The organism is Methylobacterium sp. J-043, from assembly GCF_022829505.1.
GTDB lineage: Bacteria > Pseudomonadota > Alphaproteobacteria > Rhizobiales > Beijerinckiaceae > Methylobacterium > Methylobacterium extorquens_A.
The window spans coordinates 1-54,949 of the sequence record NZ_JAKSYB010000047.1; the positions used below are offsets into that span (position 1 = coordinate 1).

The window sequence follows — 54,949 nt, forward strand, 5'->3', positions numbered from 1 at the left end:
CACGAGCCGCCATAGCCCGGCCCGGCATGCAGGAACTTGCTACCGATGCGGTTGTCGAGGCCGATGCCGCGGGCGACCTCTTGCACGTTGGCGCCGACCTGCTCGCACAGATCCGCGATCTCGTTGATGAAGGTGATCTTCGTGGCCAGGAACGCGTTGGCGGCGTACTTCGTCAGCTCGGCCGTGCGCCGCCCGGTGAGCAGGATCGGCGCGGCGTTGAGGTAGAGCGGGCGGTAGACCTCCTGCATCACGGCGGCCACTCGGTTGTCCTCGGCGCCGATGACGATGCGGTCGGGCCGCTTGAAGTCGTCGATCGCCGCGCCCTCGCGCAGGAATTCGGGGTTGGAGGCGACGCCGACGTCGAGGTCGGGCCGGGCCTCGCGAATGATGCGCTCGACCTCGTCGCCGGTGCCGACGGGGACGGTCGATTTGGTGACGATCACGGTGTACCCGGTGAGCGCCTCGGCGATCTCGCGGGCCGCGGCGGTGACGTAGGAGAGGTCGGCAAAGCCGTCGCCGCGGCGGGACGGGGTGCCGACCGCGATGAACACGGCCTGGGCGCTCGCTACGGCGGGTCTGAGGTCGGTGGAGAAGGTGAGGCGTTTGGCGCGGACGTTCTCGGCGACGAGGGTGTCGAGGCCGGGCTCGTAGATCGGCATGCGGCCCTCGTTGAGGGCGGCGATCTTGCCGGGATCCTTGTCGATGCAGACGACTTCGTGGCCGAAATCGGCGAGGCAGGCGCCCGACACGAGGCCGACATAGCCCGAGCCAATCATCGCGATGCGCATCGGTGGTCCGTCTCCCTGAAGCGGCGGATCCTGATCCTCGAGAACCATCGAGGAGACCGCCCGTCACGAGGGTCGGCATATTTTCCGGTGCGGGCAATTCGCTCAGCGTGGCCGGCGTGGGCGCATCCGGGGAAGGTAAGAGCCCGAAAGGCTGTGATCCGTTTTCGGGAACAAGGGCGGAGCGATGCGCCATCCAGTGCCTCGTCCCCGCAGGCGCCGGCCCGCAAGGGCTCTATGGGTCCCCGTAATAGTCGAGATACCACCTCACGAAGGCGGGGATGCCGGTCTCTAGCGGCGTCTCGGGCAAGCGGCCGACGAGGTCGCGCAGCAAGTCGGGGCTCGCATGGGTGCGGATCACGTCGCCGGGCGGCAGCGGCTTCAGCACGCGCTCGGCTTTGCGCCCGAGGGCCGTCTCCAGGGCGCCGATCATGGCATCGAGCCGGACCGGACGGCCGCCGCCGATATTGACCAGACGATAGGGCGCGACCGTGCTTAGGGTGTCGGCGGCCGAGACCGGGCCACCTGCGGACGGCATCGGCGGCGGGCGCTCCGCCAGCGCGACGATCGCATCGATGAGATCGTCGATGAAGGTGAAATCGCGCTCCGCCGCCCCCTCGCCGAACACCTCGATCGGCGCGCCCGCCAGGATCTTCCGGGTGAACAGGAACAGGGCCATGTCCGGCCGCCCCCACGGTCCGTAGACCGTAAAGAAGCGGAACGCGGTCGTCGGCACACTGAACAGGTGGGCGTAGGAATGCGCCATCGCCTCGTTGGCAAGTTTCGAGGCGGCGTAAAGGGTGAGCGGCGAGACCGCACGGTCGGTCTCGCGGAACGGGACGCTCGCATTGCCGCCATAGGCCGAACTGGTCGAGGCGACGAGCAGGTGCTTGACGGGGTGTGCGCGCACCGCCTCCAACAGGTTGGCGAAGCCGACGAGGTTCGCCTCGACATAGGCGCCGGGGTCGATGAGGCTGTAGCGAACGCCCGCCTGCGCCGCGAGGTGGAAGACGAGGTCCGGCTTGACCCGCGCCACCACGTCGAGGAGCGCGCCGGGCGTCTCGAGCCGCGCCTCGACCGCCTCGAAGCCGGGATATCGGGCGAGATCCGCGTGCCGGGCTCGCTTCAGACCGACATCATAATAGGGCGAGAGGCCGTCGAACCCTGTCACGCCGAAGCCCGCCGCCAGCAGGCGGCGGGTCAGCGCGTGGCCGATGAAGCCGGCCGAGCCCGTGACGAGAGCATGCATGCGAGGCCCGGTGCGCCGTCTTCCAGAGGATCCGTGTCTTTCACTCAATGCCCGCTGCGCCGCCGTGCCAAGAGGAGACACGATCGGTGACGGGGATTTTCATGAGGCACTCCGAAGCGGGATAGCTTCCGCCCGTCCGCGTCGCAAGGAACGCGATGATCCGTCGTGCGGTGGGTCGCCGACGGGGTTGGGAACGTTGTGTCTCAACGTTGATTATCGTTTTCACAGGGTTTTTCAGGCAAGTGGCCGCCTGCCTTTCACCCGGTGAACAGGGTAACCCTGCTTCCAGCGCGCAGCTGTCGCGCCGGGTTAGGGGTTGTTTATCGGGGAATCAGGTATACTTACGCCAGACTATCAGCCGACCTTCGTCTTGCGCCCGCTCGCGACGTCGGTCCCGCACTCCGCCGGGACTGACCGTCGTCGTACGGATCGTGTGAGACGCGTGGGCCGGCCGAAACATCCGTCCAGGCCCAGGGCGCTGTGCCGCCCCTCGCTTGGGTCCAGCGAGTCCGAACACCGAGTGTCCGCACGATGAACCAGCTTTTCCGCCTGCCGCAAGTCGGTGAGGCCGATGCGATTGCCGAACCCTCCGCCGATCTTCGTGTCCCCTTCGCGCAATCCGGCACCTTCGTCTGCAAGTTCATCATCGGTGAGCCGAGTGACCAGGCCGTGTGCTGCGGGGCTCCGGTCGCCGATGGTAAGAGCTGGTGCGCCTATCACCGCCGCATCGTGTTCGAGCCGGCTCGCCCCGGCCGCGCTCGCTGAAGCGCGCCTCACGTCTTCAAGACCAAGGCTCCGCCTCGTCGAAGGGTGGGGCCGACCACCTTATTCCTCACCGAATTGGTCGAACGGAGATGGGTGGTTGATCACGAAGCCGGTCGGCACGCCCGGTCCGCGCCAGCGCATGACGAGGTGGCCGTCTCCCCGCATCCCGACGGTCCGGTAAGCCGGTCCGCCCTCCGGAGGCAGACCGAGATCGCGCGGTCTGCTCCCGGCGGCCCCGAAGCGGCGCTGTTCGTAATAGACATAGGCCGGGGCGTCGGGCGCGATGGACCCGTAAACCGGACTCGGGCGGCGTCCCGTGACCCTCGTCGTCCGCGGTGGCGGCATCATGCGGGCCACGATGCGCCTGCTCGGTGGACGCTCGGCTTTCCGCGACACCTCCACTCCTACCTGTCGTATCGGCCGGGCGCGGCTCGTGGCTGTCCGGATCCGTTCCCGCCGGATCTTGGCCGTGCGTCGCATTGGGCGCGCCTCGGGGCGGGCCGAGACCCTGGGCTCGTCGACTTTCGCAGGGGTCGCGGCCGGTTTCGCCGCGGCGTTCATCGCCGGCGTATCCACCTTGGCCGGTGGATCGGTCCATTGACCGGCAGGCTTGTCCTGGGCGCCCGCAGGGGATGCCGCCAGCATCGTGCCGAGCACGAGGAGAAGGGTCGGAAAGCGGATGCCGCGCGACATGGAGAATCCTCTCGGGGTCGGAGAAGGACAACGCCGGCCGTAGGCTTTCACGCCGGTTGCACAGGCACCCGCCGCGGAAGCGTTCGTAAGGATAGGGGCACCCCTGCGCCGCGTCCATAGATCCATGTATCAAACCGCGCAGGGCATTCGCTCTTTCGCCCCCCTGATCGTCGGCAAGCCGGTTTCTCCTCGCCGTCTCAACCTCTAATTCTTCCGCTCGATGCAGCCGGAGCGGTGATGGATCCGGTCTCACCTTCGAAGATCTCGGGAGTCGGCATGGCAGCGGATGGCACGGCGGCGCGGCGCCTCTGGATACGCGATCCCCTGGCGATCCTGGCGGAGGGAGCCGGCGGGGGCGTGGTCGTCGAGGGCAGCCGCATCGCCGAACGGGTTCCGGCCGGCGGGCAGCCCTCCGCGCCGGTGGACGAGACGTTCGAGGCCGGGCGGCATGTCGTCATCCCCGGGCTCGTCAACACGCATCATCACTTCTTCCAGACGCTGACACGCGCCCATCCGGCAGCGATCAACAAGCCGCTGTTTCCCTGGCTGCAGGCGCTCTACGGCATCTGGGGGCGGCTGACGCCGGAGGCCTTCCGGCTGGCGACGCGGCTCGCCTACACCGAGTTGCTGCTCTCCGGCTGCACCACGGCGGGCGACCATCACTACCTGTTCCCGCAAGGGCTGGAGAACGCCGTCGACATCCAGGTCGAGGAGGCGCGCCGCCTCGGCATCCGCGCCGTCGTCACCCGCGGCTCGATGAGCCTGTCGCAGGAAGAGGGCGGCCTTCCGCCCAAGGCGCTGGTGCAGGACGACGACACGATCCTCGCCGACAGCGAGCGGGTGCTGCGCCTGTTCCACGATCCCACGCCCGGTGCGATGGTGCGGATCGGGCTCGCCCCCTGCTCACCCTTTGCCGTCACCAAGCGGTTGATGCGCGAGAGCGCCGTGCTGGCCGAGCGCTACGATTGCCCGCTCCACACTCATCTCGGCGAGACTCGCGACGAGAACGCCTTTTGCCTGGAGGCGTTCGGGCAGCGCCCGGTGGACTATCTCGAAGAGGTCGGCTGGATGACCTCGCGGGCCTGGCTCGCTCACGGCATCCATTTCAACGACGACGAGGTGAGGCGCCTCGGCGCGGCTGGCGTCGGCGTGTGCCATTGCCCGACCTCGAACATGGTGCTGGCCTCGGGTCAGTGCCGGACCTGCGAGTTGGAGGCGGCGGGCTCGCCTGTCGGCCTCGGCGTCGACGGCTCGGCCTCCAACGACAGCTCGAACCTGATGGAGGGTGTGCGCCACGCCCTGATGATCAACCGCCTGACCTACGGCGCTGAGGCGGTGACCCATCTCGATGCCCTGCGCTGGGCGACAGAGGGCTCGGCCCGCTGCCTCGGGCGCGACGACATCGGCCGGATCGAGCCCGGCCACGAGGCGGATCTGGCCCTGTTCACCCTGGACGAACTGCGCTTCTCCGGCGCCCACGATCCGCTCGCGGCGCTCGTGCTGTGCGGCGCCCACCGGGCCGACCGGGTCCTGGTCGCGGGCGGATGGCGGGTGATAGACGGCCAGCCGCTCGGCCTCGAGACCGGACGCCTGCGCGAGGAACATTCGCGGCTCGCCCGGTCCCTGTTCGGCGACGATCAGCTTCCACGATAGGTCTGGTCGCGCCAAGGGCTGGCCACGAGGGGCACCACGTCGAGGAAAGCGGGCGTCGGCTGGGTGAGCCCGGCGTGGCAAAAATGCTCGCCGATGTCAGGGCGGAGTTCCCGCGTCGCGACCGGCTCCGATTCATTCCTGACGATCTCGACGGCTTCGGTCGTGACGCCCGCCGCCGGCCGGCGACCGTCAAGCACGACAGTCCGATCAAGCAGGCGCCGTTCGGCCTCATGCGTCCGGGTAGGGTGTTTCACCCACCGGCGAACTGCGGGCGCAGATCGGGGCGATGGTCGGCCGAAAGGGGTGATCGCGGCCACCCTGGTGATTCTCAACGGAATGCCGCTCGGGTAATCCCGTCAGCAACGCGCTCCGTGTCCGCCCACACATAACGGGAAAGGATCATGCCACATGCCAAGGGATCAGGCAGCCTTTCCATTTTTCGATTAAGTCACTGAAAAATATATATCATATTTTGCGTTGCGCTCTCGCTCGTTGGTCGGAGACTCCGCGGTGTTCTTCCGGTGCCCATATCGTGTGCGTGTTGTGGCTATTTGTCGGACACGGCTGCACAAATTCTGTGAGCATCCTGCTTCTGTCGTGCTTAACTCCCTGACCGAAACACCTCGTTCGGGAGACAACAAAATGTCCGTACGCATCTTCTCCGCCGCACTCATCGCGCTCGCTGTCTCGGCGGGTGGCGCCTTCGCTGGCGACCGGGGCCGGATGGCCGGGGCGCAGCAGCCGGAAACGACCGGCAGCGTGCCCCGCTCGGCTGAGGGGCTGAACCTGTTCGGCGTTCCGGATCGCGATCCCGGTTTGGTCGCGTCGCAGCGTCCGGCCCGCAGCACCTTCAACGCCAACACCGCCCGCGCGCGCCACTACGAGCGCTGAGCGCCTGTTACGCGGCGTTGCTTCGAGAGGCCCGTCCGCTCCTGGCCGAGCGGCCGGGCGCAAGCTCGGTCTCGAAGCCCGCTCGAGCCGTCGATCCCCCTGCACCTTCAGACTGCGAGAGACGTCGCGGCGGGCTTCAAGGACGCCGGTGCTGCGCCTCGATCGAGGGCCGTTGCGAGATAAGCCTGCTCCGCGCTCAGAGACGCGGCCCGCTTTCCGCCCGCCTAAGGATTATCAATCGTCCTTGGAATCCGGGCGCGGCAGCACCCGGTAGTGCCGCCCGGCATAAAGCAGGCTGGCGCCGCCGCCGGTCCCGGTGAGCGCTTCGACTGCGCAGATCAGCACGTCATGCGTGCCGACCTCGTGGCGATCGACGATCCGGCAATCGAAGGCGACGAGGGCATCCGGCAGCACCGGAGCCCCGGTTCGCAGCGTGCTCCAGACCGTCCCATCGAAGCGCGCGCCCTGGCGCACTCGGCCGGCGAAATCGGCGGCGAGGCTCTCGTGGGCTGCCGTGAGCGTGTTGATGCACAGCACGCCGTTGCGCCGGAAGGCGGGATAGGCGGACGAGCTGCGGTTGAGGCAGACCAGCAGCGTCGGCGGTCCGTCGCTGACGCTGCACACCGACGTCGCCGTGAGACCCATCCGGCCGCCGGGCCCGTCCGTGGTCACGAGATGCACCGCGCTCGCGATCTGAGCCATCACTTCGCGATAGGCCGAGGCAGACACGGCTTCGGGGTTGGATGAAGTCATGACGGTCGCCTCTCGGGGCCGGATGAGGTCCCGATCGTTGAGCAGGACGTCGCAAGGCTCGGTTGAACGCCCTTGAAACGATGACGCGGTGGGCGTTCCGGCCGCTCCGGTCAAGGGGAATAGCAGCTCTCTGATAGCCAGAAATGGTCGGCGCTGCCTGCATCCTGCGCGTTCAATGCCGAAGATGCGTGCGGGATGGAACCGGACCGGTGGTGCCCGCTACCTTGCGGACCGGGGCTCCGGTGGCCGATGAAGCCGGCACCCGCTCCGCCGGAGGCCGTCCGATCCCTGCCGAACCGCTCCGCCCCGCCCCGTCCCGCCAGCGCTCGCAGGGCGCGGTGGATCTGCGCGTCGCCCCTGCCGGAACGGCCGCGGACGCGCCGACGCGGATCGTCGATCTCGCCGAGAGCGGCCCCTTGCGCCTGCGCTGTCCCCGCCAGGGCGCCGAGCGGATGCTGGAGGGGGTGCTGGTCAACACCGGCGGCGGCGTTGCCTGCGGCGATGTGTTCGCGGTGTCGGTGACGGTCGAAGCGGGCGCGGCCTGCGTGCTGACGACGACCGCGGCGGAGAAGATCTACCGCTCGGACGGCCCCTGTGCCGAGATCGTCAACCGGGTCAGCGTCGGCGCCGGCGGACGGCTCGATTGGCTGCCGCAGGAGACGATCCTGTTCGACCGTGCCCGGCTGGTGCGCCGCTTCGAGGCGGATCTTGCCCCCGACGCGTCGCTGCTTGTCGCCGAGATCGCTGTGCTTGGCCGTGCCGCCCGTGGCGAGACCCTGGAAGAGGCCTTGTTCGAGGATTCCTGGCGCATCCGCCGCGACGGCCGCCTCGTCTACGCCGACAGCCTGCGCCTCGACGGAGCGGTCACCGCTCTCATGGGCCGTCGGGCGATCGGCGGCGGGGCCCGCGCACTGGCGACGATCCTCGACCTGTCGCCGTGTGCGGAGGGCCGGCTCGACGAGGCCCGCGCCCTCCTCGACGCCCTGCCGGCGCAGGTCGAGGCTGGGGCGAGCGCCTGGAACGGCCATCTCGCCGTGCGGATGCTGGCCCCCACCGTCGCACCCTTGCGCGACGGCGCCGCCCGCTTCCTCGCCGCGTGGCGCGGGCAGCCGATGCCGCGCGTGTGGCAGACGTAAGCAGCTTGACCTCGGGCCGAGCATGATCCTTGCTCGGCCCACCTTCAGGCCCGGCCGACTCTCAACCCAGGACGCACGCCTTGCTCCTCACGCCCCGCGAGAAAGACAAGCTCCTCGTCGCCATGGCCGCCCAGGTCGCCCGCAACCGGCTGGCGCGGGGGGTGAAACTCAACCATCCGGAGGCGATCGCCCTCATCACCGACTTCGTAGTGGAGGGTGCCCGCGACGGGCGCTCCGTCGCCGAACTGATGCAAGCCGGCGCCCGCGTCCTCGATGCCTCCCAGGTGATGGAGGGGGTGCCGGAGATGATCCACGACATCCAGGTCGAGGCGACCTTCCCCGACGGCACCAAGCTCGTCACCGTCCACCACCCGATCCGCGGCGCACCCTCGGCGGACGTGCCGGGCACGGTGACGACGCTTCCCGGCGAGATCGTCTTCAACGAAGGCGCGCCGCGCACGGTGATCGAGGTCGCCAATACCGGGGACCGCCCGATTCAGGTCGGTTCGCACTACCATTTCTTCGAGGCCAATCCCGGTCTCGTGTTCGACCGCGACAAGGCCCGCGGCCAGCGCCTCGACATCGCGCCGGGCACGGCGGTGCGCTTCGAGCCGGGCTCGACCCGCGAGGTGGCGCTGGTGCCTCTCTCGGGCGACCGGAAGGTCTACGGCTTCCGCGGCGACGTGATGGGGCCGCTGTGACCGGGCTCGATCCGACTTACCGGGAGGACGTGGCGCTCGTGTCCCGGGCAGCCGATTTCGCAGCCCGCCGGCACGCGGACCAGCAGAGGAAGGGCGCCGCCCGCGAGCCCTACGTCAACCATCTGGCGGAAGTCGCGTGCCTTCTCGCCGAGACGATGGGGGAACCCGATGCCGCCCTCGTGGCCGCCGGCTGGCTCCACGACACGCTCGAGGACACGCAGACCGACCGCGAGGAGTTGGAGCGGCTGTTCGGCCCGCGCGTGGCCGCCCTCGTCGCGGAGGTGACGGACGACAAGGCTCTCCCCAAAGCGGAGCGCAAGCGCCGACAGGTCGAGGGAGCGCCGCATAAGTCTGCGGGTGCCAAGGCGGTCAAGGTCGCCGACAAGACCAGCAATCTGCGCTCGCTGACGGCGAGCCCGCCGGAAGGCTGGGAGCGGCAGCGCATCGCCGACTACATCGCCTGGGCGGAAGAAGTCGTAGCGGGCTGCCGCGGCACCAACGCCGCCCTGGAAGATCGCTTCGACCGCGCCGTCGCCGAGGCGCGAGGGACTCTTTAGAAATGGCCGACACTCGCAAGCCCGCCGCCCTCCCCCGCGCGGCCTATGCCGCCATGTTCGGGCCGACCACAGGCGACCGTATTCGCTTGGCCGACACCAGCCTTGAGATCGAGGTCGAGCGCGATCTCACGACCTACGGCGAGGAGGTGAAGTTCGGCGGCGGCAAGGTGATCCGCGACGGGATGGGCCAGTCGCAGGCGACCAACGCCGAAGGCGCCGTCGATACCGTCATCACCAACGCGGTGGTGCTCGACCATTGGGGCATCGTGAAATGCGATGTCGGCATCGTCCGTGGTCGTATCTTCAAGCTCGGAAAGGCCGGCAACCCGGACGTTCAGGCGAATGTCGACATCGTCGTCGGCCCCGGCACCGAGGTGATCGCCGGCGAGGGCAAGATCCTCACGGCGGGCGGCTTCGACAGCCACATCCACTTCATCTGTCCGCAGCAGATCGAGGAGGCGCTCTGCTCCGGCGTCACGACGATGCTCGGCGGCGGCACGGGCCCCGCGCACGGCACCTTCGCCACCACCTGCACGCCCGGCCCCTGGCACATCGCCCGGATGATCGAGGCGGCGGATGCCTTCCCTATGAACCTCGCCTTCGCCGGCAAGGGCAACGCCTCCGTGCCGGGCGCGCTGGAGGAGATGATCCGGGCCGGCGCCTGCGCGATGAAGCTGCATGAGGATTGGGGCACGACGCCCGCCGCAATCGACAACTGCCTCTCGGTGGCCGACGCGTTCGACGTGCAGGTCATGATCCACACCGACACGCTCAACGAGTCGGGCTTCGTCGAGGACACGATCGCCGCCTTCAAGGGCCGCACCATCCACGCCTTCCACACCGAGGGCGCGGGCGGCGGCCACGCGCCGGACATCATGCGGGTGGCGGGCTTGGCGAATGTGCTCCCGTCGTCGACGAACCCGACGCGGCCCTTCACGAAGAACACCATCGACGAGCATCTCGACATGCTGATGGTGTGCCACCACCTCGACCCGTCGATTCCCGAAGACCTCGCCTTCGCCGAGAGCCGCATCCGCAAGGAGACCATCGCGGCGGAAGACATCCTGCACGATATCGGCGCGCTCTCGATGATGTCGTCCGACAGTCAGGCCATGGGCCGGGTCGGCGAGGTCGTGATCCGCACGTGGCAGACGGCGGACAAGATGAAGCGCCAGCGCGGCGCTCTGCCCGGAGATGCCTCGGGCAACGACAATTTGCGCGCCCGACGCTACGTGGCGAAATACACGATCAACCCGGCCATCGCGCATGGCGTGTCGCGGCACATCGGCTCGGTGGAGCCGGGCAAGCTCGCCGACCTCGTGCTGTGGACGCCCGCCTTCTTCGGCGTGAAGCCGGACCTCGTGCTTAAGGGCGGCATGATCGCCACCGCGCCGATGGGCGACCCCAACGCCTCGATCCCGACGCCGCAGCCGGTGCATTACCGCCCGATGTTCGGCGCCTACGGCCGCGCGCCTTTTGCCACCGCGCTGACCTTCGTCTCGCGGGCAGCGCTCGAGGACGGGGTGAAGGAGCGGCTGCGCGTTTCCAAGGAGCTGGTGGCGGTGGAGAACGTGCGCGGCGGGATCTCGAAGAAGAGCATGATCCTCAACGACGCGACCCCGACTATCGAGATCGACCCCGAGACCTACGACGTGCGCGCCGACGGTGAATTGCTGGTCTGCGAGCCGGCGGAGGTTCTGCCGATGGCGCAGCGCTACTTCCTGTTCTGAACCATGATCCGCGCCACCCGCGTCATCCGCCGCGACCGTCTCGGTTCCGGCGAGATCGTCGACCGCATCGTACTCGATTCGAACGACCGGCACCGCCGCCGCATGGCGATGCGGGGCGTCGGCGGCACCGCGTTCCTGCTCGACCTCGCCGAGGCCACCGTGCTCGATGACGGCGATGCCCTCGCGCTGGAGGATGGGCGGCTCGTCTGGGTCGAGGCAGCGCCCGAGGCGCTGCTGGAGATCCGCGCGCCCTCCCCGCACGCCCTCAAGCGGCTGATCTGGCATATCGGCAATCGGCACATCCCCGCCGAGATCGGCGAGGACGCGGTGTGGATCGGCCACGACCACGTGCTCGCCGAAATGGTGCGGGGTTTGGGCGGGAGCGCCGAGCCGGTGACGCGTCCGTTCCGGCCCGAGGGCGGCGCCTATGCCGGCGGGCATGGGCATGACCACGGGCACGGGCATTCGCACGGGCACCCGCACACCCATGATTGACGCCCTGCGGCTGATGGCGTGGCTCTCGCCGACCTATCCGGTCGGGGCCTTCGCCTATTCGCACGGGCTCGAATGGGCGGTGGAGTGTTGCGACGTGCGCGATGCCGCAACCCTCGCCGACTGGCTCGCCGACGTGCTGGAGCGGGGCGCGGGGCGCAACGACATGATCCTCTGCGCCGCTGCGCATCGCGCCACTGAGGCCGGGGACGAAGCGGGATTGGCCGAGATCAACGACCTCGCCCTCGCGCTCGCCCCCTCCCGCGAACTCCACTTGGAAACGAGCCAACAGGGGCGCAGCTTCCTGGATGCGACCCTGCGGGCCTGGCCCTGCCCCGCCCTCTCGACGGTCGCCGAACGGCTCGACGCCGAGGTTGCCTACCCCGTCGCCGTCGGCGCGGCGGCGGGCGCGCACGGCGTCGCGCGGGAGGCGACGGTGGCGGCCTACGGCCTCGCTTTCGTCCAGAACCTCGTCTCGGCGGCGCTGCGGGTGGCGCCCGTCGGCCAGAGCGCGGGCACGACGATTCTCGCCGCACTCACCCCCCGCATCGCCGGAATGGCCGCGTCGCTGCAGGGGGCCGGGCTCGACGCGCTCGGCAGCGCGACCCTGCGGCTCGATCTCGGTTCCTTCCGGCACGAGACGCAGTATTCCCGCATCTTCCGCTCCTGAGGATTTTTTGGAAGCCATGGCATCCGTGAACGGACCCCTGCGCGTCGGTATCGGCGGACCCGTCGGCTCCGGTAAGACCGCGCTGATGGAGCAGCTGTGCCGCCGCTTCCGCGACACCTACGAGATCTGCGCGATCACCAACGACATCTACACCAAGGAGGATGCGCGGATCCTCACGGTGGCCGGGGCGCTGCCCGAGGAGCGCATCCTCGGCGTCGAGACCGGGGGCTGCCCGCACACGGCGATCCGCGAGGATGCCTCGATCAACCTCGCGGCGGTGGCCGAGATGCGCCGCCGCTTCCCGAAGCTCGACCTCGTGCTGATCGAATCCGGCGGCGACAACCTCGCGGCGACCTTCTCGCCGGAACTGGCCGACCTCACCCTTTACGTCATCGACGTGGCGGGCGGCGAGAAGATCCCGCGCAAGGGCGGCCCCGGCATCACCCGCTCGGACTTGCTCATCGTCAACAAGACCGACCTCGCCCCGCTCGTCGGCGCCGACCTCTCGGTGATGGAGGCCGACACCCAGCGGATGCGCGGCGCGCGGCCCTACGTGTTCGCCTCCCTGCGCGACGGGCACGGGGCGGATACGGTGGCCCGCTTCATCGTAGAGGCCGGCGGGTTGGGGTGACGTCGGTTCGCGAGACCTGATCGGGTGAGTGCATCCCCTCTCCCCGCACGCGGGGAGAGGGGGACCCGGCTGCACCCGTTTACTTCACGACGCGGCCGAGCGGCGGAAGGCGTCGCGTTCTTCCAGCGCTTCGATCAGGTCGAGCACCCGCACGACCTGCCCCGACACGTTCCACCACGGCGGCAGGCGGCGCGCGGCCGGGACCGGATGGTGCGTTACGGCCTCTACGAGAAAGGCGGTCTCGGGCAGAGGCGGCGCCGGCAAGCCCCGTCGGCTGCCCGCGGGCAGGAGGGCGGCGGCCAGCAGCCCGGCCTTGCGCGCACCGGTGACGCGGGCGCGCTGGGTGACCGAATCGAGCCCGTTCGCCTCCACGGCGCGGCCGATCTCCGCGTAGATCAGGCCGGCGGCGCGGATCGCCGGGCGGCAGCTCAAGGGGAGCGCGGCGATGCCGGGCTCGGCGCGGGCGTAGAGTTCGTCGGCCGCGGCCAGCAGATCGGCCACCACCCGTTGCACGCCGGGGCCGAGCTGAGGCTTGGCGAGGAAGGCGTTCGCGTCGATACCCGCCGCGTCGAGCCATGAGCGCGGAAGGTAGAGGCGCCCGGCGCGGGCATCCTCGCCGACGTCGCGGGCGATGTTGGTGAATTGCATGGCCACGCCGAGATCGCAGGCGCGGGCGAGCGCCGGGCCGTCGCGCACGCCCATCACCAGCGTCATCATCGCCCCGACCGCGCCCGCGACCCGGGCGGCGTAGGCGGCCAGCTCCGACAGCGTGTCGTAGCGCCGGCCTTGCGTGTCCCAGGCCAATCCTTCGAGCAGCGCCCGCGGCAGCGCGTCCGGGATGGCGTGGCGGGCGAGCACATCGGCGAGCGCCCGGTCGGCCGGGTGGTTGTGGGGCCGGCCGGCGCAGGCCGCGGTCAGCCGCCGCTCCAGCCGGGCGAGGGCTGCGGCGCGGTTGCCGCCCGACTCGTCCACCGCGTCGTCGGAGAGGCGGCAGAAGGCGTAGAGGCCGTAGGCCGAGACCCGCACCGAGGGCGGCAACAGCAGCGAGGCCGCGAAGAAGCTCTTGGAGCCGGCGCGGATCGCGGCCCGGCAGGCGGAGAGGTCGGCCGCGCTGGCGGCGGAGGGATCAGGCACGAACACGGGCATCCGGCACCACGGAATCGAGAACACGGGCCGAGGACAGCACACCCGGCAGGCCGGCGCCGGGATGCGTCCCCGCGCCGACGAGGAAGAGGTTCGCCACGTCTTCCGAGCGGTTGTGCGGACGGAACCAAGCCGATTGCGTCAGCACCGGCTCCAGTCCGAACCCGGAGCCGCGGAAGCTCAGGAAGTCTTGGGAAAAGTCCTGCGGCGTCGTCACCCGCGAGGTGACGAGGGCGTCGGAGAGGCCCGGCAGCACCGAGCCTTCGAGGAAGCGCGCGATCCGCTGGCGGTAAGGCTCGGCAAGCTGCGCCCAGTCCTGGCCGCCGTCGAGGTTCGGCACCGGAGCCAGCACGTAGAACGCGTCGTGCCCCGGCGGGGCGAGCAGCGGGTCGGTCGCGGTCGGGCGGTGAAGGTAGAGGCTGAAATCCTCCGCCAAGTGCTTGGCGTCGAAGATGTCCTGCAGCAGGCCGCGATAGCGCGGGCCCATCAGGATCATGTGGTGATCGACCTCCGGGTATTTCTTCCGGGTGCCGAAGTACCAGACGAACAGCCCCATGGAGGACGAGGCACGCGACAGACGCCGCTTGCTCCAGCGCCGGGTCCGGCCGCCGAGCAGCGTGCCGTAGGTGAAGGCGGAATCGGCGTTCGAGACGACGATGTCGGCGGGGATGGTCTCGCCGCCCGCCATCACGACGCCGGTCGCCCGGGCGCCCTCGACGCGGATGCGCGCAACATCCTCGCCACAGCGAACGCTGCCGCCCTGCCCCCGGATCAGGCCGCAGAGCCCGTCCACCAGCCGCCCGGTGCCGCCCATGGCGAAGTGGACGCCCCATTGCCGCTCCAGATGGGCGATGAGGCAGTAGATCCCGCTGGCGCGAAACGGGTTGCCGCCGATGAGCAGGGGATGGAAGCTGAAGATGGTGCGCAGCCGCTCGTCGCGGATGAAGCGGGACACCACGTCGTAGACGCTGCGGTGACCCGAGAGGCGCAGGAGGTCCGGCGCGATCCGCAGCATCGAGCCGAGACTGCCGAACGGGACGTGGCCAAGTTCCTCGAAGCCCATCCGGCACACGGCCTCGCTATGGGCCATGAATCGCTCGTAGCCGGCCACGTCTTCGGCCGAGAAGCGGGCGACTTCGGCCCGCATCGCTGCGCGGTCACCGCTATAGGCGAAGCTCTGCCCGTCCTCGAAGCGGATGCGGTAGAAAGGCTGCATCGGCACGAGGGTCACGTCCTCGTGCATGTCCCGCCCGCACAGCCGCCACAGCTCCTCGAACAGGAACGGCGCAGTGACGATGGTCGGCCCTGCATCGAAGGTGAAGCCGTCCTGACGGTGGACGCGGGCGCGGCCGCCCGGTTGGTCGAGCCGCTCCAGAACGGTGACGCGATAGCCGCGGGCGCCGAGCCGAACCGCCGCCGCCAGCCCGCCGAAGCCGGCCCCGATCACGATCGCATGCGGCCGGGCATCGGGGCCGGACGCGACAATCGGTTTGTCGGCGAGTGTCAACATAGGTTGACACTATGGCTGGGATTTTCGTCAGCGCAAGAGGCGTCTCAGGCGACTGGGGCGCGAATGGCCTCCGCGTCCGCAAGAATGATCTCCGCCACCCGCTCTGGTGCCTCCTCGTGGGCAAGGTGGCCGAGCCCGCGCAACAGTTCGACGCGGGCGTTCCGCAGACGATCGCGCAATGCGAAGGAATCGTCCGGCTTGATCGCCTTGTCGTCCCCGCCGACGACCAGCAGCGTGCGGGTCTCAATCCGCGGCAGGTCGCGGGCGAGCGCCGGAAGATCCCAGTTCGCCATCATGCCGAGCGCACCCGAGACATGGCCGGGCCGGGTGAACAGCCGCCGGTAGAGGTCGAGCCCCTGCGGGTCGAGACGCGAGCCGGTGCCGTCGATCAGGCGGCGCACCGCCGCCCGGTCGGCGCTCCAGGCGAAGATTTTGGGGGTCACGGGGTTCAGGAACAGCATCCGGGCGATGCCGGGGAAGAGGAAGCTGGCGACGCCGGGAAACGGCGTCAGCGCACCGTTGAGTGCCACCAGCAGGTCGGGGGCGATGCGCCGGTCGAGGCACATCCGCGCGAGAATCGCCGCACCCGCCGAATGGCCGATGGCGAGACGTGGGGTCGAACCGAGAGCGGTGACGAGGTCTCCGACCGCCTCGGCCATGCCCGGCAGGGAGAGCCGGCGGGGGGGAAGCGGATCGGTGAAGCCGTGGCCCGGCAGATCGGGCGCCACGACGCGAAAGCCGCCCTGCGCCAGCAGCGGTGCCAGCCCGCGCCACGAATGGGTCGCGGCGCCGGTGCCGTGGAGGAGCAGCAGGCCGGGTGCGTCGGGATCGCCGAATTCCTGCACGTGCCAGCGCAGGCCCGCGGCCTCCACGAAGCGGCTCGCCGCCCGGTGCGGCCAATCGCGGCCGTCGCGCTCCCAATCCGGCCGGTCGTCGTTCAAGGGCAAGGGCAAAGCGGGCCTCAGGCTGTGGCGGCGCGCACCGCCGCGCTGACGCTGCCCGCATCGGCATGGGGCAGCGGACAGTAACGCCCCTGCGCCGCCTCGGCGAGGCCGCGTGCCCCGTCGGGCCGAGCGCCGGTGTCGATCACGAGGATGGGAAGCGCCTGCACCCGAAGCACGCGGGCGGCGGCCAAAGCCTCCTCGCCGGCCAGCGTCCGGCCGCCGAGGCCGGAGCGGGCGACGTTGGCGCGGCCGTCGGTGAGCAGGACGATGACCGGGCTGCCGCCCGCGCGTCGGATGCCGAGGGCCAGGGCGGCGGCGGTGTCGAGCCCGGCGGCGAGCGGCGTGCCGCCTCCGCCGGGCAGACCCGCGAGCACGCGCTTGGCCCTCACCAGGGAGCGCGTCGGCGGCAGCACGGTCTCGGCCCGCGCGCCGCGGAAGGCGACAAGGGCGATGCGGTCGCGCCGGACATAGGCCTCGGCGAGCAGGAGTTCGACGGCGCCCTTGGCCTCCGCCAGCCGTTCGAGCGCCGCCGAGCCGGAGGCATCGACGCAGAAGATCGTCGTCGTCTCGCTGCGCCGCTTCAGCCGGCGAATCCGGAAATCCTCCGGGGTGACGAGGACGCGGCGCGGATCGGACTCGCCCCGGCGCAGACGCTGCCACGGGGCGGCGGCGCGCAGGGTCGCGATCAGGTCGAGCCGCCCCCGGCGCGGATCACCGGGACGGCTTCCGACCGGGCGGCCCGTGAGCGGCGAGGCGGAGGCCGCCCCCATCCGTCCGGCTGCGCCCGTCCGCAGCGGCGGGCCGCCGGCAAGGAGCCGGGCGAGCAAGTCCTTCGGGAGGGCGGCGCGGACCGCGTCGAGCACCGTCTCGTCGGGTTCTCTTGGCGTTGCGTCCGCGCGCTCGGCCGCGTCCTCCGGCGTTCGGTCTGTGTCCTGCGGCGGCTCAGGCGGCGGTGGCTCCACCGCTTCTTGCTCGGCCGGCGGCGGCGCGGGCAGGCGCGTCGCCCGCGGCGCCAGGACGAGGCGGGCGGCCTCGATCAGGTCGGCCTCGTTCGGTTCGTCGCGGCCGGCCTTCCCGGCGATGATCCGGGCGATCCGCAGGGCGAGAAGCGGCGCCCGCAGCGAGGCGATGCCGAAGGCCTCCGCAATGGCGCAAAGGGTGGCCGTCGCGTCGGGTGCGGATTGGCTCGCTTCTGCGGCCGCTTCGCCAGCGGGATAGGCAGGGTCTACGCTCGCATCCCGCAGGCTCACACCGGTGAGGTCGATGCGGAGTGCCAGCCGGTCGGCGAGCGACTCCGCGACGGTCTCGTCCTCTTGGCCCTCATCGAGCAGCACGAGGCCGAACCGGGCCGGGAGCCGCGCGGCGAGGCCGTCGCGTTCCAGCGCCAGCGTGCCGGTGTCGAGGGCGCCCGCGAGCCGGGCGACGGTGCCGCGCTCGAGGCGTTCGGCCATCGGCACCACGACGACCCCGCCATCGGCCTCCGCCAGCAGGCCGCGCTGGATCACCGGGCGGCCGGCGCGCAGGGTGGCGGGCAGGTCGAGGCCGCCGATCAAACGGTCGTCGGCGATGCCCGGCGGCATCCGCCGCACCGGGCCCGTGAGCAGGGCGCGGAGACCATCGAGCCAGAGGTCGCGCACCGGACCCGCCCCGGCCCGAACCACGATCCCGCCGAGGCCGTGCGGGTCGGCGGCGAACAGGGCGGCGGCGCGTAGCGCATCGGTCCAGGCCCCGGCCGGATCGTCGGGTTCCGGGGCCGTCACGGCTAACGCTTGAACATCGGGTGCTCGACCCGGTCGCCGGCGCGGATGCCGAGCTTGGCGGCGGTGCCGGCGTTGAGTTCGAGCACCGCGAGAACCGGCTCGCCCGACGGGATCACCTTGGTCGAGAGCGGCTCGGTATCCGGGGCGATCCGGGCGATCGAGCCGTCGGAGCGGATGAACACCATGTCGAGCGAGAGGTAGGTGTTCTTCATCCACATCGTGGCCGGCGCCGGCCGCTCGAAATCGAACAGCATGCCGTGGTCGGCGGCCATGGAGCGGCGGTACATCAGCCCCTTGGCGCGCTGCGCATCGGTGCGCATCACCTCGACCTGGAAAGCGTGGCGCCCATTCTTGGCGACGATACCGAGCGGCTCGGTCGCGGCCTGCGCGGCGGGTGCCGCCTCTTGCGCGCGGAGCGGGAGCACCGGCAAAGCCGCCAGCGCGGCGAGGCAGGCGGCGAGGCGCAAAAGCTTTGACGCAGAGGGAAGCACGGGCACGCGGATCACCGTCAATGGGAAGCCGGAAGCGCCCCGTCGACGAGGCGGACTTCCGCCGCCATAGCACCCTTCGAGCCGTCGCCGTAGCGCACCATCACCTCCTCGCCGGGCTTCAACTCTGCGATACCGTAGCGGCGCAAGGTCTCCATGTGCACGAAGATGTCCGGCGTGTCGTCGCCGCGGCTGAGGAAGCCGAAGCCGCGCAGGCGGTTGAACCACTTCACCACCGCGCGTTCCAGGCCGCTCGTCGGTATGACGACTTCGTGGGTGCGTGCCATCGGCAGTTCGGAGGGGTGGAGCGCGGTCGATTGATCGAGCGAGAGCACCCGGAAGGCCTGCCAGCCGCGGGCGCGCTGCACCGCTTCGACCACGATCCGCGCGCCTTCGCTCGCGGCCTGGTGCCCGTCCCGGCGCAGGCAGGTGATGTGCAGCAGCACGTCCGCCGAGCCGTCATCCGGGACGATGAAGCCGAAGCCCTTCGAGACGTCGAACCACTTGATGCGTCCGGCGACCTCCAAGAGTTCGGCCGGACGCTCGTCCTCGCTCTCACGCTCCATCGCGCGGTCTCGCGTCTCCGGCATACGAAGCCCGACGGCACTCAGTTCGTGTTCGTTCGACATGTAAGCAACCCGTGCCGAATCGCGCGGCGCAATCCCAGCGCTACGTTAACAAAGTCAGATTACGCGGGAAGCCCGTTTGGCCGGCAACGGGACAGTGCAAGTGATCATTTTTCGGTTGCATGGCGTCAATGCCGCATTGCCCACGCGCCCGATTGCCCGCCCGATCAACTGATCTAGTGTCGATCCGGGGCGGGAGAGCATGGCCGGACAACGGCTTAGGATCACCCGCGCCGCCGCCGGCTTGGATGCGGTCCCGCATCGAGCTGATTCGAATGGCCGCAAGGCTGCCTCTGCAACGGGCAGCGGCTCCTGCGCGCGCCCTTCGCCTCGGCCGGGGAACGGTGATAGGGCGCGGCTATGCCTGCCTCCCCCGCATTCACGCCCCCCCGTTCGAGCCGGCGGATCGATGCCCTCGATCTGGCCCGAGGGGCGGCGCTCGCGGCGATGGCGGCCTATCACGGGCTGTGGGATCTCGGCTTCCTGCAGCTCACGCCGCAGAACTTCGCACTGACCCCGCTGGGACGGCTCGCGGCACACGGCATCGCAGGCTCCTTCCTGCTGCTGGTGGGCATCGGCCTCGTGCTCGCCAACGGCGAGGGCGTGCGCTGGCGGCCCTTCGCCCTCCGGCTCGCGCGGATCGGCGGGGCGGCGCTTCTCATCACGGGGGCGACGTGGATCGCGTTTCCGCAGAGCTACATCTTCTTCGGCATCCTGCACTGCATCGCCGTCTCGAGCGTGCTCGGCCTGCCCTTCGTATTCCTGCCGGCCCCGGTGACGGCGCTCGCGGGCGCCGTCGTGCTGGCGGCACCGCACATCGTGGCCCATCCCCTGCTCGATGCGCCGGAACTCTATTTTCTAGGCCTCGGCCGCGGCCTGCCGGACACCAACGATTGGGTGCCGCTGTTTCCCTGGTTCGGGATGGTACTGGCCGGGATCGCGCTCGCCCGGATCGCACGGCCGGCTTTGGCCGGGTCGTGGCTCGGCCGCTGGCGGGCTCGGAACGCCGTGGCGCGCGGGGCGGCCTTTGCCGGGCGGCACAGCCTAGCGGTCTATCTCGTCCACCAGCCGGCTTTGCTCGCCCTGTTCACCGGCCTCGTCACGCTGACCGGGCCGCATCCGAAGGCGGGGCTCGCGAACTTCCGCAAGGATTACGTCGGCAACTGCACCCGCACCGGCGGCGAGGCGGAGGCTTGCCGGATCGCCGCCCGCTGCACGGCAGAAGCCCTACGGCGTGAGGGGCTCTGGGGCTCGGGCAAGCCCTATTCCGCGGTGGAACGAGCCAAGGCGCAGGGGCTCTCGCAGCTCTGCTACGAGGCCGCGGAAGGCACCGCGGCCCCGCCGTAAACGTTAGTCCTTGGCGCGCTCCACGTAGGAGCCGTCCGCCGTCATGATGACGACGCGGGTGCCGGTGCTGACATGCGGCGGCACCGAGGTCTTCACGCCGTTCGACAGGAGCGCCGGCTTGTAGGACGAGGAGGCGGTCTGGCCCTTGGTGACCGGCTCGGTCTCGACGATCTCGAAGGTCATGCGCTGCGGCAGCTCGATGGTCAGCGGCACGCCGTTATGGGTCGAGAGGGTCACGGTCATGCCCTCCTGCAGGTAGGGGGCGGCGTCGCCGACCACGTCCGCGGGCACGGCGATCTGCTCGTAGCTCTCGGGGTTCATGAAGTGATACCCCTCGCCGTCCTGGTACAGGAAGGTGTGGTCGCGGTCCTCGACGAAGGCGCGCTCGACCTGCTCGGTGGTGCGGTAGCGCTCGGAGATCTTCACGCCGTCGGTGATGCGGCGCATGTCGAGCTGCGTCACCGGTGTGCCCTTGCCGGGGTGGATGTTCTCCGCCGTCAGGATGACGTAGAGCTTGCCGTCCTTATCGACGACGTTGCCCTTGCGAAGGGTACTGGCGATCACTTTCACGAGCGTGGACCTTGGCTTGACGAGAACGGCGGCTCTTCACCGGCGTCTCGGCCGGATGAGCGGAATCATCCGCGAGGCCCTACCCTATCCGCGGCTCGGTTGCCAGCCGGAGGCTGTTTTCGCGTGAGTCACGAGTCTTCGCCCTGGTGGCATCCCGGCCTCCATGCGGATCGCCGGCCTCTGCTGCTTACCCGCAACCGCATCCTGGCGGGGCTTCGGGCGTGGTTTTCGGAGCGCGACTTCGTCGAGGTCGAGGCCGCTGCGTTGCAAGTCTCGCCCGGCAACGAGGCGCATCTTTCCGCCTTCGCCACGGAGGCGATCCTGCCCGATGGCGGACGCGAGCCGCTCTACCTCCACACCTCGCCGGAATTCGCCTGCAAGAAGCTGCTGGCGGCGGGCGAGCCGCGCCTGTTCAGCCTCGCCCACGTCTTCCGCAACCGCGAGCGCGGCACGCTGCATCATCCCGAATTCACGATGCTCGAATGGTATCGTGCGGGCGAGAGCTACGACGCGCTGATGCAGGATTGCGCCGCCCTGCTGGCGCTTGCCGCCGAAACCGCGGGGGCCCGGCGCCTCACCTTCCGCGGGCGCGAGGCCGATCCGTTCGCACCCTTCGAGCGGCTGACCCTGGCGGAGGCGTTCCAACGATACGCGGCGATCGATCTCCTCGCCACGGTCTCGCCCGACGGCGCGACGGACCGCGACGGCCTCGCCGACGCGGTGATGACCCGCGGCCTGCGGGTGGCGCCGGACGACACCTGGGCCGACCTGTTCAGCCGCGTCCTCGTCGGGCTGATCGAGCCGCATCTCGGCCAGGGGCGCCCGACGGTCCTGTGCGAGTACCCGGTGAGCGAGGCGGCGCTCGCCCGGCCGAGCCCGCGCGATCCGCGCGTCGCCGAACGGTTCGAGCTCTATGCCTGCGGCGTGGAACTCGCCAACGCCTTCGGCGAACTCACGGACCCGGCCGAGCAGCGCCGCCGCTTCGAGGCGGAGATGGCGGAGAAGGCCCGCGTCTACGGCGAGCGCTATCCGCTCGACGAAGACTTTCTGGAAGCGCTGGCGGTGATGCCCGAGGCGAGCGGCATCGCGCTCGGCTTCGACCGGCTGGTGATGCTGGCCACCGGCGCACCGCGCATCGATGACGTGATCTGGACACCGGTCACCCGGAACCGGTCGCGGTGAGCCTCGCCCTGAAGAGCGCCACCGCGCTGGCGCGTGCCGGGCTGGTGGACGCAGCCGCCCTCCCCGCCCTGGAGCGGGTCGCGGCGCGCTACGCCGTCTCGGTGACCGCCGACATGGCCGAGCTGATCGACGCCAACGACCCCGGCGACCCGATCGCCCGCCAATTCGTGCCGCGTGCGGAGGAGATCGAGACGCGGGCGGAGGAACGCGCCGACCCGATCGGCGACGACGCGCACGAGGCGGTGCCCGGCATCGTCCACCGCTATCCCGACCGGGTGCTGCTGAAGCCGCTGCATATCTGCCCGGTCTATTGCCGCTTCTGCTTCCGCCGCGAGCGCGTCGGGCCCGCCGGCCAAGGTTCGCTCGGCGAGGCGGAGTTGGCGGAAGCCTACGGCTACATCGCCGCCCACCCGGAGATCTGGGAGGTGGTGGTGACGGGCGGCGACCCCTTCGCCCTCTCGCCCCGGCGACTCGCGGCGATCGCGGAGGCGCTCGGCGCGATCCCGCATGTGCGGGTGCTGCGCTTCCACACCCGCGTTCCCGTGGTCGAGCCGGCCCGCGTCGATGCCGCCCTGGTCGCCGCCCTCAAGGGGTTTTCCGGCGCGGTGTTCGTGGCGCTCCACGCCAACCATCCGCGCGAATTCACGCCGGCCGCGCAGGGCGCCATCGCCCGGCTGGTCGATGCCGGCATCCCGATGGTGAGCCAGAGTGTGCTCCTGCGCGGCGTCAACGACGATGCGGAGACGCTGGAGGCCCTGATGCGCCGCTTCGTCGAGAACCGGATCAAGCCCTACTACCTCCACCACGGCGACCTCGCGCCGGGCACCGGCCATCTGCGCACGGAGCTGCCGGAGGGGCAGGCGCTGATGCGAGCCTTGCGCGGTCGCCTCTCCGGCCTCGCCCAGCCGCTCTACGTGCTCGACATTCCCGGCGGCCACGGCAAGGTGCCGGTGGGGCCGGGCTACCTTGACGCCGCGGGCCCGTCCTGGCGTGTGACCGATCCGAGTGGGGCCGTTCACGCCTATCCCCCGAAGAGCGACGACGAGGACCGAGGATGACGCTGAAGCTGTGGGGGCGGGCCAGCTCCGGAAACGTCCAGAAAGCGCTCTGGGCGCTCGACGAGCTGGGTCTGGCCTACGAACACATCGAGGCGGGCGGCGCCCACGGCATCGTCGGCGAGCCTCGCTACCGCGCGATGAATCCCAACGGCCTCGTGCCGACGCTGGAAGAGGACGGCTTCGTCCTCTGGGAGTCGAACGCGATCCTGCGCTACCTCGCCTACGCTCATGGCGGCCCGCTGGCCCAGCCGGAGGCGCCCCGCGCCCGCGCGCTGATCGACCAGTGGCTCGATTGGCAGGCCACCGCTTTCACCCCGACGATGCGCGACGCCTTCCTCCAACTCGTGCGCGTCGCCCCCGACAAGCAGGACGCGCGGCTGATCGAGGCGTCGCGGGCCGGGTCCGAGCGTTGCGCCGCCCTGCTCGACCGGCATCTCGCGGAGACGCCCTTTGTTGCCGGCGAGCACTTCTCCATCGCCGACATCGCCGTCGGGCTCGCGGCGAACCGCTGGTTCCAGCTGCCGCTGGAGCGGGAGGAGCGCCCGAACATCCGCCGCTGGTTGAGCCTGCTCGCGCAACGGCCCGCCGCCTCGGCCGTTTTGTCGCTGCCGCTCACCTGACTTTTCCCGGCGGAGGTCAGCCTGTGTCGAACTCCGGACGAAAGAAGACGATGTTCTTCCCGCTCTCGAAGCTGATCTTCTTCGTCCTCACGCCGTCGAATTTCCTGATCCTGCTGGGGCTTCTCGGCTGCCTCCTGCTCTTCACCGAGGCCGGCCGTGGGGTCGGACGGGTTCTCACGGTCGCGGGCCTCATTGGGCTCCTCGTCGCCGGGCTCTCGCCGCTCTCGGCCTGGACGCTGGCGCCGTTGGAGAACCGGTTTCCGAGTTTCACTGATGACGGCACGCCGGTCACCGGCATCGTCGTGCTCGGCGGGACGGTCGAGGCCGACACCTCGATCGGCCGTGACCAGATCACCGTCAACGAGGCCGGCGAGCGGGCCATCGCGCTGGCCGACCTCGCCCGGCGCTATCCGCAGGCGCGCCTCGTCTTCTCCGGGGGCGCCGGCAGCACCCGCGAGGACGCGGTCTCGGAGGCGGAGATCGTCAGCCGCTACGCCGACACCCTCGGCGTGCCGCGCAACCGCCTGATCCTCGAGCAGCAATCGCGCAACACCCACGAGAACGCGGTGTTCTCCGCGCGGATGGTGCAGCCGAAGCCCGGCGAGCGCTGGCTCCTCGTCACCTCCGCCTGGCACATGCCGCGCTCGATGGGCTGCTTCCGCAAGGCCGGGTTCGACGTCACCGCCTACCCGGTCGATTACCGCACCAACTGGCCGCGCGACGCGTACCGCCTCGCCAGCTTCGCCTCCACCGGTCTGGGGGAGCTCGATATCGGCGTGAAGGAGTGGATCGGCATGATCGCCTACCGGCTCACCGGCTACACCGACGCGGTGATGCCGGCGCCGTGAGCCGCCGTCACGCCCGCGGCAGGCTCAAGCGATAGATCCCGCGAAAATCGTCGGGATCGTCCACCGGCTTGCCCTTGCGCATGATTTGCACGCGGCCTTCCTTCGTCAGCCGCACGGCGACGCGGCGGACCGGCTGCATCAACGGGCTCCAGCCATCGGGATGCGGGCCGCCGAGCGCGCGGGCGATCTCGGAGGGGCAGCAGGTCTTGTCCGCTCCGCGCTCGTTCACGAGCCGCAGCATCGTCTCTTCGATCGCGGCTTCATCGGCCATGCAAGTCTTCCTCGGCGAGCAGAAAGGCGCGAATCCGCGAGGAGAACTGGCGCTGCCACATCACCCAGACAACGCTGGCGGTGGCGAGCATCAGAACCGGCGCGCTCACGAACCAGCCGAGATAGGCCAGCGCGAACAGGAAAGCACGCTGGCCTTTGGCGAAATGCGAGCCCGCGGCCACGTTCATCGCCCCGGCCCGCTCGGCGGCGCGGAGCATCACCGCCTCGGAGGCGCCCGAGCCCTTGGGCGGCACCGCGCCGATGAGGATCGCGCCGTAGTTGAACAGCCGGTAGGCCCAGGCGAACTTGAAGAAGGCGTAGACGAACACGACGGCGAGGCCGGCGACCTTGATCTCCCAGGTCTGGCGGGTCGTCCCCGCGCCGAAGGGAAGTGCGGAGAACAGGTTGAGCACGTCGTCGCCCGAGCGCGAGAGCGTCAGCACCGAGCCGAGCGCGATCAGCGAGGTCGAGGCGAAGAAGGCCGTGCCGTTCTGGAGCGATGCGTTGATCGTCGTGTCCACCACGCGGTTGTCGCGGGTGATCATCTGGGCGGCCCATCGGTGCCGCTGCCGGTTCATGATCTGGCTGAGGCTCAGCCGGTCGCCTCGCCGCCGCTGAACGGCGAGGCTGTAGCCGACCCAGGACGCCACGAAGAAGACGAGCGCCGCGAAGTCGAGCGGGGAAAAGGCGTGGAGGTCCCACATGGTCAGGGCGTCGTCATCGCGGTGTCGTCTTGCCGGTCCGGATGGGCATGCTGCTCCGGCGGCTACAGGCCGGAGGCCCGGTGGGCAAGCCCTCGATATGTCTACGCGCGGATCTCGAAACCCGTGATCGAGGCGGGCACGGCCTCCTCGCTCACCTCGATGCCGTCGACGCGCGCCGCGAACGGACCGCGCCGGCACGCGGCGAGCAGCGCATCGACCGCCTCGGCGGGGCCGGAGAACAGTGCTTCCACGGTCCGGTCGGGCCGATTGCGGACCCAGCCTGCGACGCCGTGCCGGTCCGCCTGTTTCTTGGTCCAGGCTCGGTAAGACACGCCTTGCACACGGCCGCGGATCACGAGGCGGATGGTCTTGCTGTCGGTGCTCAAGGTGGAGGGGACTCCCGGTTCCTTGCCGGAGCCGGGAGCCTCTCGCTCCCGGCTATGGGGTTGCCATGGCGGCGCGCGACCGCCGCCTGCGGTCGGTTGGTGAGATACCACGCCAGCGATACGCTTTCCGCTTGATCGAAGCGAAAAGCGTATCGCTCAGCCCGCGCGGCGCTCGAGCGAGGCCCAAATCCGCCATCCCGAAGAGATCAACCGGATTTGTTATGAGATGACGAGCACGCCGCCGACGCAGTTGCCGAAGCAGCGCGGCGAAGAGCCGACTGCCGATCAGGTTTTTCGAGGACGATCCGGCCGGAACTGCGCCGCTCAAGTGCCAACGGGCGCTTCGGGTCGTGCGCGTCGCGCCGATCAGGCCGGAGTGCGGCGCTGCCAGCCGCGGATCTCCTGGAGGTAGGGGCCGGGCAGTTGCGCCGCCTGCCCCGCCGCGAGCACGGCTTCGAGATAGCCCGGCCGCGGCAGGCCGCCGGCTCCGCTCCGGCCGAGATAGATCAAGGCGCGTTTCGTGCCGCCATCGCCGACGATCGGCTGATACGCCTTCACGTAGAGGCCGCTCGCCACGCCCTCGTAGCGGTCGAGGGCCGGTACGTCGGAGAGCGCGAGTTCCCACAGCACGCCCCACACGGTGGCGCCCGGGGCGCGGACCACGGAGGCCCAGCCCTCGCGCATGATGATGAAGCGGTGCCGCGGCAGGCGCCCGCGCCCGATCAGCCGCGAGGCCGGGCAGCGCTGGGCCATGGCGGCGGCGTCCATGTTGGCGCCGTAGGCGAAATAGAGGGGCATGGCTTTTCGGCAGAGGGGGGCGGCGCGCCTACGCGCCGGGTGTCCGATACTCGCGTTCTAAGTCGCGTCGGATTGCCCATTCGTTGAGGTGCACGTCCGCGTAGGCCCCCGCGAGAACGACGGCCGGTATGACGAAGGTGACGAAGATCTCACCCGAACTCACGGCCGAAGACTCCGCGGCGCGCCTCTTGCCGCCCGATATAGGCAGAGACCCCGTGCAGAACCAAATCAACGCGAACGCGACGACTCCAAGGCTCAAACTCGGCGCGCTCGCTACGCCGTAACTCAAGGCGGTGACCGGCGTGACGCCGCCGATTACCACGAAGAGCGACGGCGACGTTGTTGAGACCCGTCGCCAGGAGCTTCGTCTGCTCGTTGTGGATCTGGCTCACGGCGACGGGGTGTCGCCGCGTCGATCAGGCGAACTCCAGGATCACAGCATCGACTGCGAGGCTGTCGCCTTCCTTGGCGGCGATCTTGGAGACGGTGCCGTCGCGCTCGGCGCGCAGCACGTTCTCCATCTTCATCGCCTCGACGATGGCCAGCGGCTCGCCGTTCTTCACCTCCTGGCCCTCGGTGACCATGATCTGCTTGACCAGGCCGGGCATCGGGCAAAGGAGCTGCTTGCCGGAGCCGGCATTCTCCTTGACCGGCATCAGGTCGGCGAGTTCGGCCTCGCGGCAGGTGAAGACCCGCGCTTCCGCCGCCGCGCCTGCATGCTGCAGGAACACGCCGTTGAGGAGCGGGCGCACCTGGATCGCGATCGACTGGTCGCCGACCGTGCCGCTCCAGACCGGCGCGCCGGGGCGCCAGTCGCTGCGCACCGGGGCGACCGTGCCGTCGTCGAAGGTGACGATAAGGTCGTTGCCCGCGGTCTCGACGGTGACGTTGAAGCGCTGGCCGGAGAGCACCACCACGCGCTCGCGCTGGAAGGTCAGCAGGCTCGGATCGCGCATCTGGCCGGAGATGCCGCGCTTGCGGATGTTGAGCTTGTGGTCGATCGCCGCCGCGACCGCCGCGAGCCGATGGGCCACTGGCCCCTCGGGCTCGGGTGCGATGAAGCCCTCCGGGAACTCCTCCTTGATGAAGCCCGTCGAGAGCCGGCCTTCGCGCCAGCGGGGATGGGCCATCAGGGTGGCGAGGAAGGGGATGTTGTGGCGGATGCCCTCGATGGCGAAGGCGTCGAGCGCGGTCGCCTGCGCGTCGATGGCTTCCAGGCGGGTCGGCGCCCAGGTGACGAGCTTGGCGATCATCGGATCGTAGTGGATCGCGATCTCGCCGCCCTCCTCCACACCGGTATCGTTGCGCACGGTCGCCCCGCCGAGCGGGCCTTCCTCCGGCGGCTGGTAGGTCGTGAGCCGGCCGATCGAGGGCAGGAAGTTGCGGGTCGGATCCTCGGCATAGACGCGGCTCTCGACCGCCCAGCCGTCGAGCTTCACCTCAGCTTGCGTCAGCGGCAGCTGCTCTCCGGCGGCTACCCGGATCATCAGCTCAACGAGGTCGAGCCCGGTGATCATCTCGGTGACGGGGTGCTCCACCTGAAGGCGGGTGTTCATTTCGAGGAAGTAGAACGACTTGTCCTGGCCGGCGACGAACTCCACGGTGCCGGCGGAGTCGTAGTTCACGGCCTTGGCGAGGGCGACGGCCTGCTCGCCCATCTTCCGGCGGGTCTCCTCGTCGAGGAGCGGCGACGGCGCCTCTTCGATGACCTTCTGGTTGCGGCGCTGGATCGAGCACTCGCGCTCGCCGAGATAGATCACGTTGCCGTGCTTATCGCCGATCACCTGGATCTCGATGTGGCGCGGGTCGGTGATGAACTTTTCCACGAACACCCGGTCGTCGCCGAACGAGGACGAGGCCTCGGACTTGGCGCGGGCGAAGCCCTCGGCGACCTCGTCGGCCGATTCGGCGATGCGCATGCCCTTGCCGCCGCCGCCGGCCGATGCCTTGATCATCACCGGATAGCCGATCTCGTCGGCGATGGTCACGGCGTGCTCAGGGCTCTCGATCACGCCGAGGAAGCCCGGCACCGTCGAGACGTTGGCCGCGGCCGCGGCCTTCTTCGATTCGATCTTGTCGCCCATGGCGGCGATGGCGCCGGGATTTGGGCCGATGAAGACGATGCCGGCCTCGGCCAGCGCCTTCGGGAACGCCTCGCGCTCGGAGAGGAAGCCGTAGCCCGGATGGACCGCCTGGGCGCCGGTCTGCTTGCAGGCGTCGATAATCTTGTCGATCAGGAGATAGGACTGCGCGGCGGGTGCCGGGCCGATATGCACCGCCTCGTCGGCCATGGCGACGTGGACCGCATCACGGTCGGCGTCCGAATAGACCGCCACCGTCTTGATGCCCATCTTCCGGGCCGTCTTGATGATGCGGCAGGCGATTTCGCCCCGGTTGGCAATCAGGATCTTATCGAACATCGCAGCCGCTTCTTGAGGGAGACTGTCTCGGCCTGCCCCTCCCGAAGGCAAGCCCGAACGCATCCCGATAAAGCAGTTGCGCGAGAGACGGAAGCTGTGCGCCACTCCCCAAAAGGCCAGCTTCGATGAAATCCGATTGAAGGGCGGTCAATTCGAATTTCGACGGTGCCCGGATGCTGGCCGCAGGGCCGATGCCGTCGCCGCATCGGGCCTCAAAACTGAATTCATCATGCAGCGCAGGGCAGGCGACCGGTGCGGCACGCGACGGACTTAGCAGCCGCGCTCTTGGCGGTGGCACTCTTGGCCTTGAGGGCAAAGGCGATCAGCGTCTCGTCGCTGGTCTCGGCTTCGCGCACGATCTCCATGGCGATGCGGCTGCCAAGCGCCGTCGGGCCCTTGCGGCCGGCGATGGAGGCAGAGAGCCACGCGGACATCTCGCGGGTGATGATGCCGGTGGGGCGCTCGCCGTAAACGGCGAAGTTCACGACTTCCGCGGTGACGAAGGCGGAGAAGCCCTCGTGGGTGTCGGTGACGGCGCGGTCGAGCGCCAGCAGCAGGTCGGCCTCGTCGCGGCCCATGATGCCGTCGGGGAGGATGTCGCGGGCGAGTTCGCGAACGTCGTCCTGGTTCAGGCTGCCGGCGTCGACGATGCGGGTGCAGAACAGTTCAAGCGCAGTGTTGGTCATGGTCTGGTGCCTTTCGAGTTCGTCGTTGCCGGTGTTCGTTCGTGTCTGTGCTGACATTACGGACCGACAACGCTCGAAGAGGTTAATGGCTAAATCTGAACCCGTGTTCAGGTAAACGGCTGCTCACGATTGAGCCTTTCGAAAAGCTTGCTTTGCGAAAGTAAGACTCTCTTCAGCGAACCACGACCTTCGTCCCGACCGGCACGCGCTCGTAGAGGTCCATCACGTCCTCGTTGAGCATGCGGATGCAGCCGGAGGAGACCGCCTGCCCGATCGTCTCCGGCTCGTTGGTGCCGTGGATACGGTAGAGCGTGTCCTTGCGATTCTGGGCGAGATAGAGAGCGCGGGCGCCGATCGGGCTGAACGGGCCGCCCTCCAGGCGCGGCGGCAGATCCGGGTGGCGGCCGATCATCTCCGGGGCCGGGTTCCAGTCCGGCCATTCGAGCTTGCGGTCGATCTCAGCCCGTCCGGTCCATTCGGCTCCTGCCCGGCCGATCGAGACGGGGTAGCGCATCGCCTTTCCGCCGGGCTGCACGAGGTAGAGCCGCCGCTCGGCCGTCTCGACGACGAGGGTGCCGACGGGCTCGCGGGTCGCGAAATCGACGGTGGTGCGGGCCAGAGCCGGATCGAGCGCGGCTTTCGGCGCCAGCTTCATCCAGGCCGCATCCCGCTCCGGCCCTGGCGGCAGGGGCGGAACGGCGGGCAACTCGGCAACCACGGGGACGGGTGGAGCGACCTGCGCCGTCTGCGACTGGCAGGCCGCCAGGGGCACGAGCCCCACGAGAAGAGCGAGGGCGGGTGAAGCGCGCATGACGGGGGGCCGGTCGTTCGAAGAAACCACCGCAGGTTGAAGGATCGTTTGTGGCCAAGCTTGGACCGTGGCACGGCCGGTTGTGGACGAGATCGATCCGCGGCCTGGGCACGGTTTGCGCTGTTGCGCGCGGGCGACAAGATCGACAAGTTCGAGACAGCGAGCGCGGTGGCAGGTCCGGCGGAAGATCGGACACGCCGCATCGGCAGCAACACGCTCGCCCCGCTTTCGCAGGGCGGCAGGTGACGAGGCGGGGCGCCCGAACGGGCATCACCGTCTTGGGCACCGGGAGAAACGGCCCTGAGCACCCTCTACGTCACCCATCCGAGCGCCGTCGAACACGCGGTCCCGACCGGTCATCCCGAGCGGCCCGCCCGCATGCAGGCGGTCGAGCGCGCGCTCGAGAACGAGCGCTTTGCCGCCCTCGTGCGCTGCCACGCGCCCAAGGCCGAGGCGGCGACCGCCGAACTCGTCCACCCGGCCTCCTTCGTCGAGACCATCGTCGCGGCCTCGCCGGACGAGGGCTTCTTCCAGATCGACGGCGACACGCTGATGTCGCCGGGTTCGCTCAATACCTGCCTGCACGCCATCGGTGGATCGAACCACGCGGTCGATGCGGTGATGAAGGGCGAGTGCGCCAACGCCTTCGTCGCCATGCGCCCGCCCGGCCACCACGCCGAACGCGAACGCGCCATGGGCTTCTGCCTGTTCAACCACGCGGCGATCGCCGTGCGCCACGCCCAGAAGGCATTCGGCGCCACGCGCGTCGCGCTGGTGGATTGGGATGTCCACCACGGCAACGGCTCGCAGGACATCTTCTGGGCCGACAAGACCGTGATGTACGCCTCGACCCACCAGATGCCGCTGTTTCCCGGCTCCGGCGCCACGGGTGAGCGCGGCGACCACGACACCATCGTCAACGCGCCGCTCAAGGCGTTCGACGGCAGCGAATTGTTTCGCGAGGCGTTCGAGGCGCGCATCCTGCCGCGGCTCGACGCCTTCGCGCCGGATCTCATCGTGATCTCGGCCGGGTTCGACGCCCACAAGCTCGATCCGCTGGCCAACATCCAGCTTGAGGAGGCGGATTTCGGCTGGGCCACGCGGCGGCTGATGGAGGTCGCCGACCGGCACGCGGGCGGGCGCATCGTCTCGATCCTGGAGGGCGGCTACAGCCTCGACGGGCTCGCCCGCTCGGTTGCCGCGCACATGGATGCGCTGATGGGGCGGTGACGGGCACCGCCCCGGCTCGTTCGGCCTATCGGTGGGCGAGGATCAGGGTGATGAGAACGGCGGCGACGCTGAGGAACATCACGCTGCCGAGGATCGCTCCGGTCACGGCGTTCGCCGACACGTAGGTTCCGGCGACGCGGCTCAGCGCCGGTACGACCCCGTGCCGGTCGGCGGCACGGCCGGGATGCCCGCAGGAGGGGCAAGCGAAGGCTTTCTCCGAGACGCGGTGATCGCAGGCGGAACAGGGGACGAGGGCCATGCGATGCTCCCTTCCGTTGGGCAGCGATGTCGCCGCCTCACCGGACCTGGGAACGGCCGCGCTTGGCCGCAAGAGGTGAAACGAGTGTCCGAGTGGGCGCCGAGCTCGGTGCGTATCCCCTCGCCCCGCATGCGGGGAGAGGGGCACCCCCGTCGGCGCGGGCAGCCGCTTACCCTTCCAGCGGCTCCTCGCTCACCAGCTCGATGCCGAAGCCCGACAGTCCGACATAGGAGCGCGACGAGGACGAGAGGTTGCGGATCGAGACGACGCCGAGGTCGCGCAGGATCTGCGCGCCCAGACCCACCTCGCGCCACTGGCGCACGCGCTGCGCCTCCGCGCCCTCCTCAGCGTACCGGTTGAGCGGGACGCCCGCCGTGCCGTCACGCAGGTAGACGAGGATGCCGCGGCCTTCCTTGGCAAAGCGCCGCATCACGCTCTCGATCTGCCCGCCGCCCTCGATCACGTCGGCGACGACGTTCGAGCGGTGCAGGCGCACCGGCACGTTGCGGCCGTCGCCGATGGCGCCGTGGACGAAGGCGAATTGCTGGATCGGCTCGAACGGCGTGACGTAGGCGTAGCCGGTCATCGCGCCGAACTCGGTCTTGACCGGGAAGGAGCCGACCCGCTCGACTAGCCGGTCGCGGGCCTGCCGGTAGGCGATGAGATCGGCCACCGAGACGCGCTTGAGGCTATGCTGCTCGGAAAACGCATCGATCTGCGGCCCCTTCATCACGGTGCCGTCGTCGTTGGCGAGTTCGCAGATCACGCCCACCGGCGGCAGACCGGCGAGCTTGCACAGATCGACCGCCGCTTCCGTATGCCCGGAGCGCATCAGCACGCCGCCGTCGCGGGCGATGAGCGGAAAGACGTGGCCGGGCCGCACGAAGTCGCCCGCGCCCATGTTGCCGTTGGCCAGCGCACGAACGGTGTTGCAGCGTTGCTCGGCCGAGATGCCGGTGGTCAGCCCGTGGCGCACGTCCACCGTCACGGTGAAGGCCGTGCCGAGCGGCGCATCGTTCGAGGCCACCATCGGATCGAGGTGGAGACGGCGCGCCTCGTCTAGGGTGATCGGCGCGCAGACGATGCCGCAGGTGTTGCGGATGATGAACGCCATCTTCTCCGGCGTGCAGAGCGAGGCGGCGACGACGAGGTCGCCCTCGTTCTCGCGGTCGTCGTCGTCGGTGACGACCACGATCTCGCCGCGGGCGAAGGCTTCGATGGCCTCGGTGACGCTGCAATGGGGCACGGGCTTCGTCTCGTTCAGCGGTTCGAAAGGAGCAGTCAGGCGCGTTCGCCGTTCTGCCCGCGATGGCGAAGATAATGGTCGGCCAGCACGCAGGCCATCATCGCCTCGGCAACGGGGACGGCGCGGATGCCGACGCAGGGGTCGTGACGGCCCTTAGTGATGAGATCGATCTCGGCCAAGTCGCGGTTCACGCTCTGGCGCGGGGTCAGGATCGAGGAGGTCGGCTTCACGGCAAAGCGTACCACGACCGGCTCGCCCGACGAGATGCCGCCCAGGATACCGCCGGCATGGTTGGCGAGGAAGCGCGGGCGGCCGTCATTGCCGGCGCGCATCTCGTCGGCATTGTCCTCGCCGCGCAGAGCCGCGGCGGCGAAGCCGTCGCCGATCTCGACGCCCTTGACCGCGTTGATCGACATCATCGCCGCAGCAAGATCCGCGTCGAGCTTGCCGTAGATCGGTGCGCCTAGTCCGGGCGGCACGCCCTCGGCGGTCACCTCGATCACCGCGCCGACCGAGGAACCGTCCTTTCGGATTCCGTCGAGATAGGTCTCGTAGAGTGCCGCCGCCTTCGCGTCGGGGCAGAAGAACGGATTTTGGCCGACCTGCCCCCAATCCCAGTTCGCGCGGTCGATGGCGTGCGGCCCCATCTGCACCAGGGCGGCGCGTATGGTGATGCCGGGGATGACCTTGCGCGCGATGGCGCCGGCCGCGACCCGCGCCGCGGTCTCCCGTGCCGAGGAGCGTCCCCCGCCGCGGTAATCGCGGATGCCGTACTTCGCGTCGTAGGTGAAGTCGGCGTGGCCGGGGCGGTAGCTGTCGCGAATTTCCGAATAGTCTTTTGAGCGCTGGTCGGTGTTCTCGATCATCAGCGCGATCGGCGTGCCGGTGGTGAGCTGAAGCCCGCCGGTGCGGTCGTCGCTGAACACGCCGGACAGGATCTTCACCTGATCGGGCTCGCGCCGCTGGGTGGTGAAGCGCGACTGGCCGGGCTTGCGCCGGTCGAGTTCCGCCTGGATCTCCTCGGCCTCCAGCGCGAGGCCGGGCGGGCAACCATCCACCACGCAGCCGAGCGCCACCCCGTGGCTCTCGCCGAAGGTGGTGACGCGGAACAGGTGGCCGAAGGTGTTGTGCGACATGGCGCGCGTGCCTTAGCGCGGGATGCCGCGAAGGGCCAGCTTTCGGCTGCGACGCCTGCCCTGCTTCAGAGTATGAGCCCACCCCGCGCCTTCAGCGCCCGATAGGCGGCGAGGCCGGTGGCGAGGTCGGTGCGCAGGCGCCGCTCGTCGCCGAGTTCGGCCAGCTCGTAGGTCCGGCCGAGGATGTGGGCGGCCTCGTAGCCCTCGGGCAACTCGCCTGCGGTGCCGAGTGTGATCGCCGGAACCGGCATGACATCCGAGAAGTCCGAGAGCCGTTCGCGCAGCCGGGCTCCGCTGGCGCGCAGATGCTCGCCCGAGCGCGGCCCGTGCTCGCGGATCGCCGCCACCGTCCCTTGCGCCAGCGAGAGATGCACCGCCTCGCGATGCGCCGGGAACAGGTAGACGAGATAGTAGCCGCTTGTGGCGCTGGTGGTCACGGCGGGGTCGAACACCGCGAGCCACGGCACCGCGGCCCAATGGCTGCCGCGGCCGGGGCTGCCCTTGACGAGGAACGGCCCGTCGAGCGGCGCCAGCGCCCGGCGCAACTCGTCGGGCGCGCCTTTTCGGATCACGTGCGCGAGCGGATGCCCGGCCGGCGGATCGGTGCGCGCGAGCGGATATTCCTCGACGATGCGGCGCAGGGCGTGGCCAAGACTCAACGGGTGGGGCTCACGGCTCGGAAACGACCCCGCCCGTGACCGGTGCGGCGACGCCCGTGGTCGTCGGGTAGGTGAGCGGCAGGCCTTCTAGCGCGCGCAGCGCGAGATAGGCGAAGGCCTGCGCCTCCAGAAAGTCGGAGGACCAGCCGATGTCGTCCGCGTTCAGCACCTCGGCGTCGAGGAGCCGTTCCAGCATCGCCATCAGCGTGCGGTTCTTCGCGCCTCCGCCCCCGACGATCCAGCGGGTCGGGTGTTCGCTGGCGAAACTGAGGCTGCGGGCAACCGCGTGGGCGCTGAAGGCCGTCAGCGTCGCCGCGCCATCCTCGACCGTGAGGTAGCCGGCGAGCCGGTGCGAGAACCAGTTGCGGTCCAGCGATTTCGGTGGCGCGCGCCGGATCAGCGGGTGGCCGAGCAGGTTTTCTAGCAGATCGTCGTCCACCGTGCCGCGGGCGGCGGTGGCGCCGCCCTCATCGAAATCCTGGCCCACCCGCTCCTTCATCCAGTCGTTGATCGGGCCATTGCCCGGCCCCGTATCGAAGGCGAGCAGGGTACCGCTCGAATCGATCAGGGTGGCGTTGGCGAGCCCGCCGATATTGAGGATGCCGAGCGGGCCGGCGAATCCCGCGGCCTCGGCCAGCGCCTTGTGGAACACCGGCACCAAGGGCGCACCCTGCCCGCCCTGCGCCACGTCGTTGGCGCGCATGTCGGACACGACGCGGATGCCGAGGCGCTTGGCCAGGGCCGCGCCGTCGCCCACCTGAACCGTAAGCCCGAGCTTCGGACGGTGGATCACCGTCTGGCCGTGGAAGCCGACGACGTCGATATCCTCGGGCCGAAGATCGTGCTCCGCCAGGAACGCTTCGATGGCCTCGGCATGGGCGCGGGTGACGAACGCTTCCGCCTCCGCGAGGCGTCCCGGCCGGTCGGTGCGCGCCCGCAGCCCTTCCGCGTCGCGGGTCGCCTCGCGCAGCAGCGCCTTCTCGGCCTCGCCGTAGCCGCGATAGCCCGTCGGGCCGAGCGGTGCGACGAAGCCGTTGGCGGATTTGACGAGGCGGATGCGCTCGCCGTCGCTCTCGATCAGCGCTACGTCGATCCCGTCGAGAGACGTGCCGCTCATCAGGCCGATCGCGCGCTTCATCGCCATGGCCGCCCCTCTCCGCCGTTCCGGCTCGTGCCTTTCGCGGCCTGCCCTGCTAAGAGCCCGCGCGAGCGCTTCCCCTCGCGGGATAGCATTCCGGCCGCGCCCCTGTCGCGCCGCCAAACCATCCGAGACCGATCACGATGACCGCCGAGAGCTTCGCGCCGAAATCCGACTTCATCCGGGTGCTGCAGGAGCGCGGCTACATCCATCAAGCCTCGGATCTCGCCGGCATCGACGCGCTGGCGGCGGAAGGGGGGCTGACGACCTATACCGGCTACGATTGTACGGCGGCCTCGCTCCATGTCGGCCACCTGCTCTCGATCATGATGCTGCACTGGCTGCAGCAGACCGGCGGCCGGCCGGTCGTGCTGATGGGCGGCGGCACCACCCGCGTCGGCGATCCCTCGGGGCGCGACGAGGCGCGCAAGATCCTGACGCTGGAGCAGATCGAGGCCAACAAGGACGGCATCAAGCAGACCTTCTCCCGCTTCCTCTCCTTCGGCGAGAGCGGCAACGGGGCGGTCATGGTCGACAACGCCGAGTGGCTGACGAAGCTCAACTACATCGAGATGCTGCGCGACATCGGCCGGCATTTCTCGGTCAACCGCATGATGTCGATGGACAGCGTGCGGATGCGGCTGGAGCGCGACCAGGAGCTGTCGTTCCTCGAATTCAACTACATGATCCTGCAATCCTACGACTTCGTGGAGCTGAACCGCCGCCTCGGCACCCGCCTGCAGATGGGCGGGTCGGACCAGTGGGGCAACATCGTCAACGGCATCGATCTCGGCCGCCGCATGGGCACGCCGCAGCTCTATGCCCTGACCTGCCCGCTGCTGACGACGTCGTCGGGCGCCAAGATGGGCAAGACCGCGGCCGGTGCCGTTTGGCTCGATGCCGGGATGCTCTCGCCTTACGATTACTGGCAGTTTTGGCGGAACACCGAGGACGCCGATGTCGGGCGCTTCCTCAAGCTGTTCACGCTGCTGCCGCTGCCTGAGATCGAGCGCCTCGCCACGCTTCAGGGCGCCGAGATCAACGAGGCCAAGACGATCCTCGCCACCGAGGCGACGGCGCTCATGCACGGCGCGGAGGCAGCCTCGGCTGCCGCCGAGACCGCCCACAAGACCTTCGTCGAGGGCACGCTGGCGCAATCCCTACCGACTATTCCCGTGCCGTCCGCGGTGATCGAGGCGGGACTTGGCGTGCTCACTGCTTTCGGCCCGGACTACGCCAAGCTCGTCCCCTCGACCAGCGAGGCGCGCCGCCAGATCAAGGGCGGCGGCTTGCGGGTCAACGACGTACAGGTGAGCGACGAGAAGGCGGTGTTGCGGACCGAAGACCTGACGGCGGAGGGCGTGATCAAGCTTTCGTTCGGACGCAAGAAGCACGTGCTGCTGCGGCCGGAATAGCCGCTCCGCTCGACCGGTACGGGGGGCTGCGCCCCGTGCCCCTCAGGCGGCCTGAAGCCCGCGCACGCGGGCGAAGCCGACCATCTTGCGCGCTTCTTCGTCCCAGAGCGCCAGCTTCAGGCAGCGCAGGCTCTCGCGCAGGGTCAGGCGGCCCACCCGCCCGAGAACCTCGTGGCCGTCGAGGCATTCCTGCAAGCGGTAGTTCGGGATGCGGCTGTTGAGGTGGTGCACGTGGTGCAGGCCGACATTGCCGGTGAACCACTGAAGGACCCGCGGCAGCGCGTAGTAGGAACTGCCGCCGAGCGCCACCCGGTGGAAGTCCCAGGCGTCGGCTTCCTCCCAGACGGTCTCCTCATACTGGTGCTGGACATAGAACAGCCAGCCGCCGATCCAGGCGGCGACGGTGATCACCGGCAGGAACACCCAGAGCACCGGCCCAATGCCGCCGGCCGCGAGCGCCAGCAGCGCAAAGGCCGCGATGAGCACGGCGTCGAGTGCCAGCACGTCGCGCCACGCCGTCCGCCACGGGAGTCCCACGCCGGAGGGCAGGCGCTGCAGGATGAGGAAGTTGATCGGAGAGCCGAGCACGATCAGGATGAACGGATTGCGGTAGAGCCGATAGCGCAGCCGGCCCCAGCGCGGCAGCGCGAGGTACTCTCGCACGGTCAAGGTATGGACATCGCCGGTGCCGCGGCGGCTGAGATCGCCGGTAGTGGCGTGATGCAGGGCATGCGCGCGCTTCCAGCTGTCGTAGGGCGTCACCGTCAGCAGGCTCAAGGCGCGACCGAGCCCATCGTTGCCGCGGCGTGACGGCAGAAACGAGCCGTGCCCGCAATCGTGCTGGATGATGAAGAGTCTCACCAGGAGGCCGCCCGCCGGCACGGCCAGCGGCAGGGCGAGAAGCGCGTAGCCGTTCGCCGCCGCGACGAGCATGGCGGCACAGAGGATCAGGTAGGGCAGCAGCGTATCGGCCACCTGCCGAAGGGCCATCCCGGGAATCGGTTCGCGGAACGCGGCGCAATGCCGAGCCACCTCGCGCGCGAGCCGCGCGTCGTCGGTCCGGGAGGCCTCGTCCGCGTGCCGGCCTGTCGCGGTCGGGTTCGATGGTGTGGCAATCACAGTGGCCGGCAATCCTGTTCGTCGAACGCCTTGCGAGGCGGGATAGGCGTGCGAAGAAACCGACCGCGTGATGCGGAGGGGGCCGATGCCGTCGGTCCCGTTTCCACGGTCCGGACGGGTCTTCATCGACGTTGGGGGCGAGCCGCTCCGAGGGTGCGACCCACTCAGCCGCGCGCCATGACCTCGCAGGGAATTACGTCGAAAAAAATCTCTTCCCCGCCCTTCGATATCGCTGCGATGAGCGCCGGGCTCGGACGCGGTCACCGGTCAGGCCGTACAAACCGGTTGGCCTCAAGCCCGTATGCGAAAGGCCGAACCTTGGAAAGGCGCGACTTGAAGCACCGTTCCGCCTCCGATCCGCGTCGGTTTTCGATGCGGTCTCCTGCGCGTGCCTCATGAGGCTCAACGCGCTCGATGAGGGTCGCTGTCACCCAGCGCTGTTGTGTCGCGTCGGGTCCGTTCGAGGCCGCTCTCAGCGCAGTTCGGATATCATCCGCCCCCACCCCGATCGGACTCTCCAAGCGGTCGGAGGGCCTGAGTTCCGAATCCTACCGTTCCGGCCCGTCCTGCGTTGCGCCGGTCGCGAAGGCGTCGCCACTGCCGGCGCCGAAGAGCTTGCGCAGGAAGCCGGGGGCGACCGCCGAGAGCGGGTTCACGTTGACCGTCGGTTTGGCGATCGGCCCCGAGACGTTGAAGTTCACCGCGAACAGGCCCTCGTTGCTGCCGCCCGCGAGCAGCGGCCCGAACAAAGGCACCTGCGCCACCACGTTGTTGAGCCCGTAGAGCGGCACGAAGGTGCCGTCGATCTGCGTGCGCTCCTTGGCGGTGTCGAGCCAGCCGCCGGCAGTGAAGCCCATCGCCGCGTTCGAGATCGCCGCGTCGGAAAAGCTCACCCGCGGGCCGTTGCGGGTGAAGTTCGCGCGCATCTTGTCGAAGTTGACGTCATTGGCGTTGGGGGCCGCCCGCCGTCCGTCCGAGGGCGGCGGCGCCTGGGCGACGATGCTCGACAGGGCCGGCTCGTTGCGCAGGGCGAAATCCTTGATCTGGACGACGCCGGCCTGCGGGCCGTCGTTGAGGTAGATGTTGAGCGCGAGCCGCCCGCCATACATCCGCTTGTAGATGTCGAGGAAGCGCAGCGTCGAACCGGAATCGGCGGAGTCGAGGGTCAGCAGCGGTGCGCCGCGCTCGCTCCGGACTACGGCACTGAGCGGTGCACCGCCGAAACGACCCTTGAACTGGGCGGCGCGCAGATCCCCCCCCTTGAAGCTTGCCTTCAGCGTCGCGTTGGTGAGGGACTCACCGTTGAAGCCGGAGATGATGTTGGCGGCGATATCCGCCTCGATGTCCTTGCCGGGATCCTTGCTGCCTTTGCCGTCGTCCGTCATGCCCTTGAGGAAGGGCCGTGCATCGACGACGGCGCCCTTTACCGCGACCTTGTAGGTCGAGCCGGCCCGGTCGAGGCTGACGCGCATGTCGTCGCCCGGCGAGAGCTTGAGCGCGGTCAGGTCCGCCCGCTCCAGATTGCCGTCGGCCGAGATCGTGGCGCTGCCGCGGGCGAGCGCGGGCGCGGCGTCGAGGGTGATGTCGCGCAGCTCCATGCCGCCGCCCGCTACCTCCACCAAGGTGAAGCCGAGGCGCCCGGCCTTGCCCGCGGGCTTGGTCCAGCCGGGCATCAGCCCGTTGATCGAGGCGCGGGTCAGGTCCGCCTCGACCCGGGCCGGCGGCTTGCCGGCGGAGGCGGGGCGCCCCACCGGCACCACGACCCGTGCCGGAATGACGCCGCCGAGCTGGGGCGCGGTCGGCAGCCCGCGCTTGGCCCGGAAGGCGTCGTCGAGATTCAGGCTCACCACCGCCTCGCCGGGGGCGCCGGGCTTGGGCTGCTTCAGGTCGATGGCAACGGCGGCGCCGAGCAGCCGCCCGTCGCCCTTGAGGGCGAAGCCGCTGCGGTCGAAGGAGAGCGTGAAGCGGCCCGCTTCGAAGCGGTCCTTGCCGACCGCCTTGTCCATGCTGAATTCGGTGACGGAGCCGGTCAGCGTTACCGGCATCTCGGCGAGATCGGGCACATGTTTGAGGTTGATCGGCACGTCGAGGCGCAGATCTGCCTTGCCCTTCAGCGTGGCCGGATCGATGTCGGCGCCGGTGAGCCCCTTGAACATCGGGGTTTCGAGAAGCGCGGCCAGCGAATCGACCGAGCCGGACAGCCGCAGGCCGAGATGAGCGATGATCTTGTCCGGCTGCGGATCGCGGATCAGGAAGGAGGCGTCCGAGATCGTCAGGGCCCGCGTGTCGGAGAGGCGGATCTCGGCGGTGGCGTTCTGGATCGTCGTGCTGCGGCCGGTGATCGTGCCGGTGACCCGGCCGTGGCTCAGGGGCGGCGCATCCTGAGAGACGTTCAGGCTGGCATCCGAGACCGCGAAGGTCACGTTGAGCGCGGCATCCGGCATTGGGTCACCGCGGGTCGCCGCAGCGAGTTCCGGTCCGCTCATGTCGATCTGGATGTCGGCCTGATCGAGCCGTCCGCCGCGCAGCTCGTCCACGAGGTAGTTGCGCACGCCCGGCGCGATGTTCTCCGGCCAGAGCCGCATGGCCTTGCGGCCGTCGGTGTCGTTGGCGACGATGTGCAGGGTGATGCCCTCGTCGTCGGCCCGCGTGCCGATCGTCCCGCTCAGGCGGCCGTGCAGGCCGTCGCCCGCCAGCGCGATTGACTCGATGTTCACGCCCCCCGCCCGGCCGGTGATCCGCCCGCTGATCTCGCCGACGCGGAAGGACGGGTCGCTGCGGGCGGCGCCGCGCAGCAGGGCATCCTTGCCTGAAAAATCGAGCGTCCAGGCATCCTCGGCTCCGGGCGGGCCGATTGCGAAGGCGCCGGTGAGGTGCGCGTCGTTGCCGCCGCCCTTGTAGTCGATGGCGGAGATGGCCAGTGCGCGCCGCGCTTCGTCCCAGCCCGCCTCGGCGCGCAACTCGTCGATGACGACCGGGTTGAAGTCCTTCTCGTCGATGAGGAGCGTGCCGCCGCCGGTCTTCACCTCGGCCTTCATCGTTTCGATGCGGCCGCCCGACAGCGAAACGTCGGCTCGGGCCGAGAACTTGAGATCGGTCTCCACCGGCATCTTCGAGTGGCCGGACAGCAGCAAGAGATCGGTGACGGGCAGGTCGTCCAGGGTGATGACGCCCGCGCGCCGCCCCTCCCCCGCCTCATGGACGCGCCCGCCGAAGCGCCACTCGCCGTTGGGCCCGTCGATGCGCAACTCGAACACCCGCGAATCGTCGCTGGTGCCGCGGCGGAACAGGCCATTCACCCGCTCGAAGGTGGCCTGATGCCGGGCATCGTCGACGAGGGTCAGGCGTCCGTTGGTGATCCGCGCCCGGTCGAGGGCGCCGATGACGCCGGCCGGATCGAGCACCACACCGAAGATCGAGGCGACCGCCGCCGAGACCGGCGAGACGGTGCCGCGCGCGGCGTCCACGCTCGGCAGGGTGTGAGGCTTGGCTGCCTCCCCTGCCCCTTCCCCGAGCGTCGGTGACGAGGCCGCGAAGGCGATGGAGCCATCGTCGTGGACGAGGGCAGTCATCTCGATGTCGCGGAATTCGATGGAGCGCGGCTGGACCGAAAGGCGCAGCAGACTCCACGTATCGAGGCTGACCACGGCAAGCGGGGCGCGCACCACCAGCGCGCCCTCCGGGTTGAAGATGTCGAGCCCGCCGACCCGGAGTGCCAGCGAGGATTCGCTGTCGAGTTCGAGCGCGCTGTCGCGCAACGCCACGCGCCAGCCCGGCCCGAAGCGGCCCGCCACCGCCTCGGCGACCTGATGCGTCAGGCCGTCGATGCGCAGCGGGCCCTGCGACAATCGCAGGGCGACGAGCCCGCCGCCGAGCCCGAGCAGGAAGACGAGGAGCAGCGCGCACCACAGCACCGGCCGCCGACGGCGGCGCGCTTGGCGCGGCGCAGGCGCCTCGACCGCCTCCTGGAGCAGGGTCCTGGCCGTTTCCTGATCCATCACTCGTTCGCTGCTGCACCCGTGGGTTCGGGCGGAGGTCCGTTTGCCGCGGCCTCTTTCCTCAGGATTCGAACCACTCCGGCATGGCGTCCCGGGAGGTCTGCGTGCATGGGGTCAGCCACACCATCAATCGGCCGAAAGGAAGGCGAGATGCCGCTGGAAACTGGCAATCCCGCACCTCTGTTCTCGTTACCCGGAGCGGGGGGAGAGACCATCTCTCTCGAAAGTCTACGCGGTCACAAAGTCGTGCTTTACTTCTATCCCAAGGACGACACGAGCGGTTGCACTCTCGAGGCGCAGAACTTCAACGCCCAGAGCGAGGCCTTCGCCGCGGCCGGGGCGAAGGTGGTCGGGGTCTCACCGGACTCCGTCAAAAGTCACGATAAATTCAGGACGAAGTACGGGCTGACCTTTCCGCTCGCCTCCGACGAAGCCAAATCGATGCTGGAAGCTTACGGCGTCTGGGTCGAGAAGAGCATGTACGGCCGAAAATATATGGGCGTGGAGCGTACGACCCTGCTCATCGACCGCGAGGGGCGGATCGCGCGGATCTGGCACAAGGTGAAGGTGCCGGGCCATGTCGAGGAGGTTCTGGCGGCTGTTCAGGCATTGGCCTGAAGACGGATCGCCCGCCGACATCACCCCGAAAGGCGAGCATCGGCTCTCGGGATGGTGCAATGTTGCAGGCGGAAGCTTCTTGTCTCCTTCGGGGCGGCGGATCGCTCGGAAATGCGAGGCTTCCTTAACCTTAATCGTCTGTGATCGGGCCCGTCTTCGAACGTCCGACGTGCCATGCCATCGACTGCTCAGGCCTGCCGCAGTGCCGGCCTTTCCCCTCTCTCCCAGCGCCGTCTCGTCCGGGCGCTCGGCCTCGGGTTCGCCGTCTCGACGCTCTGGGCGGCGGCCGCGAGCTACACCCTCGTCTTCCACGACGAGATGCTGGCCCGCTTCGTTTCGCGCCAGAGCGCGATGCAGTTCACCTACGAGGAGCGGATCGGCATCCTCCAGCGCGCCCTCGACCGCGCGGCGGCCGAGCGCAACGCGGAGCGCGGCAGCGTCGAGAGCCGGCTCTCCGCCCTGACCGAGCGGCAGGCCCTGATCGAGAAGCGCCAGGGGCTGCTCTCGGGGCTGGGTGGGGCCGCAGCGTCCACCGATGTGCCGCCGCCTGCCCCGGTCGCGGAGCCTGCGGCCCGTGTCCAGAAGCCGTTCCCGACGCCGGAACTGCGCATGGGCGGCGAGGACCGGGCCGAGGCCGCCGGCCGCGCCGCATCCGCCCGCCTGTCGCGCCTGGAGAATGCGCTCCAGCGTATCGCCGAGGCTCAGTCGCGCGCCGCGGCCGGCCTTGCTCTTGAGGCCGGGCGCAGCGCCGAGCGGTTCCGCGACCTGATCGCCCGCACGGGTCTCTCCCCGGCTCGGTTCGATCCGCCTCCGGGCGGCGTCGGCGGCCCGCTGGTTCCGCTCGGGCCCGATGCCTTCGAGCAGGCGCTGGCCGAGGCTCGGCGCCAGATCGAGGAGGAGACGCATCTGCGCCGGGTGACCGCCGCCCTCCCCTTCCGCCAGCCGCTTCCGGGCGAGCTTGCCTTCACCAGCAGCTTCGGCGCCCGGCTCGATCCCTTCACCCGCGGCTACGCGCTCCACACGGGCGTGGATATGCGTGCCGAGACCGGCGCTCCGGTCCGGGCCACCGCCGCCGGGCGGATCACGGCGGCCGAGTATGCCGGCGGTTACGGCAACATGGTCGAGGTCGATCACGGGCGCGGCCTCGCCACGCGCTACGCGCATCTCTCCGGCACCGCGGTCTCGGTCGGCCAGCGGGTCGAGGCGGGAAGTGTGGTCGGATTCGCCGGCTCGACCGGTCGCTCGACCGGCAGCCACCTGCATTACGAGACCCGCATCGATGGCGAGCCGGTCGATCCGCAGCGGTTCCTGCGGGCCGGTGCGCAGCTCGACTTCGCGGATTGAGGCCGGATGTCTCCTCCCCGCGCGGGGAGGAGACAGGGGGCGTCACACCAGATCCGATCGATCCCTTCGGGATAGCGGATCTGGGCTTCGCTCAGGTGCCGCGCGGACTCACTGATAGGCTTCCCGCTCGAATCGAGCGGAAACCGTATCAGTCGATGTCGGCGACGTCTTCGCTGCCGCCGAACACGCGTTGCGCCAGCGAGGCTTCCATGAACGGGTCGAGGTCGCCGTCGAGCACCTCGTCCGGATCGGTCGATTGCGTGCCGGTGCGCAGATCCTTCACGAGCTGGTACGGCTGAAGCACGTAGGATCGGATCTGGTGGCCCCAGCCGATCTCGGTCTTCGAGGCCGCCTCGGCGTTGGCCTTCTCCTCGCGCTTCTTCAGCTCGGCCTCGTAGAGGCGGGCGCGCAGCATGTTCCAGGCGGTGGCCCGGTTCTTGTGCTGCGAGCGCTCCTGCTGGCAGGCCACGACGATGCCGGTCGGGTTGTGCGTGATGCGCACCGCCGAATCGGTCGTGTTGACGTGCTGGCCGCCCGCGCCCGACGACCGGTAGGTATCGATGCGGCAGTCCGATTCCTTGATCTCGATCTCGATCCGGTCATCGACGACCGGATAGACCCAGACCGACGCGAAGCTGGTGTGCCGCCGCGCGTTGGAATCGTAGGGCGAGATCCGCACGAGCCGGTGCACGCCCGACTCGGTCTTGAGCCAGCCATAGGCGTTGTGGCCCTTGATCAGGAGCGTGGCGCCCTTGATCCCGGCCTCTTCGCCGTCGGTCATCTCGACGATCTCGACCTTGAACTTCCGGCGCTCGGCCCAGCGGGCATACATGCGCTGGAGCATGTTGGCCCAGTCCTGGCTCTCGGTGCCGCCCGCGCCCGCATGGACTTCGAGATAGGTGTCGAAGCCGTCGGCCTCGCCCGAGAGCAGGGTCTCGACCTGACGGCTCGCGGCTTCCTTCTCGACCGCCTTGATCGTGGCCTCGCCCTCGTTGATGGAGGCTTGGTCGCCCTCCATCTCGCCGAGTTCGATCAGCGTCGCGCCATCGTCGAGATCGCGTTCGAGCTTCTTGATCGCGGTGACGGCCTCGTCGAGCTCCTGGCGCTCGCGCATGACCTTCTGTGCGGCCTCCGGATCGTTCCAGAGGTCGGGGTTCTCGGAAGCCGCGTTCAGCTCCGCGAGACGTTTATCGACGGTGTCCCAGTCAAAGATGCCTCCTCAGCAGCCCTATAGACTGCTTGGCGGCATCCGAGGCCTGTTCGATCTCGGCGCGCATCTGGTGTGAAACTCGTTTGTCGGTGTGGTCCGGGGTGATACCGGGCGCCTCCCGCCCTGTAAACCGCCGCCCTGTAAACCGCCGCGATGCTGAGCCTCCGATCCCGCCGCCCTCTCCTGCTGGCTGCCACCCTCGCCGTGATCGCCGCGGGCGTCGGGCTGCGTCTGGTGCCGCTCGGCCTGCCAAGGGAGGTCGTGAAGTATGGAGGCTCGATCCTGTGGGGCGCGATGGTCTACGGGCTCGTCGCCTTTGTGCGCTCGACGGCCGCGACCGGCCGGCTCGCCGCTGTGGCCCTGCTCGCCGCGGTGCTGGTCGAGCTGTTCCGCCTCGTTCACACGCCGGGGCTCGACGCCTTCCGCCTGACGCTGGCGGGGCAGCTCCTGCTGGGGCGGATTTTTTCGGTCTGGAACATGGTCGCCTATGCCGTTGGCATCGGGCTCGCAGCGACGCTCGATGCGGCGACGCGACGGCGTTGATCGCCGCTGGGAGCGCTCCGTCTGCGTGATCCGATGGAGCAGTCCGCCAACCCGTGTCGGCCACAGGTTGAAATCATAGTAACAAACCTACAACGCAAAAAGCGTCTGTTCAGGTGCTGCTGTGACCATCACGACCTTCTCCCGTCGCGAACTCAATCAGGACGTGACCCGCGCTAAGAAGGCGACCGAGCAGGGCCCCGTCTTCATCACCGATCGGGGCAAGCCGGCCCATGTGCTGCTGACTATCGCGGAGTATCGACGGCTCACGGGGCAGCGGCGCAACATCGCTGATGCCTTGGCGATGCCGGGCACGGCGGAGATCGCGTTCGAGCCCGCGCGGATCGATGTGGAAGCTCGGCCCGCCGATTTTTCGTGATGTACGTTCTCGACACCTGCGTCCTGTCCGAGGTGCGGAAGATTCGCCTCGGCCGGGCTGATCCCGGCGTTGCAGCGTTCGCTGAGGCTATCGATGCCGGCGACCTCTACATCTCAGCCGCGACGGCGCTGGTGCACGGGATGGCGGTCGTGACCCGCAACGTGGCCGATTTCGAGCCGACGGGTGTGCCGGTGATCAATCCGTGGACGGGCTGAACGCTTTGCACACGTGGCCAAGCCTGAATACGGCTCAACGCCGGGAGATCGCTCGCACCACCGCTTGGTTCGGCGCGATGTAACGCTGGAAATACGTCTTCCCTCGCGCTTGCGCTTCCTGGATCTGTGCGCCGTTCAGCATGCCCGCCGCCTGGATCGCGTTGGCCATGGCGGATGGGTCCATGATCGAGGCGTGGGTAGCCGGGTAGATCCAGGCCATGCCCTCGACGGGGTCGCGCGGCACGCCCTTGCCCTCGATGTAGAGGATACCGAGTTCGTTGCCGGCCTTGTAGTGGCCGCCCTGGGCTGCCTGCTCGTACCAGCGGGCGGCCTGCGCCGGGTCGGCGGCAACGCCCTGCCCCTTGCGATAGGCTTGGCCCAGGTTGAAGGCGGCGAGCACGCTGCCGCCCTCCGCCGCCTGCCGGTAGTAGCCGAGGGCGCGGGCCGGGTTGGCCGGCACGGCGCGCCCTTCCGCATGGGCGACGCCGAGATTGTAGAGGGCTTGGGGATCGCCCTTTGCCGCGCCCGCCTCGAAGGCACGCATCGCCGCCGGGAAGTCGCCCCGCGCATAGGCCTTGATGCCCTGCGCGACCTGCGCCGAGGCCGATGTGCCGAACAGGGCGGCGAGAACGCCGAGGATGCCTGCCAACGCCCTCATCCTCCGCATCCGCCCCATCCCGCGCTTACGCCGCTGCGGCCTTGCGGCTCTCGAGGAAGGCCGCATGCTCGGCCACCAGCGCGCCGCTCAGCGCCTTCTCGATCAGCGCTCGCGTGCCCGCCACGCCGTAGAGGGCGATGAACGAGCCGAAGCGCGGCCCCTGCGCCTCGCCGAACAGCACGTTGTAGATCGAGGCGAACCACGTCTTCGAGACGCCGGGTCGACCGTCCGGGCTCTTGGCCTTGCCCGAGAGATCGGGGAAGTGACGCCGGCCGACCTCGTAGACGATGGCCTGCAGCGCCTCCGGATCGGCCGAGTCCTCGTGCTCGGCGAGCGTCTGCGACAGGTCGCTGAGCGCCGCGGCCTCCTCCTCGGTCGGGGCGCGGTACTGCTTTTCCGGGCGCACGAAGTCCCGATAATAGGCGAGAGCCCGCGTCACGAGCCCGGCGAGCCGCGGATGCGTCTCCGGCCCGACGTTCGGCGCGTAGCGGCGGATGAAGCCCCACAGCACCGCCTCGTCCTCGGCATTGGCCACCGCCACGAGGTTCAGGAGCATGCCGAAGGAGAGCGTCGTGCCGGCCTCGTCGATGGTCTCGACGGCCGGCGGCGCGCCCGCGTGCAGGTGCCAGACCGGGTTGCCGAGCCGGTGCTTCGCCTCCTGGCCCGCGTAACGGCCCAGGAAGTTGTCGTACTCATCGACGTGGCGCGGGATCACGTCGAAGAACAGGCGCTTGGCCTCGCGCGGCTTGTTGTACATGAACAGCGCGAGCGATTCGGGCGTGGCATAGGTCAGCCACTCGTCGATGGTCAGGCCGTTGCCCTTCGACTTCGAGATCTTCTGGCCCTTCTCGTCGAGGAAGAGTTCGTAGTTGAACCCCTCCGGCGGCTCGGCGCCGAGCGCGCGCGCGATCTGGCCCGAGAGCTTGACCGAATCGATCAGGTCCTTGCCGGCCATCTCGTAATCGATGCCGAGCGCGACCCAGCGCATCGCCCAATCGGGCTTCCATTGCAGCTTGACGTGGCCGCCCGTCACCGGGGTCTCGTAGGCCTCGTTCGTCGCCGGGTCGCGCCAGACGATGGTGCCGGCGCTCGGGCGCACCTCATCGATCGACACCTGCATCACGTGGCCGGTGACGGGGTGGATCGGCAGGAAGGGCGAGTAGCTCGCCGAGCGCTCGGCCCGCAGCGAGGGCAGCATGATCGCCATCACCGCCTCGTAGCGCTCCAGCACGAGGCGGAGCGTGTCGTCGAAGAGGCCGGCCCGGTAGCACTCGGTGGCCGAGCGGAACTCGTAGTCGAAGCCGAACGCGTCGAGAAAGCGGCGCAGCTCGGCGTTGTTGTGCGCGCCGAAGCTGTCATGGGTGCCGAACGGGTCGGGCACCTGGGTCAGCGGCAGGTTGAGGGCCTCGCGCAGCCGTTCGCGGTTCGGCACGTTGTCCGGAACCTTGCGCAGGCCGTCCATGTCGTCGGAGAAGGCGATGAGCCGGGTCGGCACCGCGTCCTTGGTCAGCACGCGGAAGGCGTGGCGCACCATGGAGGTGCGGGCGACCTCGCCGAAGGTGCCGATATGCGGCAGGCCCGAGGGGCCGTAGCCGGTCTCGAACAGAACCTCGCTCTTGGGCTTCTTCTCCAGCCGCGCCACGAGCTTGCGCGCCTCCTCGAACGGCCAGGCGGCGGCGGAGGCGGCGGCCTCCAGAATGTCGGGGTCGAGACGGAAGGGCGCGGACATCGGACGGGAGCTTTTCGGGGTTCAGGACGGGCGCCGCACCGGCCGATCGGGCCGGGGCGCAAGAGCGGGCAACCTATGGAGCGAGGGGGCCGGGGTCAACGCAGCCCGGTCATCCGCGCCCGAGCACCAGAAGCCAGCCTACCGTCGTTGCGGTCGCGGCCAGCGTCGAAACCAGCACGGCGGCGGCGACCAGGCCCTGCTCGCTCTTGTAGCGCACGGCCAGCAGGTACGCGTTGATGCCCACGGGCATTGCCGCGAACAGCACGGCGACGCCGGCATAGGCCGGCGGCATGGTGAAGACGTGGAAGGCGAGCCCGTAGACCGCGAGTGGGTGCAGGCCGAGCTTCAAGGCGGCGACCATGCTGGCGCCGCGCAGGTCGTGCAGCACCTTGTAGCGGGTGAGGCCGGCGCCGAGCGCGATCAGCGCGCAGGTCGAAGCGGTGCCGGCCAGCGAATCGACCAGCGCCTTCGGGATGCCGGTGAAGGACAGGCCCGCGGCCTTCATCGCCATGCCGACGGCGAGCGCCAGGAAGATCGGGTTCTTGCCGAGCGCGAGGCCTAGCGCCTTTAGCCGCTGGCTTAAGGGACGCCCGCCCTCCGATTCGATCAGGAAGGTCGCCGCGCCCATCATCAGCGGCAAGTGGACGGCGAGCAGCATGAACAGTGGGAAGGCGCCCGATTCGCCGTAAGCCTGGAGAATCATCGGCACGCCGACGAAGACGGTGTTCGACTGGCTCGCGGCAAAGCCGTGCAGCACGGCGCCGCGCCGGTCCACGCCCTCGGTGCGGCGCCCGATCAGCGAGCCGGTGGCCCAGGCGATGGCGGCGCCGCCGAAGTAGCTCGCCCAGTAGCCCCAGGCGATCTCGCCCGACAGGCCCGGCCGCGTCAGCGTCGAGACGATGAGCGCCGGCACCGCCAGTGCGAAGACGTATTCGGACAGCCCGTCGCCGACGCGCTCCGAGATGATCTTCGTGAGCGAGGCGAGCCAGCCGACCAGCACGAGGCCGAAGATCGGGATGATGAGGGTGAGCGCCGTCATCGGCCTGGGTACCCTGTCGAACGGAAAAAGCCACCGGGCGCGATCCGCGCATCCGGTGGCCTTTCGATTCGGTTGTATGATCGTTCAGGCCGTAAGCCGGCCCGACAAGACTTACGCGGCGGCGGGCGTGGCCGGCTCGGCGATCTTCTTCTCGATCTCGCGCTTGAGCAAGCGGGCCGTCTGCGACAGCTCGATCTCACGGGCCTTCACGAGGAAAGCGTCGAGGCCGCCGCGATGCTCGACCGAGCGGAGCGCGTGGGCGGTCACCCGCAGGCGAACGCGGCGGTTGAGGGTGTCCGACTGCAGCGTGACATTGCAGAGGTTCGGCAGGAACCGGCACTTGGTCTTCCGGTTCGAGTGGCTCACGAGGTGACCGACCTGAACGGCCTTGCCCGTGAGTTCGCAGCGACGCGACATCGTTACAGTCCTGTCAACGTTAGGCCGGGTCTCGGCGCTGAAGCGTTTCGGCAATGCCACACGGCTCTCGCGCCGAGGGCGTCGAACCCTCGCGACAATCGATACCGGCGGAGTCCTATGGAAGTGGCGAGCCTATAGGGGAGATGCGCCGGTTTCGTCAAGGTCGGCGGTCAAAGATGAAGGCTTTACTGGATCGCCGACCGTGCGAGCTGCCGCCCCGGCGTCGCAGCGGCGGCCTGGGCCGTCTTCGGTGCCGCGCGGCGGGCTGCCATGGCGCGCATCTCGCGCATGTTGGCCGCCGCTTCCGCCGGGCCGAGATCCTGGGCCAGCACTTGCTCCGCCTCGTCGTAGCGGCCCTTGAGGCCGAGCACCAGAGCGAGGTTCTGGCGCACGCGCGCATCCGCCTTCGGCTGGGCCACGGCGAGGCGCAGGGTCGTCTCGGCCTCGTCGAGCCGGCGGGAGAGTGCGTAGGACAGGCCGAGATTCGACAGGATCCGCGGCTCGTTCGGCGCGATCTTCAGGGCGGTGTCGTAGAGGCCCTGGGCCCGGGCGTGGTCGCCGGTTTCATCGGCCACCATCCCCTGCGCCGAGAGTACGCGCCAATCGGGCTGGGCCGGGCTGTGGGCGTTCTGAAGGACTTCGTTGGCCTCCTGATAGCGGCCGGCGTCGGCAAGGCTCTTGCCGTAGGCGGCGAGCACGACCTTGTCCTTCGGGTTGCGCAGGGCGACCTGCTGCAGCACCGCCACGGCTTGCGATTTCTGGTCGGTCGCCCGCAGGGCCGCGGCATAGCGCATGGCGGAGCGCACGTCGTTCGGGTCCGCGTCGTAGCGCGCGGCCAGGGCATCGATTTCGGCGCGGGGCGAGCGGTCGGCACGGTTCGCGCCGAGCAGGTTGGGGCCGCCGATCGAGCCGGTCGTCTCGGGTGAGCGGCTCTGGCATCCGGCCAGCCCGAGGCCGACGAGGGCCAGGGCGAGCAGACGGCGTGTCCGGACCATTCCAGGCTGGCTCGGAGCCGCGCTGCCAATGCCGGTCATGGTGTCCTCTCCCCCCAATGCCACGGCCGGCGCTTGCGCCTTGCCGATGGCGGGGTGATAGAGCGTTAACCCTAATGGCCGGTTAAGCTTATTTTCCATGTCCGCACCTCGAACCCAGCACGGTCCCTCTCTCCTACATTCCGGCGCGGACGCGGTCCCGATCCGCTGCGTGACGGAAGACGGATGGGACGCCGTCGCGGCCGGATTGCCGCCGCTCCAGCGCAGCTTTGCCGAGGCCACCGGCTTTGTGCCGAAGGCCGGCCGCGTAGCCCTCCTGCCGGGAGAAGACGGCGGGCTTGGCCGCGTGCTGTTCGGCCTGGGCAACGCGAAAGCAGGCGGTCGCGACCGCTTTCTCGCCGGCAAGCTTCCGGGTGCCCTGCCCCCCGGCGATTACCGGTTCGAGCCGTGCGACGGTCTCGATGAGAGCGAGGCGGCGCTGGCTTGGCGGCTCGGCAGCTACCGGTTCGAGCGCTACCGCAAGCCGGGCGAGCCCCGCCCGCGCCTCGTCGCCCCGGACGGAATCGACGCGGCGGCGATCGAACGGCTGGCCGTTGCGGTCGCGGCCGGACGCGATCTCGTCAACACGCCGGCGAACGATCTCGGACCGGCCGAGGTCGAGGCCGCCGTGCGGGCTCTGGGCGAGCGGTTCGGCGCGTCGGTCTCCGTCACCGTGGGCCAGGAACTCGAAAACGAGTTCCCTCTCGTCCACGCGGTGGGCGTGGCCTCGCCGCGGGCGCCCCGCCTCATCGATCTGACCTGGGGGGCCGAGGACGCGCCGCGGGTGACGCTGGTCGGCAAGGGCGTCGTGTTCGACACCGGCGGGCTCGACATCAAGCCGGCCTCCAACATGCTGCTGATGAAGAAGGATATGGGCGGCGCCGCCGCGGCTTTGGCGGCGGCCGAGATGATCATGGGCGCCGGCCTGCCCGTCCGGCTGCGGCTGATCGTGCCGAGTGTCGAGAACGCTATCGCTGGCGACGCTTTCCGGCCCGGCGATGTGATCCGCTCCCGCGCCGGCCTCACCGTCGAGATCGGCAACACTGACGCGGAGGGGCGCCTGATCCTTGCCGACGCACTGGCACTGGCCGATGCCGAGGAGCCTGACCTCATCCTCGATTTCGCGACCCTGACCGGCGCCGCCCGGGTGGCGCTGGGCCCCGATCTGCCGGCCTTCTTCACCGAGGACGAGGGGCTGGCGGCTGCGGTCGCGGAGGCGGGCCTGCGCGTCAACGATCCGGTCTGGCGCCTGCCCCTGCACGCGCCCTATGCAAGCCTGCTCGATTCCAAAATCGCCGACGTCAACAACGCGCCGGGCGGCGGCTTTGCCGGGGCGATCACCGCCGCCCTGTTCCTGCGCCGCTTCGTGCGCCGGACCAAGGCGCACGTGCATTTCGACCTTTACGGCTGGAACCCCTCGACCAAGCCCGGACGGCCGGAGGGCGGCGAGGTCCAGACCGCCCGCCTCGCCTACGCCCTGGTGGCCGAGCGGTACGGCCGCGACGTCTGACGGCTCTTTTTCCCATGGGGCGTCGGCGATCGCCGATCAGCGGCGCCCGGTCGGATGCGGGGGAGTCGGCACTTGTCGCTCCTGAACCCGTGCCACGCTTGGCGGAAGCCCCACATCCGGCTTGGCCGCATCCGGTGCCGCCGGCACGGACGGATCCCGGTTTCCGCTGCGTTCGAACGCCCAGCCCGCATTCACGCCCGCGTAGAAGCCGGAGAAATCCTCCGCGGCGGCGGGTGCCGTGCACAGGAGAACCAAGCCGAGCACGCTGACGGTCCGACGCATCGCGTTCTCCCTCACCGTCGTTGCCGGCTGAAGCCAGCCGAAACAGCCAACTCGACAAACGAAAACGGCGGCCCTGAGGCCGCCGCTTCGGAAGCTGTCATTCGGGCCGCCGCGCGACCCTTCGTCGATCAATACTCGACGGTGATGCTCGAGGCCTCGCGGCCCTTCTGGCCCTCGACGACGCCAAGGGTGACCTGCTGGCCTTCGGCCAGCGAGTCGAGGCCGGCGCGGGAGAGCGCCGAACGGTGGACGAACACGTCCTTGCCGCCGTCGTTCACCGAGACGAAACCAAAGCCCTTGGCCGGGTCGTACCACTTCACGGTGCCGGTCATTTCGACCGACGGGCCGGAGGCGACGCGGCCACCGCCGCCGCCACCACCGAAGCGATCACGGCCGCCGCCACCGAAACGGTCGCCGCCACCGCCGCCGAAGCGATCACCACCGCCGCCGAAACGGTCGCCGCCACCGCCGAAGCGGTCACCGCCGCCACCGAAGCGCGGAGCCTCGCGCCGGGGCGGAGCCTCCTCGGCCGTCGAGGTGTCGACGCTGTTCACTGCGGTGACCTGCGGGCCCTTCTGGCCCTGCGCGGTCTGGACCGTCAGGCGTGTGCCGGGAAGGAGATCGTCGTGACCGGCGGCCTCGACTGCGCGGATGTGGAGGAAGGCATCGCCGGAGCCGTCGCCGAGCTCCACGAAGCCGAAGCCCTTCTCCTTGTTGAACCACTTGACCGTCGCATCACGCTCCGGTCCCGTCGGTGCAGCCGCCGCGCGCGCCGGGCCGCGGTCGAAGCCGCCACCGCCGCCGCCGAAACCACCACCACCGCCGCCGAAGCGGTTGCCGCCGGCGCTACCGCCGCCGCCGAAGCGATCACCACCGCCCGGGGGAAGTTCGTCGGGCCAA

Annotated in this window: 57 protein-coding genes (1 of these 57 cut by a window edge); 23 read left to right on the forward strand and 34 right to left on the reverse strand. The window is 69.5% G+C overall.

Annotation, left to right across the window (positions count from 1 at the left end; translation table 11 throughout):
• Both MKK50_RS12750 and MKK50_RS12755 read right to left on the reverse strand, forming a co-directional pair.
• Positions 1-788, reverse strand: a 788-nt coding sequence (locus tag MKK50_RS12750) for a UDP-glucose dehydrogenase family protein (protein WP_499022743.1), incomplete at its 3' end; no start/stop codon positions are given.
• Between the two features lie 232 nt (positions 789-1,020).
• Complete coding sequence (locus MKK50_RS12755) at positions 1,021-2,034, reverse strand: NAD-dependent epimerase/dehydratase family protein (protein ID WP_499022745.1); 1,014 nt, start codon at positions 2,032-2,034, stop codon at positions 1,021-1,023.
• Between the two features lie 531 nt (positions 2,035-2,565).
• Between MKK50_RS12755 and MKK50_RS12760 the strand changes: the two genes are divergently transcribed.
• The gene (locus tag MKK50_RS12760; RefSeq protein WP_003600212.1) at positions 2,566-2,799 is read left to right on the forward strand and encodes a hypothetical protein; all 234 of its coding nucleotides are present in this window, start codon (positions 2,566-2,568) and stop codon (positions 2,797-2,799) included.
• A 60-nt stretch (positions 2,800-2,859) separates the two neighbouring features.
• On the opposite strand, the gene MKK50_RS12765 is transcribed toward MKK50_RS12760, so the two are convergent.
• On the reverse strand, positions 2,860-3,492 hold the full coding sequence (locus tag MKK50_RS12765; RefSeq protein ID WP_499022747.1) for a hypothetical protein: 633 nt from the start codon (positions 3,490-3,492) through the stop codon (positions 2,860-2,862).
• A gap of 276 nt (positions 3,493-3,768) precedes the next feature.
• Here MKK50_RS12765 and MKK50_RS12770 point away from each other — a divergent pair, with 276 nt between their 5' ends.
• Complete coding sequence (locus tag MKK50_RS12770; RefSeq protein WP_499022749.1) at positions 3,769-5,145, forward strand: 8-oxoguanine deaminase; 1,377 nt, start codon at positions 3,769-3,771, stop codon at positions 5,143-5,145.
• Here MKK50_RS12770 and MKK50_RS12775 read toward each other — a convergent pair.
• Complete coding sequence (locus MKK50_RS12775) at positions 5,130-5,342, reverse strand: hypothetical protein (protein WP_499022750.1); 213 nt, start codon at positions 5,340-5,342, stop codon at positions 5,130-5,132. The two genes, MKK50_RS12770 and MKK50_RS12775, sit on opposite strands and share 16 nt — an antisense overlap.
• Before the next feature lie 445 nt (positions 5,343-5,787).
• Here MKK50_RS12775 and MKK50_RS12780 point away from each other — a divergent pair, with 445 nt between their 5' ends.
• Positions 5,788-6,036 (forward strand): hypothetical protein, encoded by a 249-nt coding sequence (locus tag MKK50_RS12780; protein ID WP_499022751.1) that lies wholly within the window; start codon positions 5,788-5,790, stop codon positions 6,034-6,036.
• Positions 6,037-6,270: 234 nt separating this feature from the next.
• On the opposite strand, the gene MKK50_RS12785 is transcribed toward MKK50_RS12780, so the two are convergent.
• Complete coding sequence (locus tag MKK50_RS12785) at positions 6,271-6,789, reverse strand: flavin reductase (protein ID WP_499022752.1); 519 nt, start codon at positions 6,787-6,789, stop codon at positions 6,271-6,273.
• A gap of 209 nt (positions 6,790-6,998) precedes the next feature.
• Between MKK50_RS12785 and MKK50_RS12790 the strand changes: the two genes are divergently transcribed.
• From MKK50_RS12790 to ureG, 7 genes are all read left to right on the forward strand, one after another.
• On the forward strand, positions 6,999-7,925 hold the full coding sequence (locus MKK50_RS12790) for an urease accessory protein UreD (protein ID WP_499022851.1): 927 nt from the start codon (positions 6,999-7,001) through the stop codon (positions 7,923-7,925).
• Positions 7,926-8,005: 80 nt separating this feature from the next.
• On the forward strand, positions 8,006-8,626 hold the full coding sequence (locus tag MKK50_RS12795) for an urease subunit gamma (RefSeq protein WP_499022754.1): 621 nt from the start codon (positions 8,006-8,008) through the stop codon (positions 8,624-8,626).
• On the forward strand, positions 8,623-9,183 hold the full coding sequence (locus MKK50_RS12800; protein ID WP_499022756.1) for an HD domain-containing protein: 561 nt from the start codon (positions 8,623-8,625) through the stop codon (positions 9,181-9,183). The genes MKK50_RS12795 and MKK50_RS12800 overlap by 4 nt, the downstream gene beginning before the upstream one ends.
• Before the next feature lie 2 nt (positions 9,184-9,185).
• On the forward strand, positions 9,186-10,913 hold the full coding sequence (ureC, locus tag MKK50_RS12805; RefSeq protein WP_253371349.1) for an urease subunit alpha: 1,728 nt from the start codon (positions 9,186-9,188) through the stop codon (positions 10,911-10,913).
• A gap of 3 nt (positions 10,914-10,916) precedes the next feature.
• Positions 10,917-11,408, forward strand: coding sequence for an urease accessory protein UreE (locus MKK50_RS12810; RefSeq protein WP_499022759.1), 492 nt, complete (start codon positions 10,917-10,919; stop codon positions 11,406-11,408).
• Positions 11,341-12,075 carry an urease accessory protein UreF gene (locus MKK50_RS12815; RefSeq protein WP_499022761.1) on the forward strand — a complete coding sequence of 245 codons (735 nt, stop codon included), beginning with the start codon at positions 11,341-11,343 and terminating at the stop codon, positions 12,073-12,075. Before MKK50_RS12810 ends, MKK50_RS12815 begins: the two co-directional genes overlap by 68 nt.
• 16 nt (positions 12,076-12,091) lie before the next feature.
• Positions 12,092-12,706, forward strand: a complete 615-nt coding sequence (ureG, locus tag MKK50_RS12820; RefSeq protein WP_253371354.1) for an urease accessory protein UreG — start codon at positions 12,092-12,094, stop codon at positions 12,704-12,706.
• 84 nt (positions 12,707-12,790) lie between these two features.
• Here the strand turns inward: ureG and MKK50_RS12825 are convergent, their stop codons facing one another.
• Genes MKK50_RS12825 through MKK50_RS12850 form a run of 6 tightly spaced genes read right to left on the reverse strand, consistent with a single transcriptional unit; the run spans position 12,791 to position 19,117 of the window.
• Positions 12,791-13,852 carry a phytoene/squalene synthase family protein gene (locus MKK50_RS12825; protein ID WP_499022763.1) on the reverse strand — a complete coding sequence of 354 codons (1,062 nt, stop codon included), beginning with the start codon at positions 13,850-13,852 and terminating at the stop codon, positions 12,791-12,793.
• Positions 13,833-15,359, reverse strand: coding sequence for a phytoene desaturase family protein (gene crtI / locus MKK50_RS12830; protein ID WP_499022764.1), 1,527 nt, complete (start codon positions 15,357-15,359; stop codon positions 13,833-13,835). Before crtI ends, MKK50_RS12825 begins: the two co-directional genes overlap by 20 nt.
• A gap of 44 nt (positions 15,360-15,403) precedes the next feature.
• A complete protein-coding gene (gene bchO / locus MKK50_RS12835) occupies positions 15,404-16,312 on the reverse strand; it encodes an alpha/beta fold hydrolase BchO (RefSeq protein WP_499022766.1) in 909 nt (302 codons plus the stop codon).
• A gap of 8 nt (positions 16,313-16,320) precedes the next feature.
• On the reverse strand, positions 16,321-18,063 hold the full coding sequence (locus MKK50_RS12840; RefSeq protein ID WP_499022768.1) for a magnesium chelatase subunit D: 1,743 nt from the start codon (positions 18,061-18,063) through the stop codon (positions 16,321-16,323).
• 2 nt (positions 18,064-18,065) lie between these two features.
• On the reverse strand, positions 18,066-18,575 hold the full coding sequence (locus MKK50_RS12845) for a DUF192 domain-containing protein (RefSeq protein ID WP_499022771.1): 510 nt from the start codon (positions 18,573-18,575) through the stop codon (positions 18,066-18,068).
• On the reverse strand, positions 18,572-19,117 hold the full coding sequence (locus MKK50_RS12850; RefSeq protein ID WP_253374038.1) for a cold-shock protein: 546 nt from the start codon (positions 19,115-19,117) through the stop codon (positions 18,572-18,574). The genes MKK50_RS12845 and MKK50_RS12850 overlap by 4 nt, the downstream gene beginning before the upstream one ends.
• A 420-nt stretch (positions 19,118-19,537) precedes the next feature.
• On the opposite strand from MKK50_RS12850, the gene MKK50_RS12855 reads away from it, so the two are divergent.
• On the forward strand, positions 19,538-20,524 hold the full coding sequence (locus MKK50_RS12855) for a heparan-alpha-glucosaminide N-acetyltransferase (RefSeq protein WP_499022774.1): 987 nt from the start codon (positions 19,538-19,540) through the stop codon (positions 20,522-20,524).
• Positions 20,525-20,527: 3 nt separating this feature from the next.
• Here the strand turns inward: MKK50_RS12855 and efp are convergent, their stop codons facing one another.
• The gene (gene efp, locus MKK50_RS12860) at positions 20,528-21,094 is read right to left on the reverse strand and encodes an elongation factor P (RefSeq protein ID WP_003599274.1); all 567 of its coding nucleotides are present in this window, start codon (positions 21,092-21,094) and stop codon (positions 20,528-20,530) included.
• A 123-nt stretch (positions 21,095-21,217) separates the two neighbouring features.
• On the opposite strand from efp, the gene epmA reads away from it, so the two are divergent.
• From epmA to MKK50_RS12880, 4 genes are read left to right on the forward strand one after another with little or no spacing between them, the layout of a single operon-like run.
• A complete protein-coding gene (gene epmA / locus MKK50_RS12865) occupies positions 21,218-22,276 on the forward strand; it encodes an EF-P lysine aminoacylase EpmA (RefSeq protein WP_499022775.1) in 1,059 nt (352 codons plus the stop codon).
• Entirely contained in the window at positions 22,273-23,334 is a 1,062-nt protein-coding gene (locus MKK50_RS12870; RefSeq protein ID WP_499022777.1) for a lysine-2,3-aminomutase-like protein, read from the forward strand. Before epmA ends, MKK50_RS12870 begins: the two co-directional genes overlap by 4 nt.
• Positions 23,331-23,954 carry a glutathione S-transferase family protein gene (locus MKK50_RS12875; protein WP_499022779.1) on the forward strand — a complete coding sequence of 208 codons (624 nt, stop codon included), beginning with the start codon at positions 23,331-23,333 and terminating at the stop codon, positions 23,952-23,954. The genes MKK50_RS12870 and MKK50_RS12875 overlap by 4 nt, the downstream gene beginning before the upstream one ends.
• A gap of 50 nt (positions 23,955-24,004) precedes the next feature.
• Positions 24,005-24,802, forward strand: coding sequence for a YdcF family protein (locus MKK50_RS12880; protein WP_499022781.1), 798 nt, complete (start codon positions 24,005-24,007; stop codon positions 24,800-24,802).
• Between the two features lie 7 nt (positions 24,803-24,809).
• On the opposite strand, the gene MKK50_RS12885 is transcribed toward MKK50_RS12880, so the two are convergent.
• The 7 genes from MKK50_RS12885 to MKK50_RS12915 all read right to left on the reverse strand — a co-directional run bounded on the left by MKK50_RS12885 (position 24,810) and on the right by MKK50_RS12915 (position 30,877).
• Entirely contained in the window at positions 24,810-25,073 is a 264-nt protein-coding gene (locus MKK50_RS12885) for a DUF3253 domain-containing protein (RefSeq protein ID WP_253371375.1), read from the reverse strand.
• Positions 25,063-25,776 carry a DUF599 domain-containing protein gene (locus MKK50_RS12890; RefSeq protein WP_499022782.1) on the reverse strand — a complete coding sequence of 238 codons (714 nt, stop codon included), beginning with the start codon at positions 25,774-25,776 and terminating at the stop codon, positions 25,063-25,065. The genes MKK50_RS12885 and MKK50_RS12890 overlap by 11 nt, the downstream gene beginning before the upstream one ends.
• 101 nt (positions 25,777-25,877) lie before the next feature.
• A complete protein-coding gene (locus tag MKK50_RS12895; RefSeq protein WP_499022783.1) occupies positions 25,878-26,162 on the reverse strand; it encodes an acylphosphatase in 285 nt (94 codons plus the stop codon).
• Positions 26,163-26,528: 366 nt separating this feature from the next.
• A complete protein-coding gene (locus tag MKK50_RS12900; protein ID WP_253371382.1) occupies positions 26,529-26,960 on the reverse strand; it encodes a gamma-glutamylcyclotransferase family protein in 432 nt (143 codons plus the stop codon).
• A gap of 416 nt (positions 26,961-27,376) precedes the next feature.
• Positions 27,377-29,380, reverse strand: a complete 2,004-nt coding sequence (locus tag MKK50_RS12905) for an acetyl-CoA carboxylase biotin carboxylase subunit (protein ID WP_499022784.1) — start codon at positions 29,378-29,380, stop codon at positions 27,377-27,379.
• Positions 29,381-29,607: 227 nt separating this feature from the next.
• Positions 29,608-30,066 (reverse strand): hypothetical protein, encoded by a 459-nt coding sequence (locus tag MKK50_RS12910; protein ID WP_499022786.1) that lies wholly within the window; start codon positions 30,064-30,066, stop codon positions 29,608-29,610.
• 172 nt (positions 30,067-30,238) lie between these two features.
• On the reverse strand, positions 30,239-30,877 hold the full coding sequence (locus tag MKK50_RS12915; protein ID WP_499022788.1) for a L,D-transpeptidase: 639 nt from the start codon (positions 30,875-30,877) through the stop codon (positions 30,239-30,241).
• Between the two features lie 378 nt (positions 30,878-31,255).
• Between MKK50_RS12915 and MKK50_RS12920 the strand changes: the two genes are divergently transcribed.
• Complete coding sequence (locus MKK50_RS12920) at positions 31,256-32,107, forward strand: histone deacetylase family protein (RefSeq protein WP_253371392.1); 852 nt, start codon at positions 31,256-31,258, stop codon at positions 32,105-32,107.
• A gap of 25 nt (positions 32,108-32,132) precedes the next feature.
• Here MKK50_RS12920 and MKK50_RS12925 read toward each other — a convergent pair whose 3' ends face one another.
• From MKK50_RS12925 to MKK50_RS12945, 5 genes are all read right to left on the reverse strand, one after another.
• On the reverse strand, positions 32,133-32,366 hold the full coding sequence (locus MKK50_RS12925) for a hypothetical protein (protein ID WP_499022790.1): 234 nt from the start codon (positions 32,364-32,366) through the stop codon (positions 32,133-32,135).
• A 169-nt stretch (positions 32,367-32,535) separates the two neighbouring features.
• The gene (gene ribB / locus MKK50_RS12930; protein ID WP_253371395.1) at positions 32,536-33,612 is read right to left on the reverse strand and encodes a 3,4-dihydroxy-2-butanone-4-phosphate synthase; all 1,077 of its coding nucleotides are present in this window, start codon (positions 33,610-33,612) and stop codon (positions 32,536-32,538) included.
• A 35-nt stretch (positions 33,613-33,647) separates the two neighbouring features.
• Positions 33,648-34,748, reverse strand: a complete 1,101-nt coding sequence (gene aroC, locus MKK50_RS12935; RefSeq protein ID WP_499022793.1) for a chorismate synthase — start codon at positions 34,746-34,748, stop codon at positions 33,648-33,650.
• 65 nt (positions 34,749-34,813) lie between these two features.
• Entirely contained in the window at positions 34,814-35,407 is a 594-nt protein-coding gene (locus tag MKK50_RS12940) for a DUF3578 domain-containing protein (protein ID WP_499022794.1), read from the reverse strand.
• 10 nt (positions 35,408-35,417) lie between these two features.
• A complete protein-coding gene (locus MKK50_RS12945; protein ID WP_499022796.1) occupies positions 35,418-36,551 on the reverse strand; it encodes an anhydro-N-acetylmuramic acid kinase in 1,134 nt (377 codons plus the stop codon).
• 137 nt (positions 36,552-36,688) lie between these two features.
• Between MKK50_RS12945 and tyrS the strand changes: the two genes are divergently transcribed.
• A complete protein-coding gene (tyrS, locus tag MKK50_RS12950; protein WP_499022798.1) occupies positions 36,689-37,960 on the forward strand; it encodes a tyrosine--tRNA ligase in 1,272 nt (423 codons plus the stop codon).
• A 42-nt stretch (positions 37,961-38,002) separates the two neighbouring features.
• Here tyrS and MKK50_RS12955 read toward each other — a convergent pair whose 3' ends face one another.
• Both MKK50_RS12955 and MKK50_RS12960 read right to left on the reverse strand, forming a co-directional pair.
• Complete coding sequence (locus MKK50_RS12955; protein WP_499022799.1) at positions 38,003-39,079, reverse strand: fatty acid desaturase; 1,077 nt, start codon at positions 39,077-39,079, stop codon at positions 38,003-38,005.
• A 548-nt stretch (positions 39,080-39,627) separates the two neighbouring features.
• On the reverse strand, positions 39,628-43,077 hold the full coding sequence (locus MKK50_RS12960; protein ID WP_499022802.1) for a hypothetical protein: 3,450 nt from the start codon (positions 43,075-43,077) through the stop codon (positions 39,628-39,630).
• Between the two features lie 150 nt (positions 43,078-43,227).
• Between MKK50_RS12960 and MKK50_RS12965 the strand changes: the two genes are divergently transcribed.
• Both MKK50_RS12965 and MKK50_RS12970 read left to right on the forward strand, forming a co-directional pair.
• On the forward strand, positions 43,228-43,695 hold the full coding sequence (locus MKK50_RS12965) for a peroxiredoxin (RefSeq protein WP_499022804.1): 468 nt from the start codon (positions 43,228-43,230) through the stop codon (positions 43,693-43,695).
• Between the two features lie 174 nt (positions 43,696-43,869).
• On the forward strand, positions 43,870-45,039 hold the full coding sequence (locus tag MKK50_RS12970) for a M23 family metallopeptidase (protein ID WP_499022805.1): 1,170 nt from the start codon (positions 43,870-43,872) through the stop codon (positions 45,037-45,039).
• A 148-nt stretch (positions 45,040-45,187) separates the two neighbouring features.
• Here the strand turns inward: MKK50_RS12970 and prfB are convergent.
• Positions 45,188-46,316 (reverse strand): peptide chain release factor 2 gene (gene prfB, locus MKK50_RS12975; RefSeq protein ID WP_253371414.1). Its coding sequence is split into 2 segments (ribosomal slippage): positions 45,188-46,246 and positions 46,248-46,316, totalling 1,128 coding nucleotides; the frame shifts between segments, so codons are not numbered across the junction.
• A gap of 86 nt (positions 46,317-46,402) precedes the next feature.
• Between prfB and MKK50_RS12980 the strand changes: the two genes are divergently transcribed.
• The 3 genes from MKK50_RS12980 to MKK50_RS12990 all read left to right on the forward strand — a co-directional run bounded on the left by MKK50_RS12980 (position 46,403) and on the right by MKK50_RS12990 (position 47,383).
• Positions 46,403-46,792, forward strand: coding sequence for a ribosomal maturation YjgA family protein (locus MKK50_RS12980; RefSeq protein WP_499022806.1), 390 nt, complete (start codon positions 46,403-46,405; stop codon positions 46,790-46,792).
• Between the two features lie 121 nt (positions 46,793-46,913).
• Entirely contained in the window at positions 46,914-47,168 is a 255-nt protein-coding gene (locus MKK50_RS12985) for a type II toxin-antitoxin system prevent-host-death family antitoxin (protein ID WP_499022808.1), read from the forward strand.
• Positions 47,168-47,383, forward strand: coding sequence for a PIN domain-containing protein (locus tag MKK50_RS12990; RefSeq protein ID WP_499022809.1), 216 nt, complete (start codon positions 47,168-47,170; stop codon positions 47,381-47,383). The genes MKK50_RS12985 and MKK50_RS12990 overlap by 1 nt, the downstream gene beginning before the upstream one ends.
• 34 nt (positions 47,384-47,417) lie before the next feature.
• On the opposite strand, the gene MKK50_RS12995 is transcribed toward MKK50_RS12990, so the two are convergent.
• The 5 genes from MKK50_RS12995 to MKK50_RS13015 form a co-directional block, all read right to left on the reverse strand.
• Positions 47,418-48,041, reverse strand: coding sequence for a tetratricopeptide repeat protein (locus tag MKK50_RS12995; RefSeq protein WP_499022811.1), 624 nt, complete (start codon positions 48,039-48,041; stop codon positions 47,418-47,420).
• Positions 48,042-48,066: 25 nt separating this feature from the next.
• Positions 48,067-49,770 carry a lysine--tRNA ligase gene (locus MKK50_RS13000; protein ID WP_499022813.1) on the reverse strand — a complete coding sequence of 568 codons (1,704 nt, stop codon included), beginning with the start codon at positions 49,768-49,770 and terminating at the stop codon, positions 48,067-48,069.
• A gap of 109 nt (positions 49,771-49,879) precedes the next feature.
• Positions 49,880-50,809, reverse strand: a complete 930-nt coding sequence (locus MKK50_RS13005; RefSeq protein WP_499022815.1) for an AEC family transporter — start codon at positions 50,807-50,809, stop codon at positions 49,880-49,882.
• A gap of 111 nt (positions 50,810-50,920) precedes the next feature.
• Positions 50,921-51,226, reverse strand: coding sequence for a 50S ribosomal protein L28 (rpmB, locus tag MKK50_RS13010; protein ID WP_003599321.1), 306 nt, complete (start codon positions 51,224-51,226; stop codon positions 50,921-50,923).
• Positions 51,227-51,411: 185 nt separating this feature from the next.
• Positions 51,412-52,260 (reverse strand): tetratricopeptide repeat protein, encoded by an 849-nt coding sequence (locus MKK50_RS13015; RefSeq protein ID WP_499022854.1) that lies wholly within the window; start codon positions 52,258-52,260, stop codon positions 51,412-51,414.
• 97 nt (positions 52,261-52,357) lie between these two features.
• On the opposite strand from MKK50_RS13015, the gene MKK50_RS13020 reads away from it, so the two are divergent.
• Positions 52,358-53,767 (forward strand): leucyl aminopeptidase family protein, encoded by a 1,410-nt coding sequence (locus tag MKK50_RS13020; protein ID WP_499022816.1) that lies wholly within the window; start codon positions 52,358-52,360, stop codon positions 53,765-53,767.
• A gap of 36 nt (positions 53,768-53,803) precedes the next feature.
• On the opposite strand, the gene MKK50_RS13025 is transcribed toward MKK50_RS13020, so the two are convergent.
• The gene (locus tag MKK50_RS13025; protein ID WP_499022817.1) at positions 53,804-54,049 is read right to left on the reverse strand and encodes a hypothetical protein; all 246 of its coding nucleotides are present in this window, start codon (positions 54,047-54,049) and stop codon (positions 53,804-53,806) included.
• A 128-nt stretch (positions 54,050-54,177) separates the two neighbouring features.
• Positions 54,178-54,949: the 3' portion of a cold-shock protein gene (locus MKK50_RS13030; RefSeq protein WP_301288585.1), read on the reverse strand. The gene runs 68 nt beyond the window's last position; 772 of the gene's 840 nt are visible here — the last part of the coding sequence; its start codon lies beyond the right edge, outside the window; the stop codon is at positions 54,178-54,180.

Excerpts from the sequence above, each read along its gene's own strand:
- MKK50_RS12755 (WP_499022745.1), bottom strand. The coding sequence starts at position 2,034 with ATGCATGCTCTCGTCACGGGCTCGGCCGGCTTCATCGGCCACGCGCTG.
- MKK50_RS12760 (WP_003600212.1), top strand. The coding sequence starts at position 2,566 with ATGAACCAGCTTTTCCGCCTGCCGCAAGTCGGTGAGGCCGATGCGATT.
- MKK50_RS12765 (WP_499022747.1), bottom strand. The coding sequence starts at position 3,492 with ATGTCGCGCGGCATCCGCTTTCCGACCCTTCTCCTCGTGCTCGGCACG.
- MKK50_RS12770 (WP_499022749.1), top strand. The coding sequence starts at position 3,769 with ATGGCAGCGGATGGCACGGCGGCGCGGCGCCTCTGGATACGCGATCCC.
- MKK50_RS12780 (WP_499022751.1), top strand. The coding sequence starts at position 5,788 with ATGTCCGTACGCATCTTCTCCGCCGCACTCATCGCGCTCGCTGTCTCG.
- MKK50_RS12785 (WP_499022752.1), bottom strand. The coding sequence starts at position 6,789 with ATGACTTCATCCAACCCCGAAGCCGTGTCTGCCTCGGCCTATCGCGAA.
- ureC (WP_253371349.1), top strand. The coding sequence starts at position 9,186 with ATGGCCGACACTCGCAAGCCCGCCGCCCTCCCCCGCGCGGCCTATGCC.
- MKK50_RS12810 (WP_499022759.1), top strand. The coding sequence starts at position 10,917 with ATGATCCGCGCCACCCGCGTCATCCGCCGCGACCGTCTCGGTTCCGGC.
- MKK50_RS12815 (WP_499022761.1), top strand. The coding sequence starts at position 11,341 with ATGCCGGCGGGCATGGGCATGACCACGGGCACGGGCATTCGCACGGGC.
- ureG (WP_253371354.1), top strand. The coding sequence starts at position 12,092 with ATGGCATCCGTGAACGGACCCCTGCGCGTCGGTATCGGCGGACCCGTC.
- MKK50_RS12825 (WP_499022763.1), bottom strand. The coding sequence starts at position 13,852 with ATGCCCGTGTTCGTGCCTGATCCCTCCGCCGCCAGCGCGGCCGACCTC.
- crtI (WP_499022764.1), bottom strand. The coding sequence starts at position 15,359 with ATGTTGACACTCGCCGACAAACCGATTGTCGCGTCCGGCCCCGATGCC.
- MKK50_RS12850 (WP_253374038.1), bottom strand. The coding sequence starts at position 19,117 with ATGGAGCGTGAGAGCGAGGACGAGCGTCCGGCCGAACTCTTGGAGGTC.
- MKK50_RS12855 (WP_499022774.1), top strand. The coding sequence starts at position 19,538 with ATGCCTGCCTCCCCCGCATTCACGCCCCCCCGTTCGAGCCGGCGGATC.
- MKK50_RS12875 (WP_499022779.1), top strand. The coding sequence starts at position 23,331 with ATGACGCTGAAGCTGTGGGGGCGGGCCAGCTCCGGAAACGTCCAGAAA.
- MKK50_RS12880 (WP_499022781.1), top strand. The coding sequence starts at position 24,005 with ATGTTCTTCCCGCTCTCGAAGCTGATCTTCTTCGTCCTCACGCCGTCG.
- MKK50_RS12885 (WP_253371375.1), bottom strand. The coding sequence starts at position 25,073 with ATGGCCGATGAAGCCGCGATCGAAGAGACGATGCTGCGGCTCGTGAAC.
- MKK50_RS12890 (WP_499022782.1), bottom strand. The coding sequence starts at position 25,776 with ATGTGGGACCTCCACGCCTTTTCCCCGCTCGACTTCGCGGCGCTCGTC.
- MKK50_RS12900 (WP_253371382.1), bottom strand. The coding sequence starts at position 26,960 with ATGCCCCTCTATTTCGCCTACGGCGCCAACATGGACGCCGCCGCCATG.
- MKK50_RS12905 (WP_499022784.1), bottom strand. The coding sequence starts at position 29,380 with ATGTTCGATAAGATCCTGATTGCCAACCGGGGCGAAATCGCCTGCCGC.
- MKK50_RS12910 (WP_499022786.1), bottom strand. The coding sequence starts at position 30,066 with ATGACCAACACTGCGCTTGAACTGTTCTGCACCCGCATCGTCGACGCC.
- MKK50_RS12915 (WP_499022788.1), bottom strand. The coding sequence starts at position 30,877 with ATGCGCGCTTCACCCGCCCTCGCTCTTCTCGTGGGGCTCGTGCCCCTG.
- MKK50_RS12920 (WP_253371392.1), top strand. The coding sequence starts at position 31,256 with ATGCAGGCGGTCGAGCGCGCGCTCGAGAACGAGCGCTTTGCCGCCCTC.
- MKK50_RS12925 (WP_499022790.1), bottom strand. The coding sequence starts at position 32,366 with ATGGCCCTCGTCCCCTGTTCCGCCTGCGATCACCGCGTCTCGGAGAAA.
- aroC (WP_499022793.1), bottom strand. The coding sequence starts at position 34,748 with ATGTCGCACAACACCTTCGGCCACCTGTTCCGCGTCACCACCTTCGGC.
- MKK50_RS12945 (WP_499022796.1), bottom strand. The coding sequence starts at position 36,551 with ATGGCGATGAAGCGCGCGATCGGCCTGATGAGCGGCACGTCTCTCGAC.
- tyrS (WP_499022798.1), top strand. The coding sequence starts at position 36,689 with ATGACCGCCGAGAGCTTCGCGCCGAAATCCGACTTCATCCGGGTGCTG.
- MKK50_RS12960 (WP_499022802.1), bottom strand. The coding sequence starts at position 43,077 with ATGGATCAGGAAACGGCCAGGACCCTGCTCCAGGAGGCGGTCGAGGCG.
- MKK50_RS12965 (WP_499022804.1), top strand. The coding sequence starts at position 43,228 with ATGCCGCTGGAAACTGGCAATCCCGCACCTCTGTTCTCGTTACCCGGA.
- MKK50_RS12970 (WP_499022805.1), top strand. The coding sequence starts at position 43,870 with ATGCCATCGACTGCTCAGGCCTGCCGCAGTGCCGGCCTTTCCCCTCTC.
- MKK50_RS12980 (WP_499022806.1), top strand. The coding sequence starts at position 46,403 with ATGCTGAGCCTCCGATCCCGCCGCCCTCTCCTGCTGGCTGCCACCCTC.
- MKK50_RS12990 (WP_499022809.1), top strand. The coding sequence starts at position 47,168 with ATGTACGTTCTCGACACCTGCGTCCTGTCCGAGGTGCGGAAGATTCGC.
- MKK50_RS12995 (WP_499022811.1), bottom strand. The coding sequence starts at position 48,041 with ATGAGGGCGTTGGCAGGCATCCTCGGCGTTCTCGCCGCCCTGTTCGGC.
- MKK50_RS13000 (WP_499022813.1), bottom strand. The coding sequence starts at position 49,770 with ATGTCCGCGCCCTTCCGTCTCGACCCCGACATTCTGGAGGCCGCCGCC.
- MKK50_RS13005 (WP_499022815.1), bottom strand. The coding sequence starts at position 50,809 with ATGACGGCGCTCACCCTCATCATCCCGATCTTCGGCCTCGTGCTGGTC.
- rpmB (WP_003599321.1), bottom strand. The coding sequence starts at position 51,226 with ATGTCGCGTCGCTGCGAACTCACGGGCAAGGCCGTTCAGGTCGGTCAC.
- MKK50_RS13015 (WP_499022854.1), bottom strand. The coding sequence starts at position 52,260 with ATGACCGGCATTGGCAGCGCGGCTCCGAGCCAGCCTGGAATGGTCCGG.
- MKK50_RS13020 (WP_499022816.1), top strand. The coding sequence starts at position 52,358 with ATGTCCGCACCTCGAACCCAGCACGGTCCCTCTCTCCTACATTCCGGC.
- MKK50_RS13025 (WP_499022817.1), bottom strand. The coding sequence starts at position 54,049 with ATGCGTCGGACCGTCAGCGTGCTCGGCTTGGTTCTCCTGTGCACGGCA.